55 protein-coding genes and 1 tRNA gene (1 of these 56 cut by a window edge) are annotated in these 57,671 nt (G+C 71.3%); 40 read left to right on the top strand and 16 right to left on the bottom strand.

What is annotated here, in order from left to right; all coding sequences use genetic code 11:
• Positions 1-133: 133 nt before the first annotated feature.
• A complete protein-coding gene (locus tag I847_RS0119220; protein WP_028050995.1) occupies positions 134-1,909 on the bottom strand; it encodes an HNH endonuclease signature motif containing protein in 1,776 nt (591 codons plus the stop codon).
• Between the two features lie 416 nt (positions 1,910-2,325).
• Here I847_RS0119220 and I847_RS0119225 point away from each other — a divergent pair, with 416 nt between their 5' ends.
• From I847_RS0119225 to I847_RS0119290, 12 genes are all read left to right on the top strand, one after another.
• Positions 2,326-3,672, top strand: coding sequence for a nicotinate phosphoribosyltransferase (locus I847_RS0119225; RefSeq protein ID WP_196804612.1), 1,347 nt, complete (start codon positions 2,326-2,328; stop codon positions 3,670-3,672).
• Positions 3,669-4,343, top strand: a complete 675-nt coding sequence (locus I847_RS0119230) for an isochorismatase family protein (RefSeq protein WP_028050997.1) — start codon at positions 3,669-3,671, stop codon at positions 4,341-4,343. Before I847_RS0119225 ends, I847_RS0119230 begins: the two co-directional genes overlap by 4 nt.
• Positions 4,340-4,534: a hypothetical protein gene (locus tag I847_RS0119235; protein ID WP_028050998.1), complete on the top strand. Its 195-nt coding sequence runs from the start codon at positions 4,340-4,342 to the stop codon at positions 4,532-4,534. Before I847_RS0119230 ends, I847_RS0119235 begins: the two co-directional genes overlap by 4 nt.
• 11 nt (positions 4,535-4,545) lie before the next feature.
• Positions 4,546-5,325, top strand: coding sequence for an NUDIX domain-containing protein (locus I847_RS0119240; protein WP_034610926.1), 780 nt, complete (start codon positions 4,546-4,548; stop codon positions 5,323-5,325).
• Positions 5,322-7,163 (top strand): NAD+ synthase, encoded by a 1,842-nt coding sequence (locus I847_RS0119245; RefSeq protein ID WP_028051000.1) that lies wholly within the window; start codon positions 5,322-5,324, stop codon positions 7,161-7,163. Before I847_RS0119240 ends, I847_RS0119245 begins: the two co-directional genes overlap by 4 nt.
• Before the next feature lie 27 nt (positions 7,164-7,190).
• The gene (locus tag I847_RS0119250) at positions 7,191-7,859 is read left to right on the top strand and encodes an AIM24 family protein (protein WP_028051001.1); all 669 of its coding nucleotides are present in this window, start codon (positions 7,191-7,193) and stop codon (positions 7,857-7,859) included.
• A 189-nt stretch (positions 7,860-8,048) separates the two neighbouring features.
• Positions 8,049-9,116 carry a glycosyltransferase family 4 protein gene (locus I847_RS24920; RefSeq protein WP_369751758.1) on the top strand — a complete coding sequence of 356 codons (1,068 nt, stop codon included), beginning with the start codon at positions 8,049-8,051 and terminating at the stop codon, positions 9,114-9,116.
• Positions 9,113-11,254, top strand: a complete 2,142-nt coding sequence (locus I847_RS0119270; RefSeq protein ID WP_028051003.1) for a glycogen debranching N-terminal domain-containing protein — start codon at positions 9,113-9,115, stop codon at positions 11,252-11,254. Before I847_RS24920 ends, I847_RS0119270 begins: the two co-directional genes overlap by 4 nt.
• A 69-nt stretch (positions 11,255-11,323) precedes the next feature.
• The gene (locus I847_RS0119275) at positions 11,324-11,806 is read left to right on the top strand and encodes a toxin-antitoxin system HicB family antitoxin (RefSeq protein WP_028051004.1); all 483 of its coding nucleotides are present in this window, start codon (positions 11,324-11,326) and stop codon (positions 11,804-11,806) included.
• A 78-nt stretch (positions 11,807-11,884) separates the two neighbouring features.
• Positions 11,885-12,730 (top strand): DUF4097 family beta strand repeat-containing protein, encoded by an 846-nt coding sequence (locus tag I847_RS0119280; RefSeq protein ID WP_028051005.1) that lies wholly within the window; start codon positions 11,885-11,887, stop codon positions 12,728-12,730.
• A gap of 21 nt (positions 12,731-12,751) precedes the next feature.
• The gene (locus I847_RS0119285; protein WP_028051006.1) at positions 12,752-13,531 is read left to right on the top strand and encodes an ABC transporter ATP-binding protein; all 780 of its coding nucleotides are present in this window, start codon (positions 12,752-12,754) and stop codon (positions 13,529-13,531) included.
• The gene (locus I847_RS0119290; RefSeq protein ID WP_028051007.1) at positions 13,528-14,292 is read left to right on the top strand and encodes an ABC transporter permease; all 765 of its coding nucleotides are present in this window, start codon (positions 13,528-13,530) and stop codon (positions 14,290-14,292) included. The genes I847_RS0119285 and I847_RS0119290 overlap by 4 nt, the downstream gene beginning before the upstream one ends.
• Positions 14,293-14,352: 60 nt before the next feature.
• Here the strand turns inward: I847_RS0119290 and I847_RS0119295 are convergent, their stop codons facing one another.
• The 4 genes from I847_RS0119295 to I847_RS0119310 all read right to left on the bottom strand — a co-directional run bounded on the left by I847_RS0119295 (position 14,353) and on the right by I847_RS0119310 (position 20,059).
• On the bottom strand, positions 14,353-16,686 hold the full coding sequence (locus I847_RS0119295; protein ID WP_028051008.1) for a transglutaminase domain-containing protein: 2,334 nt from the start codon (positions 16,684-16,686) through the stop codon (positions 14,353-14,355).
• 130 nt (positions 16,687-16,816) lie between these two features.
• Positions 16,817-18,451 carry an ABC transporter permease gene (locus I847_RS24925; protein WP_051275077.1) on the bottom strand — a complete coding sequence of 545 codons (1,635 nt, stop codon included), beginning with the start codon at positions 18,449-18,451 and terminating at the stop codon, positions 16,817-16,819.
• Positions 18,448-19,371, bottom strand: a complete 924-nt coding sequence (locus I847_RS0119305; RefSeq protein WP_028051009.1) for an ABC transporter ATP-binding protein — start codon at positions 19,369-19,371, stop codon at positions 18,448-18,450. The genes I847_RS24925 and I847_RS0119305 overlap by 4 nt, the downstream gene beginning before the upstream one ends.
• 10 nt (positions 19,372-19,381) lie before the next feature.
• Positions 19,382-20,059 (bottom strand): TetR/AcrR family transcriptional regulator, encoded by a 678-nt coding sequence (locus tag I847_RS0119310; RefSeq protein WP_051275078.1) that lies wholly within the window; start codon positions 20,057-20,059, stop codon positions 19,382-19,384.
• Positions 20,060-20,214: 155 nt separating this feature from the next.
• Here I847_RS0119310 and I847_RS0119315 point away from each other — a divergent pair, with 155 nt between their 5' ends.
• From I847_RS0119315 to I847_RS0119330, 4 genes are all read left to right on the top strand, one after another.
• Complete coding sequence (locus I847_RS0119315; protein ID WP_028051011.1) at positions 20,215-20,814, top strand: dihydrofolate reductase family protein; 600 nt, start codon at positions 20,215-20,217, stop codon at positions 20,812-20,814.
• A gap of 28 nt (positions 20,815-20,842) precedes the next feature.
• A complete protein-coding gene (locus tag I847_RS0119320; protein ID WP_028051012.1) occupies positions 20,843-21,172 on the top strand; it encodes a YciI family protein in 330 nt (109 codons plus the stop codon).
• On the top strand, positions 21,169-22,395 hold the full coding sequence (locus I847_RS0119325; RefSeq protein ID WP_028051013.1) for an RNA polymerase sigma factor: 1,227 nt from the start codon (positions 21,169-21,171) through the stop codon (positions 22,393-22,395). Before I847_RS0119320 ends, I847_RS0119325 begins: the two co-directional genes overlap by 4 nt.
• An 86-nt stretch (positions 22,396-22,481) precedes the next feature.
• Positions 22,482-22,679, top strand: a complete 198-nt coding sequence (locus I847_RS0119330; protein WP_028051014.1) for a hypothetical protein — start codon at positions 22,482-22,484, stop codon at positions 22,677-22,679.
• Between the two features lie 35 nt (positions 22,680-22,714).
• Here I847_RS0119330 and I847_RS0119335 read toward each other — a convergent pair whose 3' ends face one another.
• The 6 genes from I847_RS0119335 to I847_RS0119360 form a co-directional block, all read right to left on the bottom strand.
• The gene (locus tag I847_RS0119335) at positions 22,715-23,542 is read right to left on the bottom strand and encodes a hypothetical protein (protein WP_155856231.1); all 828 of its coding nucleotides are present in this window, start codon (positions 23,540-23,542) and stop codon (positions 22,715-22,717) included.
• Between the two features lie 99 nt (positions 23,543-23,641).
• Complete coding sequence (locus I847_RS0119340; RefSeq protein ID WP_028051016.1) at positions 23,642-24,319, bottom strand: hypothetical protein; 678 nt, start codon at positions 24,317-24,319, stop codon at positions 23,642-23,644.
• A 104-nt stretch (positions 24,320-24,423) separates the two neighbouring features.
• On the bottom strand, positions 24,424-24,765 hold the full coding sequence (locus I847_RS0119345) for a YciI family protein (RefSeq protein ID WP_028051017.1): 342 nt from the start codon (positions 24,763-24,765) through the stop codon (positions 24,424-24,426).
• 696 nt (positions 24,766-25,461) lie between these two features.
• Positions 25,462-25,977: a DsrE/DsrF/DrsH-like family protein gene (locus I847_RS0119350; protein ID WP_028051018.1), complete on the bottom strand. Its 516-nt coding sequence runs from the start codon at positions 25,975-25,977 to the stop codon at positions 25,462-25,464.
• 1 nt (position 25,978) lies between these two features.
• Positions 25,979-26,293, bottom strand: a complete 315-nt coding sequence (locus tag I847_RS0119355) for a TusE/DsrC/DsvC family sulfur relay protein (protein WP_028051019.1) — start codon at positions 26,291-26,293, stop codon at positions 25,979-25,981.
• 12 nt (positions 26,294-26,305) lie between these two features.
• The gene (locus tag I847_RS0119360; RefSeq protein ID WP_028051020.1) at positions 26,306-27,541 is read right to left on the bottom strand and encodes an NAD(P)/FAD-dependent oxidoreductase; all 1,236 of its coding nucleotides are present in this window, start codon (positions 27,539-27,541) and stop codon (positions 26,306-26,308) included.
• 543 nt (positions 27,542-28,084) lie between these two features.
• Here I847_RS0119360 and I847_RS0119370 point away from each other — a divergent pair.
• The 5 genes from I847_RS0119370 to I847_RS24935 all read left to right on the top strand — a co-directional run bounded on the left by I847_RS0119370 (position 28,085) and on the right by I847_RS24935 (position 33,110).
• A complete protein-coding gene (locus I847_RS0119370; RefSeq protein WP_028051021.1) occupies positions 28,085-28,660 on the top strand; it encodes a TetR family transcriptional regulator in 576 nt (191 codons plus the stop codon).
• On the top strand, positions 28,657-29,400 hold the full coding sequence (locus I847_RS24930; protein ID WP_051275079.1) for an ABC transporter ATP-binding protein: 744 nt from the start codon (positions 28,657-28,659) through the stop codon (positions 29,398-29,400). Before I847_RS0119370 ends, I847_RS24930 begins: the two co-directional genes overlap by 4 nt.
• Complete coding sequence (locus I847_RS0119380) at positions 29,397-30,176, top strand: ABC transporter permease (protein ID WP_028051022.1); 780 nt, start codon at positions 29,397-29,399, stop codon at positions 30,174-30,176. Before I847_RS24930 ends, I847_RS0119380 begins: the two co-directional genes overlap by 4 nt.
• Positions 30,177-30,487: 311 nt before the next feature.
• A complete protein-coding gene (locus I847_RS0119390) occupies positions 30,488-32,059 on the top strand; it encodes a Na+/H+ antiporter (protein WP_034610932.1) in 1,572 nt (523 codons plus the stop codon).
• A gap of 181 nt (positions 32,060-32,240) precedes the next feature.
• Positions 32,241-33,110, top strand: a complete 870-nt coding sequence (locus I847_RS24935; RefSeq protein ID WP_155856232.1) for an alpha/beta fold hydrolase — start codon at positions 32,241-32,243, stop codon at positions 33,108-33,110.
• A gap of 35 nt (positions 33,111-33,145) precedes the next feature.
• Here the strand turns inward: I847_RS24935 and I847_RS0119400 are convergent, their stop codons facing one another.
• The 4 genes from I847_RS0119400 to I847_RS0119415 form a co-directional block, all read right to left on the bottom strand.
• Positions 33,146-34,435 carry an SLC13 family permease gene (locus I847_RS0119400; RefSeq protein ID WP_028051024.1) on the bottom strand — a complete coding sequence of 430 codons (1,290 nt, stop codon included), beginning with the start codon at positions 34,433-34,435 and terminating at the stop codon, positions 33,146-33,148.
• Complete coding sequence (locus I847_RS0119405) at positions 34,432-34,872, bottom strand: CBS domain-containing protein (RefSeq protein ID WP_028051025.1); 441 nt, start codon at positions 34,870-34,872, stop codon at positions 34,432-34,434. Before I847_RS0119405 ends, I847_RS0119400 begins: the two co-directional genes overlap by 4 nt.
• A gap of 347 nt (positions 34,873-35,219) precedes the next feature.
• Positions 35,220-35,295, bottom strand: a tRNA-Arg gene (locus tag I847_RS0119410).
• 58 nt (positions 35,296-35,353) lie between these two features.
• Entirely contained in the window at positions 35,354-36,010 is a 657-nt protein-coding gene (locus I847_RS0119415) for a FadR/GntR family transcriptional regulator (RefSeq protein WP_028051026.1), read from the bottom strand.
• Positions 36,011-36,130: 120 nt separating this feature from the next.
• On the opposite strand from I847_RS0119415, the gene I847_RS0119420 reads away from it, so the two are divergent.
• On the top strand, positions 36,131-37,381 hold the full coding sequence (locus I847_RS0119420) for an MFS transporter (RefSeq protein WP_051275109.1): 1,251 nt from the start codon (positions 36,131-36,133) through the stop codon (positions 37,379-37,381).
• A gap of 240 nt (positions 37,382-37,621) precedes the next feature.
• On the opposite strand, the gene I847_RS0119425 is transcribed toward I847_RS0119420, so the two are convergent.
• Positions 37,622-38,992, bottom strand: a complete 1,371-nt coding sequence (locus I847_RS0119425) for a DUF1996 domain-containing protein (protein ID WP_051275081.1) — start codon at positions 38,990-38,992, stop codon at positions 37,622-37,624.
• Positions 38,993-39,309: 317 nt separating this feature from the next.
• Between I847_RS0119425 and argS the strand changes: the two genes are divergently transcribed.
• From argS to atpA, 18 genes are all read left to right on the top strand, one after another.
• Positions 39,310-40,989, top strand: a complete 1,680-nt coding sequence (gene argS / locus I847_RS0119430) for an arginine--tRNA ligase (protein WP_028051029.1) — start codon at positions 39,310-39,312, stop codon at positions 40,987-40,989.
• Positions 40,986-42,368 (top strand): diaminopimelate decarboxylase, encoded by a 1,383-nt coding sequence (gene lysA, locus I847_RS0119435; RefSeq protein ID WP_028051030.1) that lies wholly within the window; start codon positions 40,986-40,988, stop codon positions 42,366-42,368. Before argS ends, lysA begins: the two co-directional genes overlap by 4 nt.
• Positions 42,369-42,417: 49 nt before the next feature.
• Positions 42,418-43,722, top strand: coding sequence for a homoserine dehydrogenase (locus I847_RS0119440; protein WP_028051031.1), 1,305 nt, complete (start codon positions 42,418-42,420; stop codon positions 43,720-43,722).
• Complete coding sequence (gene thrC / locus I847_RS0119445; protein ID WP_028051032.1) at positions 43,722-44,792, top strand: threonine synthase; 1,071 nt, start codon at positions 43,722-43,724, stop codon at positions 44,790-44,792. The genes I847_RS0119440 and thrC overlap by 1 nt, the downstream gene beginning before the upstream one ends.
• 5 nt (positions 44,793-44,797) lie before the next feature.
• Entirely contained in the window at positions 44,798-45,739 is a 942-nt protein-coding gene (gene thrB, locus I847_RS0119450) for a homoserine kinase (protein WP_028051033.1), read from the top strand.
• A gap of 284 nt (positions 45,740-46,023) precedes the next feature.
• Positions 46,024-47,997 carry a transcription termination factor Rho gene (gene rho / locus I847_RS0119455; RefSeq protein ID WP_028051034.1) on the top strand — a complete coding sequence of 658 codons (1,974 nt, stop codon included), beginning with the start codon at positions 46,024-46,026 and terminating at the stop codon, positions 47,995-47,997.
• A gap of 212 nt (positions 47,998-48,209) precedes the next feature.
• Complete coding sequence (locus tag I847_RS0119460) at positions 48,210-49,064, top strand: PPK2 family polyphosphate kinase (protein ID WP_028051035.1); 855 nt, start codon at positions 48,210-48,212, stop codon at positions 49,062-49,064.
• A gap of 141 nt (positions 49,065-49,205) precedes the next feature.
• The gene (gene rpmE / locus I847_RS0119465; protein ID WP_028051036.1) at positions 49,206-49,421 is read left to right on the top strand and encodes a 50S ribosomal protein L31; all 216 of its coding nucleotides are present in this window, start codon (positions 49,206-49,208) and stop codon (positions 49,419-49,421) included.
• A 122-nt stretch (positions 49,422-49,543) separates the two neighbouring features.
• The gene (gene prfA, locus I847_RS0119470; RefSeq protein ID WP_028051037.1) at positions 49,544-50,632 is read left to right on the top strand and encodes a peptide chain release factor 1; all 1,089 of its coding nucleotides are present in this window, start codon (positions 49,544-49,546) and stop codon (positions 50,630-50,632) included.
• A gap of 68 nt (positions 50,633-50,700) precedes the next feature.
• On the top strand, positions 50,701-51,573 hold the full coding sequence (gene prmC, locus I847_RS0119475) for a peptide chain release factor N(5)-glutamine methyltransferase (protein WP_028051038.1): 873 nt from the start codon (positions 50,701-50,703) through the stop codon (positions 51,571-51,573).
• On the top strand, positions 51,570-52,220 hold the full coding sequence (locus I847_RS24945) for an L-threonylcarbamoyladenylate synthase (protein ID WP_034610937.1): 651 nt from the start codon (positions 51,570-51,572) through the stop codon (positions 52,218-52,220). The genes prmC and I847_RS24945 overlap by 4 nt, the downstream gene beginning before the upstream one ends.
• Positions 52,217-53,353, top strand: a complete 1,137-nt coding sequence (locus I847_RS0119485; RefSeq protein WP_028051039.1) for a glycosyltransferase family 4 protein — start codon at positions 52,217-52,219, stop codon at positions 53,351-53,353. Before I847_RS24945 ends, I847_RS0119485 begins: the two co-directional genes overlap by 4 nt.
• Entirely contained in the window at positions 53,350-53,856 is a 507-nt protein-coding gene (locus I847_RS24950; protein ID WP_196804613.1) for a hypothetical protein, read from the top strand. Before I847_RS0119485 ends, I847_RS24950 begins: the two co-directional genes overlap by 4 nt.
• A 246-nt stretch (positions 53,857-54,102) precedes the next feature.
• Entirely contained in the window at positions 54,103-54,765 is a 663-nt protein-coding gene (atpB, locus tag I847_RS0119495) for a F0F1 ATP synthase subunit A (protein ID WP_369751759.1), read from the top strand.
• An 88-nt stretch (positions 54,766-54,853) separates the two neighbouring features.
• Complete coding sequence (gene atpE / locus I847_RS0119500; protein ID WP_028051041.1) at positions 54,854-55,093, top strand: ATP synthase F0 subunit C; 240 nt, start codon at positions 54,854-54,856, stop codon at positions 55,091-55,093.
• Positions 55,093-55,677, top strand: a complete 585-nt coding sequence (locus I847_RS0119505) for a F0F1 ATP synthase subunit B (RefSeq protein WP_028051042.1) — start codon at positions 55,093-55,095, stop codon at positions 55,675-55,677. The genes atpE and I847_RS0119505 overlap by 1 nt, the downstream gene beginning before the upstream one ends.
• Positions 55,677-56,489, top strand: coding sequence for a F0F1 ATP synthase subunit delta (locus I847_RS0119510; RefSeq protein WP_028051043.1), 813 nt, complete (start codon positions 55,677-55,679; stop codon positions 56,487-56,489). Before I847_RS0119505 ends, I847_RS0119510 begins: the two co-directional genes overlap by 1 nt.
• An 80-nt stretch (positions 56,490-56,569) precedes the next feature.
• Positions 56,570-57,671: the 5' portion of a F0F1 ATP synthase subunit alpha gene (atpA, locus tag I847_RS0119515; RefSeq protein WP_028051044.1), read on the top strand. Its footprint extends 527 nt past the window's final position; 1,102 of the gene's 1,629 nt are visible here — the first part of the coding sequence; its start codon is at positions 56,570-56,572; its stop codon lies beyond the right edge, outside the window.

The raw sequence follows: 57,671 nt of genomic DNA on the forward strand, positions 1-57,671 counted from the left end.
CGGGGACGGTACCGGCGCGCGGTGACCTGCTGCGCCGGGGACGGTACCGGCGCGCGGTGACCTGCGCCGCGGGCCGCAGGGGCGCCCGGACTAGGCCTCACCGGTCGGGCGCCGCTCCCGCCCCCGTCGCGTCTCATGCACGGCCTGAGGTGGCCGACTCTCGGTCACCCCAGTCCACCGATGGCCCCTCCGGCCTGTTGATCGTGCTGCCCGTGGGGTCGCGGAAGACGTAGCGCATCGGTCGGCCGCGGACTCCGGGTGTGCTCGGCGCAATGCCCCTCCCCGCGCGCTGTTCTCGCGACACCCAGCCAGGTGGTTGCGCGAGGCGCTGGACGGTGAGGTGGAGCTGATGGATGAGTCGGTGGTGGTGTGGGCAGACCAGTGCAGCGTTGGTCAGGGACGTGGGTCCGTGGTGCGCGTCCCACCAGCGCAGGTGGTGCATCTCGCAGCGCGATGCCGCCGTGGTGCAGCCGTTCCAGATGCACTGCTGGTCGCGTGCGATGGCGGCTCGTCGTTGCGCGGGCGTGAAGAGTCGTTTCGATCGTCCGACGTCCAGGGGCAGTCCCTCGGCTGACATGACGATGCGGGTGATGTCGCCGTCGCACAGGGCCCGGGCGAGCTCGGACATCGGCACGGGTGTGCCGTCCTCCAACGTTGCGGGGGGCACTTGACGCCAAGGGGCGACGCTGGACCAGGGCGGTGCGACCAGAGGCGCGACCCGGGGATCGGCGTCGAGCATGTGCTGATGGCGGAGCAGCTCGACGAAGGTCTCGGCCGGGACGAGAAGCGAGAGGTGCGCTCGGGCCGCCGTGCCGGGGGGCCGACCGGATGGATCATCACCGGCCAGGGCGGGACCCGCATCGCCGTCCGCGATGGTCGTTGATCGGCGGGCGCTCCCCACGCCCAGGTCCGCTCCCACGTCCGCGCCCGTACCCGCGGCGCGTATGCCCATGTCCGCGCCCGTACCCGCGCCGCCTATGCCCATGTCCGCGCCCGTACCCGCGGCGCGTATGCCCATGTCCGCGCCCGTACCCGCGCCGCCTATGCCCACGTCCGCGCCCGTACCCGCGCTGCCCGCGCCGACTCCCACGCCCATGCCGACCGCTGTGACTGACGGGCCCGTGCGGGGCGCGGAGGTCGTGCCGGCACAGGTGCGTTCGGCGAGCAAGGTCAGGGCGTCCGCGGAGGCTTGGCTCGCGGTGCGGTGGTCGTCGGCGTGCTGGTCCATCAGGTCCAGGGCGGTGCGCAGCGACTGGGCGGCGGTGGTGTCGAGGCGGCCTTTGATGAAGACGCCGTGGGGTTGGGTGGACAGGGTCAGGAAGCGTTCGCGGCGTTGTGCCTCGAATGCCACCTCCAGGGCAGCCGGATCTTGGGAGGCGACGTACTGGGCCAGGGACTTGGCGAAGTCCGGTGCGCTCAGGGATTGGGCGAGCTGCACCACCCGGTCCTGGGCGCCGGGAGCGCGTAGGGCGGCAGCAACTTCCGGGGCGGCGGTCGCCGCGACGCGGGCCAGAGTGTCCAGGTGACCGAGGGGCACGAGCCCGTCGCGTACGCCGGCGGCGACCGATGGCATGGAGACCAGGGCGTCGGCTTGGCGAACCTGGCGGGTGGCTTCGTGCGTACCGGTGCGGGTGGTTCGTCCCAGGGCGTTCTCGAAGGAGCGGTCCCCGGGTTGTTCGAGGTCCCCGGAGTCGCGTACCGCGACCAGCAGGTGCGCCCGCGCCTCGGCGAGCGCGGCCTCCGCACTTCGCACGCATACCAACGCCGCCGACCGCCGCGAGGCGCTCCAACTGGCGCAGGTGCGGGCGTCACGGGCGAGGGCGGCCGCGGCGTCGCGAACCTGCGCGGCGACGTCGACCGCCAATCCCGCAACCACGCCGACGATCGGGTCGGCTTCCACATCGAACATACGTTCGATACTAGGCCGAATCGCCGCTGCGGTCAACGACGAAAACGTGGCCTGACCTGGACAAACGTGGACGTCGAGCCGTCCACAGCCCCGCGCGGGGCGCGCGCCTGTGGACCAATCGGCCCGGGCGCCGCTTCCGCTGCGACGGCCCGGCCCGGCGCGACCCGGCGCGACCCGGCGCGACCCGGCGCGACCCGGACGGCCCGGCGCGACTCGGACTGCCCGGCGCCGCCCAGATCGCCCGGCACCCACGAGACTGCGGGCGGGATCCGGCCCGCCAGGCGCGAGCCCCGACCGCGTGCAGCGAGCTGGCCCGTGACGCAGGGCGATGACTGTGACCCGCATCACAGGCGCATTAGGGTCAACGTGACTCTAAATCGCTGACAGGGCTGCGTCCGGCGTGCATTATGGTCAACATGACCTTTACCGGAGCCGGAAGCACCGCACTGCTGACCGACCACTACGAGCTCACGATGCTGCGCGCCGCGCTCGCGGACGGCACGGCCCACCACCACGCGGTCTTCGAGGCGTTCGCTCGCCGGCTGCCCGAGGGTCGCCGCTACGGCGTGGTCGCCGGGCTGGGACGGGTGGTCGAGGCGATCCAGAACTTCCGCTTCACGACGGCACAGGTCGAATGGCTCCGCGAGCAGAGGATCGTCGACGACGTCACGGCCGACTACCTGACCAGCTACCGGTTCACCGGCCAGGTCGACGCCTACCGCGAGGGCGAGATCTACTTCCCGAACAGCCCGGTCCTGACCGTCACCGGCACGTTCGCCGAGTGCGTCGTCCTGGAGACCGTCGTCCTGTCGATCCTGAACCACGACTCGGCTATCGCCTCGGCCGCGGCCCGGATGGTCAGCGCGGCGAACGGCCGGACGCTGATGGAGATGGGCTCGCGGCGCACCGACGAGCGCGCCGCCGTAGCCGCGGCCCGGGCCGCCTACATCGTCGGCTTCGACGCGACCTCGAACCTCGAGGCCGGCTTCACCTACGGGGTCCCGACCCGCGGCACCGCGGCTCACGCGTTCACGCTCGCGCACACCGACGAGCAGGCCGCGTTCGTCTCGCAGGTCGCCTCGCTCGGAACGGGCACCACGCTCCTCGTCGACACGTTCGACACCACGGAGGGCCTGCACCACGCGGTCGCCGCCGCCGGGACCGGTCTCGGGGCCGTCCGCATCGACTCGGGCGACCTCGCCGTGGAGGCCTGGAAGGCGCGTGCGCTTCTCGACGAGCTGGGCGCGACCGCCACCAAGATCGCCGTGACCAGCGACCTCGACGAGCTCACGATCGCGGCCCTGCGTGACGCCCCGATCGACACCTACGGAGCGGGCACCAAGCTCGTCGGCGGATCGGGTCACCCGACCGCGGGCATGGTCTACAAGCTCGTCGCGATCGCGGACCAGCCCGGTGCCGACGCGCCCATGCGTCCGGTGGCCAAGAAGGCCGCCGGCAAGGGCAGCGCCGGCGGCCGCAAGGTCGCCTACCGCGGCCTCGACCACGCGGGCTTCGCGACGAAGGAGACCGTCGTCGTCCGTCACCTGCCCGGAGCGCCGGAGGCGGTCCTGGGGCGGGTGCTGCAGGTCGCCGTCATCCGTGACGGGGAGGTGGTCCACCACCCGACGCTCGCCGAGATCCGCGCGCATCATCGCGGCGCCAAGGCGGAGCTTCTCGAGCTCGACCTGGACCTCGCACCCGGCACACCACGCCTCGCGGCGGATCCCACAGCCCTCGCCAACCTGATCGGAGCGCAAGCATGAGCACCCAGGGAGCACGACGCGCACTGATCGTCGTCGACGTCCAGAACGACTTCTGCGAGGGGGGCGCCCTCGCAGTCGTCGGGGGAGCGGCCGTCGCGTCGGCCATCACGGACTACATCGCCGACACGACAGCCGGCACCACAGCCGGCACGACAGCCGGCACCACAGCCGGCACCACAGCCGACGCAGCCGCCGACGGCTACGGCGTCGTCGTCGCGACGCGTGACTGGCACGCACCCCTGCCGGACACGAACGACGGCCACTTCGCCGCCGACGGGAAGCCGGACTACGTCACCACGTGGCCCGTCCACTGCGTCGCGGGCACGGAGGGCGCCGAGTACCACCCGGACCTGCACCTGCCCGCCGGCACCGTCCACGTGGTCAAGGGTGAGTCGCGGCAGGACTACTCGGGGTTCTCCGGCCGGATCAGCGACGGCGCAGACGAGGACGGCCTCGCGGCCGCGCTCACCGCGCGCGGGGTCACCGAGGTCGACGTCGTCGGCCTCGCGACGGACCACTGCGTGAAGGCGACAGCGCTCGACGCGAGTGCGGCCGGCTTCCGTGTCCGCGTGCTCACGGACCTCACCGCAGCGGTCGCGGCTCCGACGGCGGTCGCCGCGTTGACCGACCTGGCGCGGGCGGGCGTCACCCTCGACCGGGCCGGCCGATGAACGTCCTCGAGCAGGACGGCATCCGCGACGGCGAGGCGATCCGGCCCCAGATGACCGGCTGGTTCGTCGAGGCGCTCGAGCGCACCGGACGCCCGTTCGTGCTGGTGGGCGGCACACGCGAGGAACGGGTCGCCGCGGCGACCGCGGAGGTCGACCGCCTGCTCGCGGGCGGTTGGGAGGCGCTGCGATGAGGGGCCCTGCGATGAAGAGCCCTGCCGGCTACGACGCTCGCGACTACCCGCCGTTCGCGGTGACCGTCGACCTCGCGATCTTCACGGTGCGCGACGGCGGCCTGAAGGTCCTGCTGATCGAGCGTGCCGACGACCCGCACCGCGGGGCGTGGGCGCTGCCCGGCGGGTTCGTCGAGATCGCCGAGGACATCGAGACCGCCGCGTGGCGGGAGCTGCACGAGGAGACGGGGATCGCCCGGTTCGACGGTCACCTCGAACAGCTCGCCACCTACGGCGCGCCCGGGCGTGACCCGCGCATGCGCGTCGTCTCGGTCGCGCACGTCGCGTTCGCGCCGAACCTGCCGGACCCGCAGGCGGGTTCCGACGCCCGCAACGCCCGGTGGTGGGACGTCGACGACCTCGACCTGCCGGGGATCGGGGAGCCGGTCGAAGGGGCACCCGCGCTCGCGTTCGACCACGCGGACATTCTCGCCGCGGCGGTCGACCGGGTCGCGGCGAAGATCGAGTACACGCCGCTGGCGACGGCGTTCTGCCCGCCGCAGTTCACGATCGGCGAGCTGCGCCACGTGTACGAGACGGTCTGGGGCACCCGCCTGGACCCGTCGAACTTCCGTCGCCAGGTGGTCGGGACGCTCGGGTTCGTGCGCCCCACCGAGCAGCCTGCGCGCCGCCAGCGCGGCCACAGCGGACGGCCCGCCGCGCTGTTCGAGGCCGACCCCACCAGCCCGCGCACCCTGACGCCGCCGATCATGCGACCGGCGGACGCCCGCGCCCTCAAGGAGCTCTCATGACCACCCTGCGCGTCCTGCTGGCGCAGCTGCCCGTCCGGGTCGGCGACATCGCCGGCAATGCCGACGCCGTCCGCGCCGCGATGGCCGACGGTTCGCGCCTCGCCGCGGACGTCGTGCTGACCCCGGAGATGGCGGTGACCGGCTACCCGTGCGAGGACCTGCTCGCCGAGCCCGCGTTCGTGGCCGCCGCCCAGGAGGCCGTGCGGGATCTCGCGTCCGACGCCGGCGGGACGGTCGCCGTCGTCGGGTCGCCGTGGAACGTCCTGCAGCTGCCGACGGCCGGCGGTGCGCGTGCGGGTGTGTGGGAGGTCGACGCCGCGCGCCGCACCCTGCGCAACGCGGCGATGGTCCTGCACCGGGGCGCGGTGGTCGCCGCCCACGCCAAGAGCCTGCTGCCCACCTACTCCGTGTTCGACGACGCCCGGCACTTCGGAGCGGGCGTCCGCGGGCAGTCGCTGTACCGGGTCCGAACGCCCGATGGTCCGGTCGTGTTCGCGATCCTGGTCTGCGAGGACGTCTGGGACGCGTCGCTGGTGCAGGAGGTCGCCGATGCCGGGGCGCAGGTCGTCCTCGTCGGCAATGCCTCGCCCTATCACGTGGGCAAGCCTGCCCTCCGGCTCGCGCAGGTGTCTGCTGCCGCTGCCGCGGCCGGTGTGCCGATCGCCTACGTGAACCTCACGGGCGGGCAGGACGAGCTGGTGTTCGACGGCGGGTCGCTGGTCGTCGACGCGGCCGGGTCGCTCGTGGCCCGGGCGGCCGCGTTCGAGGCTGCGTCGCTCGTCGTCGACATCGAGGTCGCGCCCACGCGGCCGGCGTCCGTGGACGTCGTCGACCTGGGCGCGACGCACCCGACCCGGCCCACCCTGCGCCCGGCGTTCGTCGCGGAACCGCTGCAGGCGGAGGAGGAGGTCTACACGGCCGTCGTCACGGGCTTCGGCGACTACTGCCGCCGCGTCGGCCTGCCGCGGGTGGTCCTCGGCCTCTCCGGAGGCATCGACTCGGCGCTCGCGGCCGTCATCGCGGTCGACGCGCTCGGCCCGGACGCCGTCTGGGGCATCGGGATGCCGGGCCCGTACAGCTCGGGCGGCTCGGTGGACGACGCCCGCGCGCTCGCGGCGAACCTCGGCATCCGTTTCGACGTCGTCCCGATCAAGGACGCGTACGAGGAGCGGCACGACGTCCTCGCCGGGCTCGTCGGAGCCGCGCCGAACCCCGTGGCCTGGGAGAACCTGCAGGCGCGGCTGCGCGGGACCACCCTCATGACCGTGGCCAACGCGACGAACGCCCTGGTGTGCACGACGGGGAACCGCTCGGAGTCGGCGGTCGGCTACTTCACGCTGTTCGGCGACTCGGTCGGGACGGCCCCCAATGCGCTGGGCGACCTGCTCAAGACGACGATCACCCTCCCCGACGGCACGCTGCTGCCGGGTGTCTACGGCCTGTCGCGCTGGCGCAACGACCGCGCGGTGCTGGACGGCGAGGTGCCGCCGATCCCCGAGGCGACCCTGACCAAGCCCGCGTCAGCCGAGCTCGCCCCCGACCAGCAGGACAGCGACTCCCTCCCGCCGTACGAGGTGCTCGACCCGCTGCTCGCGGCGTTCCTCGAGGAGCACCTCGACGCACCGGCCCTGGCCGCGCGGCTCGTCGACCTGGGCTGGAGCGCGTCCGATGCCGCGGCGACCGTCGACCGCGTGGTGGGGCTCGTCGACCGCAGCGAGTTCAAGCGTCGTCAGGTCCCGCTGCGCATCAAGGTGTCGCGGCTCGCGTTCGGTCGCGACCGCCGAATGCCGGTAGCGAACCACTGGTCCCACGCGACGGCGGTCGGAGCGCTCGTCTGACGGGACGAGAGCCGCCATGATCGAGGTATGCGGACCAGCCTGAGCGACCACACCGAGCGCACCACCGAGCCGGGAGCCTTCGCGCTGCAGAACGAGCGCATGCTCAAGGTCCAGCTCTCCGGCACCGAGGGGCACTTCCTGGCGAAGCAGGGCTCGATGGTCGCCTACCAGGGCGACGTCGACTTCGCCCACCAGGGCAGCGGCGGCATGGGCCGCATGCTCAAGAAGACGTTCACGGGCGAGGGGATGTCGCTGATGAAGGTCTCCGGCAGCGGGGACGTGTTCCTCGCGCAGGAGGCCGACGAGATCTTCCTGGTCCACCTCGAGGGGGAGTCGGTCACGGTCAACGGGGAGAACGTGCTCGCGTTCGAGGCGTCGCTCTCCTGGGACATCAAGCGCGTCGAGGGTGCGTCCAGCTTGTCCGGTGGCCTGTTCAACACCACGTTCAGCGGCACGGGCGCGCTCGCCGTCACCACCTACGGCACGCCTGTCGTGCTGCAGGTCGACCAGCCGACGTTCGTCGACATGCAGGCGGCGGTCCTCTGGTCGACGTCGCTGACGTCGTCGGTCCGGAAGACCGCGAAGGCGTCGGCCATGATCGGGCGCGGCTCGGGGGAGGCCTACCAGCTCGGGTTCTCCGGCCAGGGCATGGTCGTCGTGCAGGCGTCCGAGGGGCACATCCGCCCGAACACGTGAGGGACGGCGGCCCCAGGGGCCCCGAGCGCGGCTACCGTGCCTCCGTGTCGTCGGAGCGCGTCGCACGACGCGCGCAGGTCGGCCCCGGGACGTATTCTGGATGTCGTCGTCACGACGCGGCGCGTTCCACTCCACGAGGAGGGACTCGCCAGCGTGCGGATCGGAATCGTCGCTCCACCATGGGTCCCGGTGCCGCCCCCCGCCTACGGCGGGACGGAGGCCGTGATCGACCGGCTCGCGAGGGGACTCGTCGCGGCGGGGCACGAGGTCGTCCTGGCCGCTGCGGCCAACAGCACATGCCCCGTGCCGCGCGTCCCGGGCACCGTGTCCGCACCGGAAGACCGTCCCGCGACGGGCGATGCGGCCACCGAACTCGGGCACGTGGTCCTCAGCTACGCCGCCCTGAGCGACATGGACGTGATCCACGACCACACGCTCGCGGGGCCGTTGCTGGGCCGGCCGCCCGGTCGCCCACCGGTGGTGACGACGAACCACGGGCCGTTCGACGAGGCGCTGACACCGCTCTACCGAGCCATGCGAGGAGTGGCGATCGTCGCGATCTCGCACCACCAGGCCTCGACGGCACGCGGCGTCCCCATCGCCGCCGTCATCCATCACGGCCTGGACGTCGAGGAGGTCCCGGTCGGTGCCGGCGACGGCGGGTACGTGAGCTTCGTGGGCCGGATGTGCCCCGAGAAGGGCGCGCGTGAGGCGGCGCTGATCGCCCGGGAGGCGGGGATGCCCTTGAAGATGGCGGCCAAGCTGCGTGAGCCGCTGGAGCGCCAGTACTTCGAGCAGGAGGTCAAGCCGTTGCTGTCCCGGGACATCGAGTACCTGGGCGAGCTGGGCGAGAAGGAGAAGCTCGCGCTCGTCGGAGGCTCGGTGGCGCTCCTCGACCCCATGCAGTGGCCCGAGCCGTTCGGCCTCGTGATGATCGAGGCGCTGGCCTGCGGTACGCCGGTCATCGCGACTCCGGCCGGCGCCGCGCCGGAGATCGTGGACGACGGGGTGACCGGGTACCTGCGCCAGAGCAGTGCCGAGCTGGTCGCCGCGCTGAGCGCGGCCGGATCGCTCGACCGCTCGGGGTGCCGTTCGGCCGTCGAGCGCTTCTCGACGAAGCGGATGGTGCAGGCGCACGTCGAGCTGTACACCAAGGTGGTCGCCGCGCACGCGTCCGAGCCGGCGACGCTCGCGCCGTGGCCGGCGCCCGCACCCGCCAGGACCGCCGACCTCGTCGAACCCGTGGTCGCGCCGTGACCGCGGCGGCCGACACGACGCCGAACTCGGTCGGGGGACCCGGAGCGATCACCCTCTTCGAGGGCTCGTCGTTCTGCCTGTCCGGGATCGACGGCGACATCCATCCGCACAAGGCCCACGGGGTCTTCTTCGAGGACACACGCATCATCTCGGGCTGGCGTGTGCTGGTCGACGACCGACCACTCGAGGCGCTCGCGGCGATGACGCCTGAACCGTTCCGGGCGGTCTTCGTCGGCCGCAGCCCGCGGAACGGGCTCGACGACACCGAGCTGCTGGTCGAGCGGCAACGCCGCGTCGCGACCGGCCTGCGCGAGGACATCGTGGTCCACAACTACGGTCGCGCGCCGGTGACGTGCGAGCTGACGGTGCGCATCGCCGCGGACTTCGCGGACCTCTTCGAGGTCAAGGACGGTCGGATTCGGCGGGTCTGGGGCCACAGCGCCCACGTCGAGGACCACGAGCTGGTGCTGCAGGCCGAGTGGCACGGTCGACGCCGCGGCGTGGTCATCAGCTCCGACGGCGGGACGCCCGACGCGGGCGGCATCACCTTCCGCGCGACGGTGCCACCGCACGGGTCGTGGTCCGGCAACGTCATCGCCCACCCCGTCGTCGACGGTGTGCGCGCCGCCAGCAGCTTTCCCATGGGGGAGCCGCTCGACGAGTCGGTGCCCTCGCGGCGGTTCCGGGCCTGGCGCGACCAGAGCCCTGTCGTGAGCGTCGAGGACGCGTCGTTGCAGCGGATCCTGGAGCGCAGCCAGACGGATCTCGGAGCGCTGCGGCTCGTCGACCCGGTGCACCCTGAGCGCACGGCGGTCGCGGCGGGCGCGCCCTGGTTCATGGCGCTCTTCGGCCGTGACTCCTTGCTCTCGTCGTTCATGGCCCTGCCGGTCGACCAGTCGCTCGCCGTGGGGACCCTGCAGACGTTGGCCCACTACCAGGGGACGAAGGTCGACCCGGCGACCGAGGAGCAGCCGGGCAGGATCCTGCACGAGGTCCGGCTGGGGGTCGACACCGGCCTCGCGCTGGGCGGGGGCGGCGTGTACTACGGCACGGCGGACGCGACGCCGCTCTTCGTGTTCCTCGTCGGCGAGCTCTGCCGGTGGGGCGTCGCGCTCGACCAGCTGGATGCCCTGGTCCCCAGCGTCGACCGTGCGCTGGAGTGGATCACGGAGTACGGGGACCGAGACTCGGACGGCTTCGTCGAGTACGAGCGGCTGCACGACGGGGGGCTGACGAACCAGGGCTGGAAGGACTCGTGGGACGGGGTCTCGTTCGCCGACGGCACCCTGGCCGAGGCGCCGATCGCGCTCTGCGAGGTTCAGGGATACGTCTATGCCGCCTACGTGGCTCGCGCACTCCTTGCCGACCACCAGGGCGACGCCGAGCTCGCGCGGGAGTGGCGCCGCCGCGCCGCCGAGCTCAAGACGGAGTTCAACCGCGCGTTCTGGATGCCGGAGCGCGGCCAGTTCGCGCTCGCGCTGGACGGGCGAAAGCGGCAGGTGGACGCGGTCGCCTCCAACATCGGGCACTGCCTGTGGACCGGGATCGTCGACGACGACAAGGCCCGAGCCGTCGCCAACCACCTGCTCTCGCCCGAGATGTTCACCGGCTGGGGCGTCCGCACGCTGGCGTCAGACATGGGCGCCTACAACCCGGCGAGCTACCACAACGGGTCCGTCTGGCCGCACGACAACGCCCTGATCGCGGCCGGGCTCATGCGGTACGGGTTCGTCGAGCACGCGCAGCGCATCGCCGTCGGGTTGCTGGAGGCGGCCGACCGCTTCGGTGGGCGGCTGCCCGAACTCTTCTGCGGGTTCGACCGCGACCAGTACCCGGGTGGACCGGTGCCCTACCCGACCTCCTGCTCGCCGCAGGCCTGGGCGACGACGACGCCGTTCCTACTGCTGCGGACGCTCCTGCGATACGACCCGTGTCTGCCCCACGGCGCGGTCTGGCTGGCGCCCGCCCTGCCCGAGGGCTTCGGCCGTGTCCGCGCCCACCATGTCCCCCTCGGTGGCGCGCGGGTGCGTGTCGACATCGACTCCAACGACGACGCCGAGATCGCGGACCTGCCACCAGCGGTGACGGTGCACCAGGAGCCGCGCCCGCTGCGCCACGATCTCGAACCGAGCGCTTGACACCACTCTGGTCGAATCTGACACCACTATCCCTTGACGTGACACCACGGTGGTGTCAGTGTGGTGCACATGGACCTGGGACAGCACATCACCGACCTGCAGCGCCAGCTCGTCGAGGCCGCGGAGAACGGCACCGAGGAGACCCGCGTCGTCGCCGAACGGCTCGCCGCCGGTCTGGACGCCGCGACCCGTCTGGTGATGCTCGACGTCCTGTCGGCCGCACTCAGCGAGATCACGCGTGACCTCGCACCGGGTTCGGTCGAGCTGCGGCTGCGCGGCCGCGAGGTCGAGTTCGTCGTCGCGCAGGCGACCACGGAGGCGGAGGGCGACGAGCTCCAGAGCGTCGACCTCGACGACGTCAGCACCTCGCGCACCACGCTCCGCCTGCCCGACGCCCTGAAGGCCAAGGTCGACGAGGCAGCAGCGGCCGACGGCCTGTCGGTCAACACATGGCTGGTCCGTGCGGTCGCCGCCGCCCTCCAGCCGAAGCAACGACGATCGACGCAGCGCACGCTGCGCACCGGCGACAACTTCGCCGGCTGGGCCCGCTAAGACCCGCCCATAGCTCACCTTCCACAGCCCCTCGCACCCGTGGGGTCGACCCGGCACACCCAAAAACAGGAGCTCGTCATGCCCACGTACGCCACCACCACCCCGATCGACCTCGCGGTCAACCTGCAGGTCGGAGAGATCGAGGTCGTCGCCAGCGACCGCGCCGACACGGTCGTCACCGTCTCGCCCACCAACCCGGCCAAGGCCGTGGACCGCAAGGGTGCCGACGAGACCAAGGTCGACTTCGACGGCCAGCGGGTCACCGTGAAGGGTCCCCGGCCGCGGGTCAGCTGGATCGGCCCGACCGAGTCGGTGGACCTCAAGATCGAGCTGCCCACGGGCTCGCGGTTCACCGCCGAGATCGCGGTGGGCGCCGTGCGCACCGCCGGGCGGCTCGGTGCCACCCGCGTGAAGAGCTCGATGGGCTCCGTGGACGTCGACGCGTCCGAGGACCTGTGGCTGCGCGCCGGGCACGGCACCGTCACGGTCGGCACGGCCGACGGCGGCGCCGAGGTCACGGCCGACCACGGCCAGATCCGGATCGGCACGGTCACCGGCGACGCGGTCCTCAAGGCGTCGCACGGCAGCATCCAGATCGGCGAGTCCGGCGGTGACGTCGACGCCAGGCTCGCGTACGGCGACCTCGAGATCACCCGGGCGCACGGTTCGGTCGCGACGAAGACCTCGTACGGCAGCATCCGGCTGCACGAGGTGTCGAGCGGCTCCATCGCGGTCGAGAGCGGCTTCGGCCAGGTCGACATCGGCGTCCGGGACGGCGTGCCCGCGTGGCTCGACCTGTCCTCGAAGAGCGGGCACGTCCGCAACCAGCTGGACGACAACCGCGCCCCGAGCGACTCGGAGCAGTCCGTCGCCGTCCGCGCACGCACCCAGGCCGGTTCGATCACCATCCAGCGCGCGCGCTGACCACCCAGGAAGGACGCACCCATGACCACGACCGCACCTGCGATCCAGGTGACCAGCATCGAGAAGTCCTACGGCGACCTGCACGTCCTGCGCGGCGTGGACTTCGAGGTCACGACCGGCAGCATCTTCGCCCTGCTCGGCTCGAACGGAGCCGGGAAGACCACGATGGTGAAGATCCTGTCCACGCTCCTGCGCTCCGAGGCCGGCTCGGCCAGCGTGAACGGCTTCGACGTCGCTGCCGACCCGGTCCGAGTTCGGGAGTCCATTAGCCTGACCGGCCAGTTCGCGGCGGTCGACGAGATTCTCTCCGGTCGCGAGAACCTCGTCCTCGTCGCCAAGCTGCGCCACCTCGACGACCCCCGCGGGATCGCCGACGACCTGCTGGAACGCTTCCACCTCGTCGAGGCGGGCTCGCGACGGGTCTCGACCTACTCGGGAGGCATGCGCCGCCGCCTGGACATCGCGATGAGCCTCGTCGGGCAGCCGAAGGTGCTCTTCCTCGACGAGCCGACCACCGGCCTCGACCCGGAGGCGCGCAACGACGTGTGGCGCGTCATCCAGGAGCTCGCCACGAGCGGGACGACCGTCCTGCTCACCACGCAGTACCTCGACGAGGCCGAGCAGCTCGCGGACCGGATCGCCATCCTGCACGAGGGCCGGATCATCGCGAACGGCACCCTGGCCGAGCTCAAGACGCTCCTGCCGCCGGCGAAGGTCGAGTACGTCGAGAAGCAGCCCACGCTCGAGGAGATCTTCCTCGCCCTCGTCGGCACCAAGGACGTCAAGGAGGTCCAGTCATGAGCACCACCCACTTCTTCGGGGACACCGCCGACCTGACCGGCCGCTCCCTGCGGCACATCACGCGCAGCGTCGACACGATCATCACCACGGCGGTCACGCCGATCGCGATCATGGTGCTCTTCGTCTACGTGTTCGGCGGGGCCATCGACACCGGCACCGAGAACTACGTCGACTACCTGCTGCCGGGGATCCTGCTCATCGCGATCGCGTCGGGCATCGCCTACACGGCCGTCCGGCTGTTCACGGACCTCTCCAGCGGGATCTTCGAGCGGTTCCACTCCATGCCGATCGCCCGGTCGTCCGTGCTGTGGGCCCACGTCCTGACGTCGCTGGCCTCCAACGCCATCACCGTCGTCATCATCGTGCTGGTCGGCCTCGTCATGGGCTTCCGCACCTCGGCCGGGGTGCTCGCGTGGCTCGCCGTCGCCGGGATCCTCGCCCTGTTCACGCTGGCGCTCACGTGGGTCGCCGTCATCGCCGGCCTGTCGGCGAAGTCGGTGGACGGGGCCGCGGGGTTCTCCTACCCCCTGATCTTCCTGCCGTTCATCAGCTCGGCGTTCGTCCCGACCGAGACGATGCCCGCTCCCGTGCGGGCGTTCGCCGAGAACCAGCCGGTCACCTCGATCGTCGACGCCATCCAGAGCCTGTTCGCCGGGCAGCCCGTCGGCAGCGACATCTGGGTAGCCCTCGCCTGGTGCGTCGGCATCCTCGTCGTCGCGTACTGGTTCGCCATGCGGGTCTACCGGCGCAAGCTCAGCTGAGGGGAAACGCACCAGCCGGTCGGGAGCGCGCTCCCGACCGGCTGCTGTGCTGCTGCGTCCTCAGCCGGACGTGTAGTTCGCGAGCTGGGAGTCGACGACCCAGTTGGTGCCGGCCTTGTGGTCGGCGTCCATCTGGGCGTCGGTGAGGGACAGCCAGGTGCTGCCGCCCGACGTTTCGTTCCAGGTCACGTCAAGGTTCAGCCAGACGCCGTCCACCTCGGCTCGGCTCCATGCGTGGCCCAGGCCGTTGTAGCGGGCGACGCCCCTCACGACGACCGCCTTGATCCCTGCCTCGAAGGCCACGGTCTTGAACGCGCTCGCATACGACGCGCAGACCCCGGTGCCGTCCACGAGGACACCTTGAGGGCCGAACGCCCTCTCGAAGCCGTCCGCCTGCCCGTTGCTCACCAACCAGTGGCGGTACGCGTCGTAGTCGTAGGTCGTGTGGGCGACGAGCCAGTCGTTGATGGCCCGGACCTGATCCTTCTGCGACAGCCCCGGACCGATGCTCGCCGCGGCCTCCTTCGCCCTGTCGTGAAGTGCTGCCTGGTCGGCGTGGTAGGTCGCCTTGTCGGTGAAGCCCTCAGGCTGTCCGACGAGGACCCGGATCTCCTGGTTGTAGGACACCCCCCACGGACCCAGGAGGTACGGGTTCTGCGCCGTGACCTCGCCGAGCACGTCGTCGATGTCGAGGCCCGCGTTGCTGATCCGGCTGTCGGGTTCGAAGTAGTCCGCCAGCGAGATCTTGAAGTTCCCCGCGACGAAGTTCGCCGCGATGAAGGTGCTGAGGTCGGTCGTCCCGAAGACGGGGTACGGGACCTCGGGGGCGGCGCTCGAGGCCTTCTCGCCGGCGAGGGTGTCGGCCGTGATGTACGTGTAGGCGCTTCGCCCGCCGGTGTTGGCCTGCAGGCTCAGCGAACGCGCATTGGTCGCGGCGAGGCTCGCCTTGGCCGAGTCGAGGCTCTCGGCGGTGAACTCCACCCGCTGCTTCACCTTCGAGCCCAGCACCGTGTAGGTGGTCTCGTAGGTCCTGCCCAGCTTGTCCACCTCGTCGACGGCGTACTCCACGCTGGCCGTCGTGGTCGACCCGTCCGCCATGGTGACCGGGACCTGGTCGGGGAGCGCGCCGACGTCGCTGCCGCGCCCTGCCATCACCTCGGCGAGCGCGAACTCGGCGACCTTCCGCGGGAAGCCGGCGCTGATGTCCTGCTGGTTGATCAGTGCCACCGAGCTGGCGGCTCCGTCGGCGTCGAGGGCAACGACACCGAAGAGCGCGGGTTGCTCGAGGAACGGCCCGAAGGCAGCCCTGGCGGGGTCGCGCGCCTCGTCCTGCGAGTTGCCTTCATAGGTGACGAACGCGACGTTGGGGTCGTCCTCCCACTCTTCGGGGATGTCCGACGCCGAGATCTCCGACTTGTCGGTGGTGGCCAGGAAGTCGACGCCCGACCACTGCAGCCCGGTGGTCGTGACCTTGACGAGCGCGTACTTGGTCGCCCCGTCGAGCGCCGTCCAGCGGAAGACACCACCGCCGCCGGGCTGCGGCTCGTAGTTCGCGACCGGTGAACCGGACCCGGCCTCGGACGTGAAGACGCTCACGACCGGTTTGGCGAGCGCCGTGCCCTTCGCGTCCTTCTTGACCGCGACGTAGTACCTGTCGAACATGCCCCACTCGTTGTTCCGGTTGATGGTGAACTCGAAGCCCTCCTCGGCCTCGGTCCCGGCGTCGTTGTGCTTGCCGATGGTCCGGAAGGTCGGCTCGACGGTGACCTTTCCCGGGTACACGAAGACGTCCGCGTCGGGTGCGGGCACGGTGAGGGCAGCGTCCAGGTACACCTCGACGATGTCCTCCGCCGCCGTGTCGTCGTCGACCGGGAAGTCGATCTTGTAGACGAACTTCTGCTCGGGGTCGACGCCGACGTGGACCGCCGCGAATCCGCCGGTCGCGCTGGGTTGCGTCGACTCGAGCGTGATCAGGCCGAAGCCGAAGCTTCGTCCGATCTCCGGTACGAGGGGCGCCAGCACGGCGACGAAGAGGGACGCGACCGCGACGACGGCCACGCCGGCGACGCCCCACACCACCTTCTTCTTCGTCGACGACTTCTTCTTCGGTGTCGCGCCCGGTGCCGCGCCCGGTGCCGAGCCCGGTGCCGAGCCGGCGGTCCCGGGTGCGCTCGCCACCGGGCCGGTGCCGTCCCGACCGTCGGATGCCTGTGCAGGCGCAGCAGCGGCGGCCATCCCGCGCTGGATCTCCGCGACCAGCTGGTCCATGGTCCAACCGTGGGCGGCGCCGGCCTGCAGCCACGAGTCCTGCGCCGGGGCGGTCCAGCCCAGCTGCGCCGTCCATCGCCGGTACTCGTCCAGCTCGCCCTGGCTCCAGCCGTGTCCTACCGCCATCAGTGCCCCCGTCTCGATTTCGTCGGCTGATTGTGCGGCACGCGGCGGGGGAGTCGACGTGTCTGCTCAGTTTTCATGCGGACGCAGCAGTGCCGGTGGCCCCCGGCACGTACGGCCCCAGCGCGGGACGTCAGCCCGCCTGTATGTCCCTACGGGCGAATCGCTGCACCCCGGCCCAGACGAGAGCGACGGCGAGGAACGTCATGATGACCAGCGGTGTCCACGACATCGGCTCGAGCGGCAGGTACGGCACGGCCGAGAACGGCAGAGCATCGAGCAGCCACCGGGGCAGACCGAACACGTCGCCGAGCATCGCTGCGAACCACACAGCCGCGAGGACGCCCCACGTCAGCGGGACCGCAAGGCGGGGCAACCAGCCGAAGAGCGCCACGGCGACACCGACGAGGACCATGACGGCCGGCCAGTACGCCAAGGTCGCCCCTGCCATCGTCGCCGCCTGCGACGAGTCACCCACCACCGAGCCGTACACCGCGCCGAGCAGGCCGCCACCGACGAGCAGCAGCACGGCCGAGCCGACGGCGGGGATGAGCAGCCGCTGCACGGCCCACCGGGTCCGGGACACCGCTGCCGCGAGCTGCGGCTCGATGAGCCCGCTGGCCTCCTCGGTGCGCAGGGACACGGATTGCTGCGTCGCGAAGATCGCGGTGACCAGCGCGATCATCCCGGCCAGGAGCGCGAGCAGCGCCTGGACGCCGGAGCCGCGCAGCAGGTCGTCCGTGGCGCTGCCCGCATCGTCGAGCAGCGTGGTCATCGCGTCGACGACCGAGCCGAAGAGCAGGCTCGCCAGCATGACGGCGATCGACCAGCCGACGATCGGGCCACGCTGCAGGCGAAGGCCCAGCCCGAGCGGCGATGCGAGCCGTGCGGGTGCGTCGGCCGGACCCGGGCGGTCCGCGCGCAGGCCGGCACCGTGGTCACGCGTCGACTCGATCCGGGTGGCGACGGCCAGCAGGGCGCCGGCGAGCAGGAGGAGCAGCGCGAACGGCCACCACCGGTTGCCGGCGTACGGCTCCATCTTCTGGCCCCAGCCGATGGGCGAGGCCCAGGTCAGCACGCCGTTGCCGAGGTCGCCGATCATCCGCACGACGTAGAGGCCGATGATCACCGCCGACGCGAGCGCGTTGGCACCGCGCGAGGTGGAGGCCACCTGGCCGGCGACCGCGCCGACACCGAGCCCGAACAGGCCGACGCCGATCACCGAGGCCCCGATGACGAAGGACCCGGCCGCGCCGGTTCCCGCGGGGTCGAGCCCGTTGGCCACGGAGACGAGGGCGATCCCGAGCCCGACGGCGACGCAGAGCAGCCCGTCGACCAGCCACGACGCGGCCGAGTACGCGTGCATGCCCAGCATCCGCGAGCGGAGCAGCTCGGTGCGGCCCACCTCCTCGTCGGCCCGCCCGTTGCGCGTGACGAGGAAGGCGACCCCGATGGCCAGGGACAGGGCGATCGTCATCCAGCCCTTGGTCCACACCGCTCCGCCGAGCGTGTCGGCCGCCGGGGACAGCCCGGTCAGAGCCTTGATGCCGGGCGTGTTGGAGAGCGCGGCGAAGTCGTCGAGCGACTTCTGCGTCGGGAACAGCGTCCTGTAGTACGACGCGATGTAGGCGAACATCCCGACGAGCACGATCACCCACACGGCGAGCCGGACACGGTTGCGGCGCAGGACGAACCGCACCATCGAGCCCATCCCGGCCAGCGTGGCCGTCGCCTGCCGGGGTACGGCCGGGGCGTGGAGTGCAGTCACTTCAGGCTCCCGCCGGACAGCGCCGCCAGCTCGTCGCCGTAGTGCCGCAGGAAGAGGGCCTCGAGCGAGGGCGGGTTGGCCTCGAGCGAGCGTGGGCCCAGGGCGGCGACGGCCGAGAGCACCCGGGGCAGCTCGGCGTCGTCGACGGCGAACGTGACCCGGCCGTCGACGACCGTCAGGTCGTGCACACCGGGAAGGGTCGCGAGCCCGTCGACCCCGCCCGCGAGCACGGTGCTGACCTGGGTGCGCGTCAGGTGACGCAGCTCGGCGATCGTGCCCGACTCGACCGTCACGCCGTCGCGGATGATCGTCACGGTGTCGGCGAGCTTCTCGACCTCGGAGAAGATGTGGCTGGACAGCAGCACGGACTTCCCGGCGGCCTTCACCTCGCGGATCGACTCGGTGAACGCGGCCTCCATGAGCGGGTCGAGCCCACTGGTGGGCTCGTCGAGGATCAGCAGCTCCGCGTCGGAGGCCAGCGCCGCCACGAGGGCGACCTTCTGCCGGTTGCCCTTCGAGTAGGTCCTGGCCTTCTTGGTCGGGTCGAGCTCGAACCTGTCCAGCATCGCCTTCTTGCGCACCGGGTCGAGCGGGCCGGACAGGCGGCACAGGATGTCGATCGCCTCGCCGCCGGTCAGGTTCGGCCAGAGCGTGACGTCTCCGGGGACGTAGGCGAGCCGCCGGTGCAGCGCGACCGCGTCCGTCCACGGGTCGCCGCCGAGCAGTTCCGCGCGTCCCCCGTCGGATCGGAGCAGCCCCAGCAGGATGCGGATCGTCGTGGTCTTCCCCGACCCGTTGGGGCCGAGGAAGCCCGTCACGCGGCCGGTGGGGACTGCGAGGTCGAGTCCCCGCAGTGCGTGGACGGTCCCGAAGCTCTTCTCGAGGCCTTCGACCTGCAGGGCCATGGCAGTGCTGGACATGAGTCTTCCTTCAGGGGTGTTCGGCCGGTGGGGCGTGCTGCAGGTCGCCGACGAAGACGAGGTAGTCGTCCAGCATCCGACGCGTGGTGAGGAAGCCCTCCGTGAAGAGCTCGAGCGTCGGGAGGATCTGGTCGCGCCCGCCGGCCTGGGCGGACCGGACGAACTCCTCCGGCGTGGCCCCCGGCGAGGTGAGGAACTGGATGAGCAGCGCGCCCATCGTCTGGTAGGTCAGGTAGCGCAGGCGCGCTTCCTCGTCGCGAGACGGGCGCACGACCCCCGTCTCGACACCGCGCCGCATCACCTCGCGGGCGCCGTCGATGAGGTGCTCGAGGAACTCCCGCGCGGGTTGTCCGCCCGCGTGGATCGCGCGCAGCAGGTAGACGACCAGGGGCGCGGCGGCGCTCGGTCCGGTCAGGTTCTGCACGAGGTACGCGCTCGGGTCGGCCAGGCTGTCGGTCTTCAGCTCCTGGTAGTGGCGCAGCACCTCGGCGTCGCACTCGGCGCGCAGCGCGGTCTTGGACCCGAAGTGGTGCGTGATCAGCCCGGGGGAGACGCCGGCCCGGGCGGCGATGGTCCGAAACGTTGCGTCGAAGCCCTCGTCGGCGAAGCACGCGATCGCCGCGTCGCGGATCCTCGCGCGCGCCGTCAGATCGGACGCGGCAGTGTGTGCTGACGTGGCTATACGCACAACCAGCACGCTATACGCGTGACCAGTGCGCGGCAAGGTGGCGGCTGGTGCGCTCTCCGCATGGCGCGCGCGGTCTCGGCGGGTGTCGAATCAGCACGGCGCCGTTCGTAGCAAGGGGGACAGGGCGAGAGGCGCCCTTCGAAGGGACCGCGATCATGAAGCTGATCACCAACACCCAGATCACCGTCGACGGCGTGATGCAGGCGAACGGTGGCAACAACCCGGTGCTCGACCCGGGTTTCGACCGCGGGGGGTGGGCGATGCCGCTGGGCGACGAGGAGTCGACCGCCTACATCGGCGACTTCTACCGACGCGCGGACTCGTTCCTCTTCGGCCGGCGCACCTACGAGGCGTTCGCCGAGTTCTGGGGAGTGCGGACCGACCTCGACAACCCGTTCGTCGGCGCCCTGAACACGCGCCCGAAGTTCGTCGCCTCGACCACCCTCACCGACCCCACCTGGGCAGGCACGACCGTGCTCTCCGGCGACCTCGAGGCGGCAGTCCGTGCGCTGAAGGCCAAGCCGGGTGGCGAGCTGCAGGTGCACGGGAGCGGCCGGCTCGTCCGCTGGTTGCTGGAGCACGAGCTCGTCGACGAGGTGACCTTGATCGTCTGCCCCGTCGTCGTCGGACGGGGCACGCGGCTCTTTCCTGACGAGGGCCCGGACATCGCGCTCGACCTCGTCGAGTGGCGCCGCTTCCCGACGGGCATCGCGGTCCAGACCTACCGACCCGCCGGACGCCCGCAGTACGCGTAGCACGATGTCCCCGAGCAGGAGGTGTCAGATGCAGTACCTGGTTTCGGTCATCGACGACAGGACCAACTCCGGAACCCCGGACGAGGCGCTGGCGATCGACGAGTTCAACGACCGCCTCCGCGCGGGCGGCCACTGGGTGTTCGCGGGCGGGCTCGCCGCACCGGAGACGTCGACCGTCATCGACGGCCGAGGGGAGGAGCCGGTGTTCACGGATGGCCCCTTCGTCGAGTCGAAGGAGCACATGGCCGGATTCTGGATTATCGACGCCCCCGACCTCGACGTCGCGCTCGCGCTCATGGCCGACGGGTCGAAGGCCTGCAACCGGCGGCTCGAGGTGCGACCTCTGCTGGCCGGGTGACCGCTCTGGACGCGATCACCCGAGCCCACCGCGACGAGTGGGCTCGGGTCGTGGCGTCGCTCGCCAGACGCTTCGGCGACCTCGACATCGCCGAGGAGGCCGCCGCCGAGGCGTTCGCCACCGCCGTCGAACGATGGCCCGCCGACGGTGTCCCGCCGAACCCCGGCGGATGGCTGACCACGACCGCGAACCGCAAGGCGATCGACCGCATCCGCCGCGAGAACAAGCGTGACGACAAGCACCGGGAGGCTCTCGTGCTCTCCGTCGTCGACCCGCCCCCGCCGGTAAGCGCCATCGACGACGACCGCCTCCGGCTGATCTTCACCTGCTGCCACCCGGCCCTCGCGATGGAGGCTCGCGTGGCGCTGACGCTGCGCATGGTCGGGGGCCTGACCGTGCCGGAGATCGCCCGCGGCTTCCTCGTGCAGGAGACGACGATGGGACAGCGGATCACCCGCGCGAAGGGCAAGATCGCCGCGGCACGCATTCCCTACCGGGTGCCGTCCGCACGAGATCTTCCGGCGCGCGTCACCGGCGTCCTGGCGGTCCTTTTCCTCGTCTTCAACGAGGGCTACCTCGCCACCGGCCCCGACACCGGCCCGTTGCGACCCGACCTGACAGCCGAGGCGATCCGGCTGACGCGCCTGATCCGCGCGCTGCTCCCGCACGACGGCGAGGTGGCCGGCCTGTTGGCGTTGATGCTCCTCACCGAGGCCCGGCGTCCCGCGCGCGTCTCGGCGGACGGCTCGCTCGTCCCGCTCGCCTCCCAGGACCGTGCGTCCTGGGACGGTTCGCTGATCGACGAAGGTCACCGGCTGGTGCGCGAACGCCTGTCCTCCGGGGCCGCCCCCGGCCGCTACCAGCTGCTCGCGGCGATCAACGCGGTGCACACGGACGCGCGCGACGCCGACGACACCGACTGGTCGCAGGTCGTGGCCCTCTACGACCAGATGGTTCGCCTCGATCCCTCCCCGGTCGTCGCGCTCAACCGGGCCGTCGCCGTCGCGGAGGTCGAGGGAGCATCCACCGGGCTCGATCTTCTCGACGAGCTCGGTGACGGGCTCGACGGCTATCACGCCCTCCACGCCACCCGCGCGGAGCTGCTGCGGCGACTCGGGCGCCGAGCGGAGTCGCGCGCGGCCTACGACCGGGCCATCGCGCTCGCGGGAAACACCGCCGAGACCGCCTACCTGTCACGTCGTCGCGACGAGCTCGGCGACTGACGGCGTTGCGGCGACGGCGCCGCGGATCTGCGCCCGTGCGAGCATGGCCCGAAGGTCTGTGCCCGACGTCGTCCCAGGAGGTGCCCGTGCGGAAGGTTGCCGGCATCGTCCTGGGGCTCGTGCTCGTGCTGTGCGGGGCGGTGTTCACGCTGCAGGGACTCGGCTACCTCGCGGGAAGCGCGATGACCGGCGTGACCCTGTGGGCGGTCCTCGGTCCGATCATCGTCGTCGCCGGGCTGTTCGTGCTCGTGCGGTCCCTCCGGAGCGGCACCGAGCGGCCGTGATCGGGCCCTGACGCGGGTTCGAGCGCGGGAAGGGCTCAGCGCAGATCGGCTGGACGCGCCGGGTCTGTCCGTCGACGACGGGCCCGACCCCGTGCCGCGTACGCGGCCCCGGCGAGCAGCGCGGCAGCCACGGTCAGCTCCAGGGCGACGACGGAGGCGCCCGACGGGACGGGGATCGACCCGGACATCCCCCCGACCGCATCGGGAGGCAGGTTCTGACCCTTCTGCGCGGCCGCGACGTCGGCGGCCTGGTGTGCCTTGAGCTTCCGGAACGTCGGCGCGTCGATCGACGTGCCTCCCACGAGGGTGGCGGCTGCCGGATTCAACGGGGACAGGGTCCGCCGATCGCCGCTGATCGCGTACTCCTCGCCGAACCGTCCGTCGGTCATGACGACCGAGTCGGCCGGCAGGGCGTCGATCGCCCGGAGCGACTCCCGGGTCCACCCGCCGACACCCCCCGTCGTCCCGTCGTTGGCGACCTCGACCATCGAGAACGGCGTCCCGTCCTCGAGCTCGACGGCGATCCACATCAGACCGACGTCGAGGGAGAAGTCCTCGTCCGTGAACTCCGACGCCTGCGACTCCTGCGAGGTCGGCTCCCAGTAGTAGTAGTACGACCGCGGGCTCCCGAACGACGCCGAGCTCTTCAGTGCGTCCCTCGTCCGGACGTCGACGTCGCCCTTCTCGTCGCTCGCGCCGAGCCTGATCGCGTCCTTGAACGCGGTACCGCCCGGCCGCAGCGATTCCAGCACGGCCGCCGGGGGAGTCGGGCCGGCGTCAGACGCCATCGCCGCCGACGGCATCAGGATGACCACCGCAGAGGCGGCAGCGATACCCACCGACGACACGAGACGCACTGACATCGTCGACGACCCCTGACTTCCGCTGTGCAGGCTCCGGACCTGCATTCTGGCACGGCGCCCGTCGACGCGGGCCCGAACGCGGCGCCCCGATGAGGTGAATCATCCGGCCGCGCGGCGGTCGAGATCTCCCGGGGGATGCCGCCGCGCCCGGCGGCGCAGGAACCGTGGCGACATGTGCAGCGCGCCGTTGACGCCGGCCGCCGCCATCACAGCGCACGCGAGGGTGAGGAAGATGCCCCCCTTGACGGAGACGGTGGCAGCGAGCGCCACCCCTCCGATCGTCAGCAGCGTGAAGCCTGCTGCGAACGCCCCATAGAGCCACGCTCCAGAGGCGGCGAGGCGTGCGTACGTGCTCATGCCCGGTACGAGGTCGTCGAACCTGCCGCGAAGGTCCGGCCAGTCGGTCACCGTGCGCTCCACGTAGGGCACGCCGATCTGCTCGGCGAACCGACGCACGTCCTCGGGCGGGTAACACGGACGCATGGTGCCGCCCGCCACGACGCCGGACGGGATGCCGGTCCCGACCAAGGGGCCGCCGGCTGACTGGAAGGCGTAGTGGTCGATCGTCATCGACATGATCGCCATGCCACTCAGCCGGTACGGCAGCTCGCCACGGACGCGCACCACACGGGCGACCTCGCCCTGTCCTGGCCCGGTCTGTGCACTCCAGCTCGTCGATCGGCTGGTCGGAGCTGCCAGGTAGCTCACCCGCCGGTCGACCGGATCCCACGTCAGAGCCGAGCCGGTCTCGTCGCGCGTGCCGAAACGAGGGGCCACTGCCTCGAGCCTGACGGTCAACGCTCTTCCCTCATCTCGTCGAGCGGGCGACCGCACCGGTCGTGCGGCTGCACCGGGTGTCCGGCTCAGGCCTCCTCGGGGACCTACCTGATGACCCGGACCTCCTGCGGCCAGCCACACCCCTCGGCGACCCTGCCGGCCCACATCTTCGCCGACTCCAGGTCGGGCACGTCGATGACGGTGATCCCACCCAGGTACTCGGTGGTCTCGGTGTAGGGACCGTCGGAGATCGACACGGTCCCGCTCGTCGCGTCGGCGCTGAACGCGTCGGCCAGGTCCTCCTCGAGCCCGCCGGCGAAGACCAGCACCCCGGCCGCCTCCATGTCACGGACGACCGCCGTGCTGGGCTCCACGCGCGTCTGGAACCACTCGGCCGAGTGGTCCCCGACCCACTGCTGGTTGAAGTAGATGGCGTACTGCGTCATGTCGCTCCTCCTGTGCGCCGGCCTCCGGTGTCCCGTCACCACTCTGACGGACGAGCATCGCCGGAATCGACAGGCCGGGTCGAACGAGGTGGTCGAATCGAACCCCTGCAGGGGTGAGGGCGCAGGTTCGGGCGGCGGTCGCGCGAACAAGATCCGTCCCGCGTGACGTGCAGAGCTGGAGGCTCACGAGCGCGGTCGCCATCGACCATCGGCCGATGGTCCTGCTCGGCGCCGGCTGCCCGCTTCGATTCGGCGAGGTGACGGGAGCTCCGACGCGCGGACCTCGATCCTGATCCTGGCGTCGTCCGGGTGCGTCGAGGCGGGACCTGCCCGACGGGAGCACTGATCGTCGACACTCCCAAGACGGAGGCCGGCGCAAGAGACGTTGCCACTCCGCCGGACCTCCTGCGGTCCTCAGGCGACACCTCTCTGACCGGGTCGGCCCGCGTCCCGCCTGGACCAGGCAAGGGCGGCGACGGATCGAGACGTCGCACGGGACTTGGCGGTGGGAACTGGCCCGACTCCAAGGTGGGACCCACTCGGGATTCGGCCGACGCGCGTCGCCGTACGCGCGCAGGCGTGCGACCTGACGAGCAAGTCGTTGCCAACGCTGACCTGTGCCCGAGACCTCGCTGCCGCCGAGGCGGGTCGGCCGGGCACCGGCGAGGTGCTCAGGCTGGCCACCCGGCGAGGTGCTCAGATGAACAGCAGCTGGGCGCCGTCGGTCTTCTCGATGAAGTCGCTCGCGCTGATGATGCCCTCGACGTCCTCGTCCAGGTCGTCGACGGTCAGGTGGTTCATGTCGGCCGACAGCCGGCACGCCCACAGGTGGCCGCCGGACGCGACGATCTGCTCCAGGAACTCGGGCACGTCCGGGACATCGAGGTCGGCGATCGCCTTCTTCAGCTTCGAGGTGGCCATGTGCGTCATCCCCGGCAGCCCGCCGAGCCCCTGTGGCATGTGCGTGGCGGTGTTCCCGAGCATCGTGAACTTCAGGTCGTCCATCGTGGCCTTGGTGATCATGTCGAGACCCCAGAACGTGAAGAACAGGTGCGTCTCGACGCCCTCACCGAGGGCGGCGTTGGCCAGGATGAGGCCCGGGTAGGCCATGTCCAGGTTGCCCTTGGAGCAGATGATCGCGAGCTTGCGCTTGGTGCCGGGCTCGGCGTCGAACTGCGGGACGACGACGGTCGCGGTCTCGGTCGTGGTCATGTCAGACACATCCAACTGGCTTGGGCAGGCCGGCGACGTAGGCCATCTTCTTGGCCGGCTTCTGCGGGAAGAGGCGGAACAGGTCCTTGACGGGCACGCCGCTGCCGGCCGATGCCCGCCGGAGCGTCGCGGTCTGGCCGCGCTGCGCGAAGTCGTCGCGCAGGAACGCGAGCACGGTGCGGTGCTCGTCGGTGAGCTCCAGGCCGATCTGCGCGGCGAGGACTGCCGCGAGCTCGTCGTCCCACTCGGCGGGGTCGGTGAGGAACCCCTCCTCGGTGACGTGGATCTGATGACCGCCGAGGGTCGTGACTGGCATGGTGCACCTCTCTTAGGGCGTGGGAACTGGGGTCTGCTTGCCGAGCATGGACATCGCCGAGGCCATCGGAAGTGGCCGTCCGGGCAGCAGGACATTCCAGTAGACCCAGCGGAACGCGAGCTTCCCGAGGTGGTTGGCTCTGCTCTCCTTGAGCAGGCTCATCGGTCCGACGTAGGGCGCCGGGTACATGCCGGTCAGGGGCTGGGTCTCATAGTTGAAGTCGAGCAGCAGGGCCTTGCCGTCGCCGGACTCGACGAAGCAGTTGGCGTGGCCGTCGAACGAGTGCGTCATAGGCCGCCCGGCGGCGAGCTCGATGAGGTTGTCGACGACGATGTCCGCCGAGAAGTGCGCGACAGATCCCGCCTTGGAGGTGGGGATGTCCGAGGCGTCCCCGACCGCGAAGATCCGCGGGTCCGCGACCGATTGCAGCGTGTGCCTGTCGACCGGGACGAAGCCCAGGTCGTCGCCCAGTCCGGAGCGGGTGACGAAGTCAGCGCCCATGTTCAGCGGGATCGTCACCAGCAGGTCGAAGGGAACCTCGCGGCCGTCGTAGGACACCAGCGCGGTGTCCTCGATGTGCTCGACCAGGAAGTCGGGCTCCACGGTCACGCCGCGGTCGACGAGCATCGACCCGAGCTGCTCGGCAGCGATCGGCTTGGTGAACGCGCCGTCCAGCGGCGTCACGAACACGAGCTCGGTGGCGGAGCGCAGCCCGTGCTCGCGCAGCCAGGCGTCCGCCAGGAACGTGAACTCCAGAGGCGCGACGGGGCACTTGATCGGCATGTCGGTGATGTGGACCACGAGGCGCCCGCCGCGGAACGCTCGCAGCGCGTCGGCCAGGGCCTTCGCCCCGTCGAGCGTGTAGAAGTCGAAGATCCTCTTCCGCCACTGCGGTCCGAGCATGCCGGGGGTCTGGTCGGGCCGCGGCGACGTGCCGGACGCGATCACGAGGTAGTCGTACGGGAGCAGCCGACCGTCCAGGAGTACGACTTCCTGCGCGGCAGTGTCCACCCGGTCGACGGCCGCCAGCACCAGCGTCACACCGTCGCGCACGAAGGCATGGCGGGACCGGACCAGGTCGTCGGTCGGGCCGCCGAACGGCACGAACAGGAAACCCGGCTGGTAGGGGTGGGCGTCGTCGCGGTCGACCACGGTGATCGCCCACGCGTCGTCCAGCTTGCGCCGGAGCTTGTTGGCCACCATCGTCCCGGCCGTACCGGCGCCGAGCACGACCACATGCCTGGCCATGGCCGTCAGCCCGCGATCATCCCGTCGCGGTCCGCCAGGACCGCGGCGTTCCAGATGAGCGTCATCGCTCTCTCCCTTCCCCGCCGAGCGGGGACCGCCCGACCGGGCGGCGAAGCCGCCCTGACTGCCCACGATGCGCCGGACGCCGGAGCGGAAGTAGAGCACTAGGTCCCGGGCGTCCCCGCTGCATCCGATGCGTGGGCGTGGCTGCTACCGCGTGCCAGCCGCCGGGCTCGTTGCAGTCCGGATCGCCGGCCGCTGACTGGCCCGTCGTCAGGTAGCCGGGCTCCGGCGGCGTCGGATTCCGCCGCCATCTCGAGCAGACGGTTGTACGTCGCCACCCGCTCGCCCCGCGCTGGGGCTCCGGACGTCTGCTGTCGACAGCCCGGTGGCCACCGTGAGTTCCGCGATGGGGGTGTCCGAGGTCGCGTCCGAGCGGTGCGAGACCATCTGGCGCATCCGGCCTGTTGACACATCGCCGACCTGAGCATTGTCGACGCGGTGCGGCCTTGACGGGAAAATGTTAGTGACTAACATTGAGCCGTGCCTGCAGCCCTTCCGCGATCTACGCCTCGCGCGCTCGCGACCCGCCGCCGAATCCAGGAGGTTGCGCTCCGGCTCATCGAGGAGCGGGGATTCGACGCCACGACGGTGGCGGATGTCGCAGCCGCCGCGGGGGTGTCGCACATGACGTTCTTCCGGCACTTCCCGACGAAGGAGGACGTCGTCCTGGACGACCCCTACGACCCGATGCTCGCCCAGGCGGTTGCTGCGCAGCCAGCGGGGTTGCCGCCTCTCGAACGGGTGCGTCGAGGTCTGCTGGGGACGGTGGCAGCGGTCGACTCAGACGACTTCGACCGTGAGTCGCGACAGCGGCTGCGCCTCGCTGCCCAGACGCCGGCCCTGCGTGCGCGGATCTGGGAGAACATGGCCCGGACGCAACGCACCGTGGTCGACGTCCTGGTCGAGAGGGGTGTCGGCGCGAACACCGCGGAGGCGGCCGTGGGCGCGTGCCTTGGTGCCGTGACGTCGGCGTTGCTGCACTGGGGCCATGACGGCCCTGGGGGTCCCAGCCTGGCGGACGCGCTGACGGATGCGCTGGAGGTGCTGCGGCCGTGACTGGTCTGCGTGCGTGTGGCATCGTGCGTCGGTTCGGGCCCGTGACGGCGGTCGATGGCGTCGACCTCGACGTCCTGCCGGGGCAGGTGCATGCGCTGGTCGGGCTCAACGGCAGTGGGAAGACCACGCTGATGCGGATGCTGGTCGGCGTCCTGCGCCCCGACGAGGGTCTGGTCCGGTTCGATGGGGCGGCCGGTCCCCACGGAGCGCTGACGGGCCACGTGATCGACGTACCCGCGGCGTACGGGGAGCTGACCGTCGCTGAGAACCTGTGGGCGGCCGCGCGGCTGCGTGGTGTGCCGGGAGCCGCTGCACGTTCGGCCGCGGCCGTGGCGGCCGCCGCGGTGGGTATCGACGACCTCGTCGGTCGCCGCGCTGCCGGCCTCTCGCTCGGTAACCGTCAGCGGCTCGGTCTCGCGTCCGCGCTGGTCCACGACCCCGAGGTGCTGATCCTCGACGAGCCGACGAATGGGCTGGACCCCGCGGGCGTGCTTGCGGTGCGCCGGCTGCTCCTGGACCGCGCACACGAGCACGGGTGCGCGGTGCTCGTCTCCAGCCACCACCTCGACGAGCTCGCGCGCATCGCCGACCGCATCACCGTCCTGCACCGCGGGCGAGTGGTGGGGGCACTGGAGCCCGACGGCGTCGATCTCGAGGCTCGGTTCTTCGCGATGGTCGCTGAGGCGGACGGTCTCGACCTCTCGGCGGAGCCTCCGCTCGTGCCGGGAGGGCGGTCATGAGTGCTGCGTGGACGACGGAGGTCCTGAAGCTACGACGGTCACCGGTCACTCGCACCGCATTCGCCGCGATGGCGCTGATCGCGCCGCTCTTCGCTGTGGGAGCAGCGCTGCTCATCGCGCGGGGGAGCCCGACCGGCACCGGCTCGATGGCGGGTGCCAAGATCGCCGGCATGGTGCAGGGCACCGGCTGGGACGCGGTCACTGCGGGCTTCGGGCAGGTCGTCTCCGTGCTGTGGCTGCTGGGTACGGGGATCGTCGCTGCCTGGTCCTGCGGCCGTGAGTTCTCGGACCGGACCCTCGGGCAGCTGCTCGCCCTGCCGACGTCGGCCGGCCGGATCGCGATGGCGAAGCTCGGCTCGGTTCTCGTGTGGGCCGCGTCGACGGTCGTCGCGGCGGCCGCCCTCACGCTCGTCGGGGGAGCGGCGGCCGGACTTGGCGCGCCGACCGTGGACGACCTCCGTTCGCTGGGTACCGGCGTGCTCGCGGGGGTCGCCGCCGCGTGGTTGGCGCTCCCGTTCGCGTGGGTGGCGACGGTCGGCAGGGGGTACCTCCCCGCGGTCGGTGCCCTGCTGGGCGTCGTCCTGGTCAGCCAGGTGGTCGTGCTTCTCGGTGGTGGGGCCTGGTTCCCCTGGGCGGTCCCGTCGCTGCTCGTCGGAACGGGAGGTGAGACGGCCGCGGTCGCGGTGTCGCCCGTCGGTGTCGCGCTCGTGGTCGTGGTCGGTGCACTGGCCTGGGGTGTCACGGTCCGTGCGTGGGCGCGACTCCAGCTCATGTGAGCCACGATGACATCGCACGGGGCGGCGAGAGGCTCATGGGTCACGGTGCAGCACCTGTGTTCGTGCGGTTCGCCGACCGGACGGTGCACCAGCGTTGGTTGCTCCGGCTGCCCATCGTCCTGTTCGGGTGAGGCTCGGCGGCCTGAAAGGCGATAAGGGTGCCGCTGTTCTGCGCGCCTGCACCGGACGCCATCCATCCGCGTGGAAGGAGCTGGAGCCGACAAGCCTCCGCGTGGCGGTGATCGGGCGCAGAGGCGGCGCCTCGGTCGCTACGGTCGGGACCTGATCCAGCTCATCGAGGAAGGTCGCCCGTGTCGCCGGAAGTCCTGATCGCCGTGCTCGTGGCGGGCATCATCGTGCTCACTCCGCTCGCGGACCGCCTGCGGGTCCCGTTCCCCGTCCTGCTCACCCTGTTCGGCCTGGCGGTGCCGCTGATCCCCGGAGTGCCGAACCTCTCGATCGAGCCGGACCTGATCCTGCCGCTGGTCCTGCCTCCACTCCTGTTCGCGGCGACGCAGCGCGCGACGGCGCGTGAGTTCCGGGAGAACGCCCGCCCGATCCTGCTGCTTGCCGTCGGGCTGACGGTGGCGAGCGCGGCCGCAGTCGCCGTTCTGGCACACGGAGCAGGCCTGGGGTGGGGCGCGGCCGCGGTCCTCGGCGCGGTCGTAGCACCTCCCGACCCGGTGGCGGCCACAGCGGTGGCACGCCGCCTACGGCTCCCTGGACGGCTCGTGACGATCCTCGAGGGCGAGGGGATGTTCAACGACGCCACCGCACTCGTGCTCTACAACGTCGCCGTGGCAGCCGTCGTCGCCGGGGCCGTGACCGCAGGCGAACTGGGGATCAGCCTGGTGCTCGCGGTCGGCGTCGGTGTGGGGCTGGGCCTCGCCGCCGGTGTCCTCACCAGGTTCGCGCTGGCACGGCTGCACGCGGCAGCCGCCGAGACGACGTTGACGGTCGCGGTCCCGTTTGCCGTCTACCTGGGCGCGGATCAGCTGCGCGGCTCGGGCGTTCTCGCGGTGCTCACGCTGGGCCTGTACCTGCGGAGCTACGCCCACCATGCGTTGACCTCGGAGGGCTGGTTGCTCGGTCGCGCGGTCTGGCGCTACGCCGACTACCTGATCACCAGCCTGGTGTTCGTGTTCATCGGCTTCGAGCTCACCGAGATCCTGCGCACGAGCCCGGACCGCAGCACGGCGCTCGCGCTGGCGGCGTGGACGTGTGCTGTGCTCATCGCGGTGCGCTTTGCCTGGGTGCTGGGCACCAGCGCGCTCTTCGGTCGACGCCGACGACGCTCGGTCGCCGTGCCGATCGGGGGGCGTGAGGCCGTCGTGACGTCCTGGGCGGGCATGCGCGGCGTCGTCACGGTCGCCACCGCACTCGCGATCCCGGCAGCGGTCTCGAGCGGTGCGGCGTTCCCGGGCAGGGACTCGATCGTCGTCGTCGCACTCGTGACCGTCCTCGTCACGCTCGTCCTGCAGGGCCTCACCCTCGCTCCGCTGGTGCGATGGCTGCGAGTGGGGTCGTCGGACGACGGAGCTGACGAGCGCAGGACACTTCGCCGCAGGGCGATCCGCGCAGTCCTCGACGCACTCGACGGTCCGACCGGCGCGGCCTACCCCGACCGGGTGCGGCAGGCCGTGCGGCTCCAGTACGAGGGCTATCTGGCCGCGCAAGATGCCATCGGGACGGCTCGGCGGGGCAGCGTCCAGGACGAGGGGGACACCGGTGACGACGAAGCGGTCGGCCGGTTGCTGCGCGCGGTGAGCGAGGTCGAGCGTGCCGTCGTCCTCGACGCAAGGGGCGAGGGCGTCGTGAGCCCCGACGTCGCCGACGAGGTCCTCGACGAGGTCGAGCGCCGCGCACTGCGCCAGCTGGAGTAGCACGGCAGGGTGTCGTCATCGCCGCGGTCGCGAGGGTCCGCTGGGCGCTGGCCGGCGTCGCACCAGGGACAGTCGGCGTCGCGGCGTGCCCCCACCGCGCTCGCTCGCGTCGTTCCGGTAGGGGCAGGCAGGCCGCGCGAGAGGCGTCATCACGCGGATCCATCGCTCCTATGCTCGTGAGGTGCGAGCGACCAGGGTGGTCCAGACGCGCCTCGGTGCCGTCGAGGTCATGCTCCTGGGCGGCGACAAGCCGCCGGTGCTCTTCTTCCCGGGAGGGCATTGCGCGGCGAGTGTCGACTGTGGGTGGAGCATCTACACGTCCGGTGGCTACGGCATCGTGTCGTTCTCCCGACCCGGCTACGGCGCCACCCGGGTGGGGCAGCTGAGCGCTGAGGAGTTCGTGCCGGCGGTGGCGGAGTGCTGCGACCGGTTGGGAGTCACCCAGACGGCCGGGGCTGTGGGGGTGTCCTTCGGCGGCATGCAGGCGATCCACTGCGCGGTGGCCCTGCCAGGGCTGGTGCCCCGCCTGGCCCTGCACAGCTGCGCCCCGTCCACCCACGCGTATCCCGACTCGACTCGGCAGGCGCTTCTCGGACCGCTCGTGTTCGGTCCCGGGCCGCAGGCCGTCGCCTGGTCGGCGATCGCACGGCTGGTCGGCTCGGAGGCGGGCCTGCGCAGAATGGTCGCGAGCCTTTCGACGAGGCCGCTCGACGACTGGTGGCACACGTGGTCGGCGGACGACCGGGCCCGTGCCCGGGAGCTGTTCCGGACGATGTCCTCCGGGGCGGGGTTCGTCAACGACCTGCGCCAGGGGCGAGCGGAGCGTGGAGACTACCGGCACCTGTTCCAGACCGAGGTGTGCTGTCCCACCCTGGTGACTGCCTCTCGCGACGATGGCGGAGTCGCGTTCAGGCACGCCGAGGACCTCGCGGGGACCATCGCGGCCGCCACGCTCGTCGAGCTCGACGCACCGAGCCATCTGTTCTGGATCGGGCCGGCTCGTGCCCAGGTAGAAGCGGCCGTGCACGAATTCGTCGCGACAACCGCGTGACAGGCGGCGTCGTCCAGCGCCCGGGCGATCGCGGTTCAGGTGTAGCGCAGGAGCAAGTAAGGGATGCACAGGGCGACGGTTACGGCGGCCGTCGGCAGTCCGTAACGGAGCCAGCCCTTGAAGGTGAGCAGGAGGCCATTCCTGCTCGCAACTCCAGCGGCGACGACGTTCGCGCTGGCGCCGACGAGGGTGGCGTTTCCGCCGAGGTCCGCTCCGAGCGCCAGCGCCCACCAGAGCGCCCCGTCCTTCCCGAGGGCGGGGTTTGCGGCGATCAACGACGCGACGACCGGCGACATGGCAGTGACGTAGGGGATGTTGTCGACGAATGCGGAGATGACAGCGGAGCCGATCAGGACCACGAGCAGGGTCGCGACGACGTCACCGCCGGTGAGCTCGGCGATGCCCGTGGCGAGGGCGTCCAGAGCACCGACCTGGACGAGGGCGCCGACGAGGATGAACAGGCCCATGAAGAACAGGAGGGTCTCCCACTCGACGTCCGCCAGTAGTTCCCGTGCCGTCAGAGGTGAGAGCAGGATCATGATGCCGGCGCCGATGAGCGCCACGATCGCCGGGGCAACTCCGGTCTGCCGCTGGAGCAGGAAGCCCGCCAGGATCAGCCCGAGCACGACGAGGCTGCGGGCGAGGGTCGACGCGTCGGTGATCGCCTCGCGCTCGTCGAGCGCCAGCAGCGCGTCGGCGCGGGTCGGGTCACCGTGCAGCGATCGCCGGAACAGGAGGCGGGACATCGCGACGAACGCGACCAGCACGACCACGACGATCGGGCCGAGGTTCACGAGCATGTCGTTGAACGTGAAGCCGGCGTGGCTCGCGATGATGATGTTGGGTGGGTCGCCGACCAGGGTCGCGGTACCGCCGATGTTGGACGCCAACGTGAGGGCGACGAGGAAAGGGACGGGTGGCAGCCCGAGCCGATCGCAGACCAGCAGCGTGACCGGTGCGACGAGCAGGATGGTCGTCACGTTGTCCAGGAGCGCAGACGCTGCGGCGGTGACCAGGACCAGCAGGACGAGTACTCCGAACGGTCGGCCGCCGGCAAGCTTGGCCGCGCGGATGGCGAGGTACTCGAACACGCCGGTCCGCTTGAGCACCGCGACGACGAGCATCATGCCGAGGAGCAGGAAGATGACGTCCCAGTCGATGCCCGTCTCGTGGGAGTAGAACGCCTGGTCGGAGCTCAGGATGCCGAGGCCCAGGACGAGCGCGGCACCGCCCAGCGCGGCCGCCACCCGATGGATCCGCTCGGTCGCGATGAGGACGTACGTGCCGACGAAGATGGCGACGCTGACCCAGGCGAGCCCCGTCATCGGGCGAGGTGCGCCATCAGCTGGCTCGCGGTGATCGCTCCCAGCAGCACGCCGTCCTCGATCACCACGACCAGGGGAACGTGTGCAGCAGCCATCACGGCTGCGATCTCGACGAGCGTGGCCTCGCCGTCGACGCTGTGCGGTCGTCCGGGGTGCTCCTGCGCGGCCAGCAGATCGGAGACGTGCAGGCTCCTGAGCCGGGCGACGAGGGCGTCGGCAGATGACTCGTCCCATACCCGACCGAGCGCCGGGTCGTCGAGGACGTAGCGCGGCAGCACGACCCGCAGCACCTGCGAGGCAGGCACCACGAGGTGGCGCGCGTTCGACAGCACGACGACCCCCGGCAGCCGTGAGGCCTCGATCTGGCGGAACGCCGCCGTCGCGAGATCCGACGGGTCGAGCACGTCGACATGTCGGACCAGGTCGCGGGCGTGCATGCCGAACAGTCTGGCAGCAGCCTCGTCCCGCTTCTCGCGCTCACGAACGACATCGCTTGCGCCGGTACAGCCATCCCGTCACGGGCGCGAACACGCGGCGATCGCCAGGGAGGAGAGGAGGACCCAGGCTGAGCGAACGCTGATCGTCGACCTGGTCCGCCGTGACCAGGTCAAGGGCAAGCTCGCTGAGAACGTCTCCGCCGCGGGCTTGCCAACCCTCGTGGCCGCGGTCGGGGACGGCCTCCGGATGCACGCCCTGCTTGATCCCGAGCTCGATGTGGGAGCAGCCCTCGACGCCTTCGAGACGTTGATCGGGAGTCCACGCAGTTGGGAGCCTGCAGTTCAGATGGTGCCCGCGAAAGGACTCGAACCTTCGACCTTCTGCTCCGGAGGCAGACGCTCTATCCACTGAGCTACGCGGGCCGGTCACCGTCCGGGGACGATGCGGTGCACGACACTACCAGCCGTCGGCGACGCGCGATCAGCGCGTCTCGCCGAGCAGGGCGGACAGGTAGCGGTTCGTCTCAGCGGCGGCCTGCGCGTGGTCGCCCGCGACGATCGCCTCGATCAGCGCGTCGTGCGAGTCGTGCCCGTGCGTGTCGGTGACGAAGTTGAAGCGGATGTTCTCGCCGATCGCGGCCAGCAGGTTCTCGTACAGCTCGGTCAGGACGGGGTTGGCGCCCGCACGGACGATGGCGCGGTGCAGCGCCAGGTCGGTGGCGACCATCGCGTCGAGGTCACCGGCCTGGTAGGCCGCCGACCTCTCGTCGCGACGCTCCAGGAGGGCCGAGGAATCGAGCGGAGTGCGTCGCCGGGCCGCGAGCCGGGCGGCCTCGACCTCGAGCGCACGCCGGACCTCGACGACGTCGCGCTGGCGGGCGTCGGCGATCTGGCGGCCCATGGTCACGGCCAGCTCGGAACGTGAGAGGACGTAGGTGCCCGATCCTTGGCGGCGTTCGAGCAGCCCGGCGTGCACCAGCGACTGCACGGCCTCGCGCACGGTGTTGCGACCCACGCCGAGCAGGTCGGCGAGCGCGGGCTCGGGCGGGATGCGCGCCCCGACCGGCCACTCCTGCGTCGTGATCCGTTGGCGGAGCTCGTCGACAGCGGTGTCGATCAGTCCGGTCCGTCGTGGCATCCGGTTAGGCTCCCTGTCCAGGCATGCGGTGCAGTCAACACCGGCAGTCGGGCTGACGCCAGACCTGCGTTCCGCGAGCGTGCTGGATCGGGAGTGCTCGAGGTGTCGTCGTCCGTGCCGGTGACCGGACGATCCGGCGCACCGTGGCGCGGACGTCTGGTGGTCCTGGCGGCCATCGTCCTGGTCGGGCTGAACCTCCGGCTCGCCGTCGCCGCGGTGTCGCCGATCTTCAGCTCCCTGCGCGAGACGTTCCCGGTCTCGACGACGCAGGTCGGCCTGCTCGGCACCATCCCGGTCGCCTCGTTCGCGCTGTTCGGCACCCTCGCCGCGCCGATCGGGCGCAAGCTCGGGCTCGAGCCGGCGATCATCCTGGCGATGGCGTTCGCAGTCGCCGGCCAGCTCCTGCGCGCCGTCGCGCCGAACATGCCGGTGTTCCTGGGCTGGTCCGTCCTCGCGCTCGGCGGCATGGGCATGGGCAACGTGCTGCTGCCGCCGCTGGTGAAGCGGTACTTCCCCGACCGGATCGGCGCCGTGACCGCGTCGTACTCGGTGGCACTGAGCGTGAGCACCGCCGTGCCGCCCCTCCTCGCGCTCCCGGTGGCGCGTGCCGCGGGCTGGCGCGTGTCGGTGGGGATGTGGGCCGTGGTCGGCGTCGCGGCGATCGTGCCGTGGCTCGTCGTCGTGACCCGGTCCGTGGCCGCGCGCTCGCACCTGCGGGAGATCTTGCGACGAGCGCCGCGCACGGACCGGCCCGCCCTCCTGGTCCGGTCCGGCGGCGCCGAGTCGCGGCTCGTGTGGCGCTCGCGGCTCGGCTGGGCGTTGGTCGTCACGTTCTTCGCCAACACGACGGGCACCTACGTGATGTTCGCGTGGCTGCCGCAGATCCTTGCCGACGCCGGCCTGGGCACCGAGGTGGGCGGCCGCTGGCTCGCCGTCTTCGCCATCCTCGGGCTGCCTGCCGCCCTGTTCGCGCCCATCCTGACCGCCCGCATGCGCAACCCGTACCCGTTGGTCGCGGGCTTCGTCGCCTGTTGGATCGTCGGCTACCTCGGACTGTGGACGTCACCCGCGCACGGCACCGCGGTCTGGATGATCCTGTGCGGTCTCGGACCGGGGGCGTTCCCGGTGCAGCTCGCGCTCATCGGCCTGCGTACCCGGACGCCGGCCGTCGCGTCCGCGCTGTCGGGGATGGTGCAGGGGCTCGGGTACGCCCTCGCCATCGCCGGGCCGGTCGGGATCGGGTTGCTGCACCAGGCGACCGGGTCGTGGAGCGCGCCCTTCGTCGTCCTGCTCGGCCTGCTCGCGATCCTGCTCGTCGCGGCCTGGTTCGCCTGCCTGCCGACGATGCTCGGCGAGGAGCCGCATTCCTAGCGTCGTCGCGACGACGCGCGTGAAACCGCCGCGACCGGCGGCCGCGGCGGTTCTGTGGTGCGTGAGAGCCCCCCACGCCCGCAGAGTCGCGGTCAGCGGGCGCGGGGGGCCGTTGTGGGTCGTGGACCCGGTGGTCGGGGCGGGACGCCGTCCTCGGAAGGGGACAAGGGCAGCGTCCCGCCCGTGGAGGCCCGGCCGGCCAGCGGCCGGACCTCCGGGGTCACGACGATCGACGCCGGGTCAGAAACCGCCCGCCGCGTTGCACTTCGCGGACTGGTCGAGGCAGGTCCGCACCCGCTGCGCCTGGGCTGCGGGCTCCCACGCGTTGAAGAAGTCGCCGTGCATCGAGTACGTCGTCCCCGAGGCGAGCGTGACGTTGGTCGTGTCCATGCCCTTCGGGTAGGAGATCACGAACGACAGGTTCGGGATCGGCACCGGGAAGGCTGCAGGGCAGCCGCCCGCGGCGACGTTCGAGACGTGCGCCTTGTGGTCCGGGCTGTCCAGGTGGACGCCGTCCCAGCAGTCGGGGAACACCAGCTGGTAGGTGAGCTGGGCGGTGGGCGCGCAGATCGGCATCACGCCGTCGGCGGTCCGGCCGACCTCACCACCGATGCCTGCGCACCAGAAGTGGTTGCCCTGGTGGTCCGGGGTGTCCGTCTGCTGCTTGGCGCTGCCGGCGATCATCCGGAACCCCTCGGGGAACGGCTGCGTCCTGCTCGGGTCCTGCAACCGTGACCCGTAGTAGACGATGACGCCGCCGACGGGGTCCACGGCCTTGCCGTTCGCGTACAGCGTCGGGACCCAGTAGGACGACTTGTCCTCGATCGGGTCGCAGTTGGTGCCGCCCGCCTTCAGCGACGCGAGCGTCGAGTTCGCGTCAGTCGTCAGGTTCCCGAGGAACGTGTGGTTGTGCGAGGCCCCGGGCTGGTTCGGGAACACGATGGGGTCGTCGTTCAGGTGGTGGCTGACGGTGCACAGGGCGTGGAACTCCGGCACGCGCACCGGGTTGTTGGTGATGGGCTTCGGCGTGAGCGCGAAGAACGCCTTGGTGTCGGCGGCCTGCTTCACCGGGTCGACCGAGACCCACGCACCGGGCGTCGAGGTCGGCATCGGGGGCATGGTGGTCATGTCGTCCGCGGCGATCGTGAACCAGTTGAGGTTCACGAAGTCGGCGGCCTGCGAGCTGCGCAGGGCGAGGAAGACGGTGTGCGCACCGGTCAGCATCGTCATCGAGCTCGCCGACTTGGTCGTCCACGTCTGCCAGCCGCCCGTGGACGCGACGGGCCACGTGGCGAGCAGGGGACCGGTGAGGGAGTCCGCACGCAGCTCCACCGTGCCGCCGGCGTTGCTCGCCGAGGCCAGCCGGAGGGTCGCGGTCACGGAGCCAGTCAGTCCGAGGTTGACGTTCTGGTACCGCATCCAGTCGCCGTTGGCGAGCCAGCCGACGTTCTGACCGCCGCCGGTGTCGGCGGTGTTCTCGAGCTGGGCGCCCGACTGGGCGGCGTACGACTCCGCCTGGATCGTGGTGGTCGTCACCGCGGCGGACGCCGAGTTCAGCGGTCCGACGACTACGGCGAGAGTGCCGGCGGCGGCCAGCGTCAGCGCGGCCATCGCCCGGCGTCCTCGCAGGGCTGGGCCGCGTCGTGCTGCGGTCGGCGACGCTGCCGTCCGCTTGTGTCTGGTGTTCACGATTCCTCCGAGATCGGATGAAATGGGCAACTGGCACCGTACTACCTAGGGAGCGCTCTCTCAACGGCTTGCCGTCATTTGCCGCAGAATCTTACGACCTCTCACCCGCTCGTTTCACCCGCTCCCGGGCCTCATCCGAGGGAGCGCTCTCTGAACGCTGGCGCGCGCTGCACCACGCTCTACCACCCGCCCGCCGGACTCCGGTCCGGCGTCTGCGACCGCGTCGGTACCCTTGCCCGGTGACTCCCGCGCAGCTCTCCGAGGCCCTCCGGGCCGCCCTCGTGCACGCCGTCGACGACGGCACGTTCGTCCTCGACCCGGCCGCGATCCCCGCGACCGTGCACCTGGAGCGACCGCGGCAGCGCGAGCACGGCGACTGGGCCACGAACGTCGCGATGCAGCTGGCCAAGAAGGCCGGCACCAACCCGCGGGCGTTCGCCGAGGAGCTCGCACGCCGGCTGGAGGCCACCGAGGGCGTCGCGGCCGTCGAGGTCGCCGGCCCCGGCTTCCTGAACATCCGGCTCGAGACCGCGTCCGCCGGCGAGCTGGCCCGCTCGATCGTCGAGCTGGGCACCGAGTACGGGACCAACGACACGCTGGCCGGCGTCGCGTTGAACCTCGAGTTCGTCTCCGCCAACCCGACGGGGCCGCTGCACATCGGCGGCGTGCGCTGGGCGGCCGTCGGCGACAGTCTCGCGCGCGTGCTGCAGGCGTCCGGCGCGACCGTCGCCCGCGAGTACTACTTCAACGACCACGGTGCCCAGATCGACCGCTTCTCGCGCTCGCTGCTCGCTCGCGCCCTGGGGGAGCCGGCGCCGGAGGACGGCTACGGCGGCCAGTACATCAGCGAGATCGCCGACCAGGTGGTCGCCGACGCTCTCGCGGCAGGCGAGCCCGACCCCCGGACGCTGCCGACCGTGGACGCGAACGAGGCCTTCCGGGCGCGCGGCGTCGACCTGATGTTCGCCGAGATCCGCCAGGCGCTGCACGACTTCGGTGTCGACTTCGACGTCTACTTCCACGAGGACTCGCTGCACGAGTCGGGTGCCGTGACGCACGCGGTGCAGCGCCTTCGTGACCTGGGCCGGATCTACGAGGCCGACGGCGCGACGTGGCTGCGCACCACCGACTTCGGCGACGACAAGGACCGCGTCGTCATCAAGCGCGACGGCGAGGCCGCCTACATCGCCGGCGACATCGCCTACTACCTCGACAAGCGCGAGCGAGGCTTCGACCGCGTCGTCATCATGCTCGGCGCCGACCACCACGGGTACATCGGCCGCATGATGGCCGTCTGCGCAGCGTTCGGCGACGAGCCCGGCGTGAACCTGGAGATCCTCATCGGCCAGATGGTCAACCTGGTCAAGGACGGCGCCCCGGTGCGGATGAGCAAACGAGCCGGCACGGTCGTGACGATCGACGACCTCGTCGAGGCCGTCGGCGTGGACGCCGCCCGGTACGCGCTGGCGCGCTCGTCGGCGGACTCGAGCATCGACCTGGACCTCGACCTGCTGGCGAGCGCGAAGAACGAGAACCCCGTGTTCTACGTCCAGTACGCGCACGCGCGCACGGTGAACGTCGGTCGCAACGCCGCCGAGGCGGGCGTCCGTCGCGAGGACGGGTTCGACGCGTCGCTGCTCGACCACGAGACGGAGTCCGCGCTCCTCGGTCAGCTCGCTGAGCTCCCGCGGGTCGTCGCGCAGGCCGCCGAGCTGCGCGAGCCGCACCGGGTCGCGCGCTACCTCGAGGAGCTGGCCGGGTCGTACCACAAGTGGTACGACAAGCGCCGCGTGATCCCGTTCGGCGACGAGGAGGTCAGCGACGTGCACCGGACGCGCCTGTGGCTCAACGACGCGACGCGCCAGACGCTGGCCAACGGGCTCGGCCTCCTGGGTGTCAGCGCGCCGGAGCGGATGTGACCGGGGAGCCCTGGTCGACGGGCTTCGCCCGAGGTGCCGACGGGGTCGTGAGCGTCGCCGGCGTCGACGTGCACACGCTCGCAGCGACGCACGGCACCCCGGCGTACGTCCTGGACGAGGCCGACCTCCGCTCTCGGGCGCGCTCGTACCGGCGCGCGTTCGAGACGGCGTTCGCCGAGATCGGCGCGGGTGTCGACGTCTACTACGCCGGCAAGGCGTTCCTGTCGGTGGCGGTCGCCCGGTGGGTGCACGAGGAGGGCCTGCGCGTCGACACGGCCACCGGCGGTGAGCTCGCGGTCGCGCTACGGGCCGGGATCCCGGGCGCCGACATCGGCCTGCACGGCAACAACAAGTCCGACGACGAGATCGCGCGCGCTCTCGAGGCCGGCGTCGGGCGGATCATCGTCGACTCCCTCGTGGAGATCGACCGCGTGGCCGACGCCGCGTCGGTGGACCACCCGGCGCCGGTGATGGTCCGGGTGACCACCGGAGTGCACGCGGGCGGCCACGAGTACATCTCGACCGCCCACGAGGACCAGAAGTTCGGCCTGTCCATCGCCGTGCCGTCGCACTTCCACTACGGGGACCTCGTCCTCGGGTCGGCCGAGGCCGACAGCCCGGCGATGCAGGGGCTGCTCAAGGTGCTGTCGAGGCCCGAGCTGAAGCTCCTCGGCATCCACTCGCACATCGGGTCGCAGATCCTCGACCCGTCAGGATTCGAGGTGGCCGCCCGCGCGGTGCTGACCCTGCGCGCGGAGCTCGCGAAGAAGACCGGCGTCCTCGTCGAGGAGATCGACCTCGGGGGTGGCTACGGGATCGCCTACCTGCCCGGCGAGGTCGCGCTCGACCCCGACCGCATCGCCAAGGACATCGCGTCGTCCGTCGCTTCCAGCGCGCACGACCTGGGCACGCCTCTGCCGCGGTTCTCCATCGAGCCCGGCCGCGCGATCGTGGGACCCGCGGGGATGACGCTGTACACCGTCGGCACGGTCAAGCCCGTCCGCGTCGACAAGGCCTCCGTCCGCACGTACGTGTCGATCGACGGCGGCATGAGCGACAACATCCGCCCGGCCCTCTACGGCGCGCAGTACCACGCGGAGCTCGTCGGCAGACTCTCGGACGAGCCCACCGTGCTGGCCCGCGTCGTCGGCAAGCACTGCGAGAGCGGCGACATCGTCGTGCACGAGGTCCAGGTGCCGAGCGACGTCCGCGCCGGGGACCTGCTCGCGGTCGCCGCTACGGGGGCGTACGGGCGGTCCATGGCGTCCAACTACAACCACGTCCCGCGTCCGCCGGTCGTCTCGGTCGCCGACGGGCAGTCGCGGGTCCTCGTGCGGCGGGAGACCGAGGACGACCTGCTCGCGCTCGACCAAGGCTGAGCCCCCTATTCTTGGGGGCGCCGTCCCCACCCATCGACCGGAGATTCCTGTGTCCGTGCCCGTCACCGCCCGTCCACCCCTGCGCGTCGCCGTCCTCGGCTGTGGCGTCGTCGGAACGGAAGTGGTGCGGCTGCTGACGACGCAGGCCGACGACCTGGCCGCCCGGGTCGGTGCACGCCTCGAGCTGGTCGGCATCGCGGTCCGCGACACGGCGACCGCGCGTGACGCGGTGGTCGACGTCGCGCTGCTGACGACGGACGCCGAGAAGCTGGTCGAGCAGGCGGATGTCGTCGTCGAGCTCATGGGTGGCATCGAGCCGGCGCGCTCGCTGCTGCTGCGGGCGATCGCCGGCGGTGCGTCCGTGGTGACCGCGAACAAGGCGCTCCTCGCGCAGGACGGCCCGACGCTGTACGCCGCGGCCGACGAGGCTGGCGTGGACCTCTACTTCGAGGCCGCCGTCGCGGGCGCGATCCCGATCGTGCGGCCGGTGCGTGAGTCGCTTGCCGGCGACACCGTCGAGCGCGTGCTCGGCATCGTGAACGGCACCACCAACTACGTGCTCGACAAGATGGCCTCCGAGGGCCTCGACCTCGACCAGGCCGTCAAGGAGGCCCAGGCGCTGGGCTACGCCGAGGCCGACCCGACCGCGGACGTCGAGGGCTTCGACGCCGCCGCGAAGGCCGCGATCCTCGCGTCGCTGGCCTTCCACACCCGGGTGTCGCTCGACGACGTCGACCGCCAGGGCATCACGGGGATCAGCGCGGACGACGTCCTGTGGGCCTCGCGGACCGGCTACGTCATCAAGCTGCTGGCGATCGCGGAGCGCGGTGTCGGCGGCGTCCAGGTCCGGGTCCACCCCGCGCTGGTCCCGGAAGCGCACCCGCTCGCGGGCGTCCGCGGCGCCTACAACGCCGTGTTCGTCGAGGCCGAGGCCGCCGGGCAGCTGATGTTCTACGGCCGGGGCGCCGGCGGTCAGCCCACGGCGTCGGCGGTGCTGGGCGACGTCGTCTCGGTGGCCCGCCATCGCGTGCTCGGCGGCCGCGGACCGGTCGAGTCGCGCTACGCCGAGCTCCCGGTGCTGCCCGCGGACCAGGCGCGGACGCGCTACCAGATCCGCCTGGACGTCGTCGACCGTCCGGGTGTCCTGGCGCAGGTCGCCGCGGTCCTGGCCGGCCATGACGTGTCCATCGAGACCGTCCGCCAGTCCCCGCTCGGCGACTCGGCGGTCAGCGCACACCTCGTCATCACCACGCACGCCGCTCCCGACCACGCCCAGCGCGCCACGATCGAGGCCATCGAGCGCCTCGACGTGGTCGAGCGCGTCGTCTCCGTCCTCCGAGTCGAAGGATCCTGATGGCCCACCAGTGGCGCGGCGTGATCGCCGAGTACGCCGATCGCCTGCCCGCGCACGTCCAGACCCACGTCGTCACGCTCGGCGAGGGTGGGACGCCGCTCGTGTTCTCCCCGACGCTGTCGCACCTCACCGGCGCCGAGGTGCACATCAAGGTCGAGGGCATGAACCCGACCGGGTCGTTCAAGGACCGCGGCATGACGACCGCGATGTCCGCCGCCGCAGCCCGGGGCGCGAAGGCGGTCGTCTGTGCCTCGACCGGAAACACGAGCGCGTCCGCCGCCGCCTACGCCACGCGCGCCGGGATGGTCTGCGCCGTGCTGGTCCCGGACGGCAAGATCGCGATGGGCAAGCTGAGCCAGGCCGTCGCGCACGGTGCCACGCTCCTGCAGGTCGACGGCAACTTCGACGACTGCCTGGTGGCCGCACGCAAGCTCGCCGAGGCGTACCCCGTCGAGCTGGTGAACTCCGTGAACCCGGACCGGATCGAGGGCCAGAAGACGGCGGCGTTCGAGATCGTCGACGCCCTGGGCGACGCTCCCGACATCCACGTCCTGCCGGTCGGCAACGCCGGCAACATCACGGCGTACTGGAAGGGCTACCGCGAGTACGCGGAGAGTGGTCCGGCGACTCGCACGCCGATCATGTGGGGCTTCCAGGCCGACGGTTCCGCCCCGATCGTCCGCGGCTACCCGATCGACCAGCCCGAGACGATCGCCACAGCGATCCGGATCGGCAACCCGGCCTCCTGGCAGCAGGCCGTCGAGGCGCGCGACGTCTCCGGGGGCCTGATCGAGTCCGTGACCGACGAGCAGATCCTCTCCGCCCACCGGGTGCTGTCCGCCGAGGTCGGCATCTTCGTCGAACCCGCCTCCGCGTCCGGTGTCGCCGGGCTCCTCGCCCTCCACGAGGCCGGGCGCGTGCCCGCCGGCGCCCAGATCGTCATCACCGTCACCGGGCACGGGCTCAAGGACCCGCAGTGGGCGCTGCGGACGCCGGACGGCGGCGAGGTCGTCCCCGTGCGTGTGACGTCGGACGTCGTGTCCATCGCCACCGCCCTGAGCCTGGACTGACACCGGTGCGGCTCGGGGCGGACCACGTCCGCGTGCGCGTGCCGGCCACGAGCGCCAACCTCGGGCCCGGCTTCGACGCGTTCGGCCTGGCGCTGGACCTCGTCGACGAGCTCGAGGTGCATGCGCTCGGCTCGCCGGGCGTCCGCGTCGAGGTCTCCGGGGAGGGCGCCGGGCAGGTGCCCGACGACGAGCAGCACCTGGTGATCAGCTCGCTGCGTGCCGCGCTCGACCACGTCGGCGCCCCGCAGACCGGTCTGCACCTCGTCTGCCACAACCGCATCCCGCACGGTCGGGGGCTCGGCTCGTCCGCTGCGGCGGTCGTCGCGGGGATCGTCGCCGCGCGTGGGCTCATCGCCGAGCCCGAGGCGCTGTCCGACGACGTGGTGATCGATCTTGCCGGAAGCATCGAAGGACACCCCGACAACGCGGCTCCGGCGGTGCTGGGCGGTGCGACCCTCGCCTGGAAGGGCGACTCCGGGTTCCGCGCGATCGGCCTCGCCGTGGATCCGTCGGTCGTCCCGATCGCGATCGTGCCGCCGACGCACCTGTCCACCAAGGCCGCCCGCGGTGTGCTGCCGGCGAGCATCCCGCACGCCGACGGTGCGTTCCAGGCGGGCCGGGCGGCGCTGCTGGTCGAGGCCCTCGGCCGCCGACCCGAGCTGCTGCTCACCGCCACGGAGGACCGCCTCCACCAGGAGTACCGCCGCTCGGTCATGCGCGACTCGCTCGCCCTCGTCGACACGCTGCGCTCCCGCGGCGTACCCGCGGTGGTGTCCGGAGCAGGGCCGACGGTGCTCGTCCTGGCGCGATCGGCGGGCGTCGGCACCGATGCCGACGACGCGATCGCGGCGGCTTTCGGGGGAGCGATGGGCGGCTGGCAGGTCCTGCGGTTGGCGGTCGACCGCTCGGGCGCGACCGTCGAGCTGGGGTCTCCGTCCAGCAGGTGAACCCATCGGGTGAAGAACGTGCGAACCGGTCACCCGTCCGAGTGAGACACCCGACAGTGATATCATCGATGCGTTCCCCGGACCTCGTCCTCAGGTAGCCCGCGTCGTCTTTTAACCGGGTGTGCCGAAGAAGAGTCGACGACCCGGGAACGATCCAGCCCTCGCGCGCAGACGTCGACGTACGCAGCGTGTGCGGCTCCACCACCGTCTCGGTCAGCATGACCGGACGTCGGCCGATCCCCGAACCATCGGGTCCCGGCCACCGACGAGGGGAAGGGTCCTTCGTGACAGACATCATCGATCCCGCCGTGAGCACGTCCGGCGGGAAAGCCCGCGGCGCCGCCATCTCGACGCTGCGCCTGCCTGAGCTGCAGGCCATGGCGTCCGAGCTGGGCGTCAAGGGCACCTCCAAGATGCGCAAGGGCGACCTCGTCCAGGCCATCTCGGACGCTCGTGGGGGCTCGCGTGCCGCGGCACTCGAGCCGCGTCGCACCGAGAGCAGCGCGAGCACGGCCGTCGCCGAGCCGCCCGCCCGGGCAGCACGCGCGCGGCGCACCCAGGCCGCACAGCTCGACCTCGACGTCCCGGCAGCGACGGAGCGGGCACCCCGCAACGACGCGGCGCCCAAGGGGGACGCCCTTGCGGGCCTCGAGGCAGCGCTGGACGCCAAGCTCGCGCCGGTGGACGACCGGGCCGCTCGTGCGGCCGACGCCGTCGGCTCCGTGACCGGCGAGCGCCGGTCCCGTCGTTCCGGTCGGGGCGCCGGTGCTCCGCAGGGCGGCGAGGATGCCGGTCAGCAGGGCGCGCAGCAGCAGAACGGCCAGCAGGACCGGCAGCCGAGCAGCGGCCAGCAGGACCGGCAGCAGGCCAACGGCCAGCAGGGCCAGCAGAACCGCCAGCAAGGCGCGAACCAGCAGGGCGGCCAGCAGAGCACCACGCAGCAGCGCCGCGAGTTCCAGGACGGCGAGGACGGCGAGGAGCGCGGCGGTCGTCGTCGGCGCTCTCGCGACCGGTACCGCGACCGCGACCGTGACCGCAAGGGGCGCACCGCCCGTCGTCCCGGCTCGGGCGACATCGCGGGTCTCGACGACATCGAGGTGAGCGACGACGACGTCCTGCTGCCCGTCGCGGGCATCCTCGACCTGATGGACAGCTACGCGTTCGTGCGGACGACGGGCTACCTGCCCAGCCCCAACGACGTCTACGTCTCGCTCAACCAGGTCAAGCGCTACGGCCTGCGCCGCGGCGACGCGGTCACCGGCGCGGTCCGCCAGCCGCGCGAGGGCGAGCAGCCGACGCAGAGCAACCGGCCCAGCAAGTTCAACGCGCTGGTCCGCCTCGACTCGATCAACGGCGCCGAGCCCGACGCGGCGAAGAGCCGCCCCGAGTTCAGCAAGCTGACGCCGCTCTACCCGCAGGAGCGTCTGCGCCTGGAGACCGAGCAGACCCGGCTCTCGCAGCGCGTGATCGACATCGTCGCGCCCATCGGCAAGGGTCAGCGTGGCCTCATCGTCGCGCCCCCCAAGGCCGGCAAGACGATCGTCATGCAGCAGATCGCGAACGCGATCACGACCAACAACCCCGAGGTCCACCTCATGGTGGTGCTGGTCGACGAGCGCCCCGAAGAGGTCACCGACATGCAGCGCACGGTGAAGGGCGAGGTCATCGCCTCGACCTTCGACCGCCCTGCCTCTGACCACACGATCGTCGCCGAGCTCGCCATCGAGCGCGCCAAGCGTCTGGTCGAGCTGGGCCAGGACGTCGTCGTGCTCCTCGACTCGCTCACCCGACTGTCGCGGGCCTACAACCTGGCCGCGCCGGCGTCCGGACGCATCCTCTCGGGTGGTGTCGACGCCTCGGCGCTGTACCCGCCCAAGCGGTTCTTCGGTGCGGCGCGCAACATCGAGAACGGCGGCTCGCTCACCATCCTCGCCTCGGCACTCGTCGAGACCGGGTCCAAGATGGACGAGGTCATCTTCGAGGAGTTCAAGGGCACCGGGAACATGGAGCTCCGGCTCTCCCGCGGCCTCGCCGACAAGCGGATCTTCCCGGCCGTCGACGTCAACGCCTCCGGCACGCGCCGCGAGGAGATCCTCATGGCCAACGACGAGCTCAAGATCATCTACAAGCTCCGTCGCGTGATGGGTGCCCTCGACCAGACCCAGGCCATCGAGCTGCTGATCGGCAAGCTGCGCGAGACCAAGTCGAACGTCGAGTTCCTGCTCCAGGTCCAGAAGACGACCCCCGGCAGCGAGTAGCGCCAGGACGCCCGACGGCCCCGCCCTCCGCCCGGAGCGCGGGGCCGTCGCGCGTCTGCCTCGGCCCGTGCCCGTCGCCGAGTTCGTGCGTTTGAGCCGAGTTCGTCGGTTGCAACGAACGAACTCGACTGAAGAGCACGACCTCGGCACGCCCTGGCCGAGCTCGGGCGGTAGCGTGCACGCGTCCGGCACCCGTGGATCAGGAGGCAGTGATGGCCAAGTCGTGGAGCACGCCGCCCGGGGAGGCGCTGCGGGTGGTGCCGGGCTTCGACCTCGCCACGGCCGACCTGGCCGCGACCCCCGGCTGGGAGCACTCCGAGTCGGCAGCCGACAAGCGGCTGCGGAAGGACGGCGAGCACCTCGGCGAAGCGCAGGAGCGGCTCTTCGCGCACGGACGCACGGGCGGCAAGCGGTCGGTCCTCCTGGTGCTGCAGGGCATGGACACCGCGGGCAAGGGCGGCATCGTCCGGCACGTGCTCGGTCTGGTGGACCCGCAGGGCGTGGAGCTGCACTCGTTCGGCGTCCCGACGGAGAAGGAACGGTCGCAGCCCTTCCTCCAACGGATCCGCGAGGCGCTGCCCGACGGCGGCAGGATCGGCGTGTTCGACCGGTCCCACTACGAGGACGTGCTGGTGGTCCGCGTGAACGAGGTCGTGCCGCGCGAGGTCTGGGAACCGCGGTTCGACGAGATCAACGCGTTCGAGCGCGAGGTCACCGAATCCGGAACCGTGATCGTGAAGGTTGCGCTCCTGGTGTCGGCCGCGGAGCAGAAGGCGCGGCTGCGCGAACGGCTGGAGCGACCGGACAAGTACTGGAAGTACAACCCGGGCGACGTCGACGAGCGCGTCAAGTGGACCCGGTACCAGGAGGCCTACCAGGCAGTCTTCGACCGTACGAGCACGGATGTCGCCCCCTGGTACGCCGTTCCCGCCGACAACAAGTGGTTCGCCCGGCTCGCCGTCGGCCGGCTGCTGAGGGACGCGGTGGAGGGCCTGCACCTCGGCTGGCCGGCGCCGGACTTCGACGTCGAGGCGGAGATGGCGCGGCTGGACGCCCAACCGTTCTGACTCCGTGAGGCGCGTCACGGGTGCGCAGCGGGATGATTTCGGGACTCGGCGCTGTTCTGGCACAATGCTCTGTTGGTCTGCGGTTCACCTGTGCGCGATCGCGTGCGGGACCCGGGGACACCCCAGCGAGGAGATCTGACTGTGAAGGCTGACATCCACCCCGAGTACGTGACCACCGAGGTCACCTGTACCTGCGGCAACACGTTCACCACGAAGTCCACGGTGACCAGCGGCAAGATCCACGCCGACGTGTGCAACGCCTGCCACCCGTTCTACACGGGCAAGCAGAAGATCCTCGACACCGGTGGCCGCGTGGCCCGGTTCGAGGCGCGCTACGGCAAGAAGGCCGCCAACTAGCAACCCCACAGCGCCGGTGCCCGGCGCGGACGACTGCCCTCCATGGCAGTGTCCGCGAGGGCACCGGCGCTGTGTCGTTGTCGGAGTCGTCGTCGCAGAACCACCAGCCGAAGGACACCCGCATGAGCGAGGCATTCGCCGCCGCCGAGCCGCTGCTCGCCGAGCACGCGCAGATCGAGGCGCAGCTGGCCGATCCCGCGGTCCACGCGGACGCCGCCAACGCCCGCAGGCTGGGTCGTCGGTACGCGGAGCTCGGTCAGGTGGCGCAGGCGTACACGGCGTGGAGGGCCGCGAGCGACGACGCCGATGCGGCGCGTGAGCTGGCCGAGGTCGACGAGGGCTTCGCCGCCGAGCTGCCGGCGCTGGAACAGACCGCGACGGCCGCGGCGGCCCGGCTGCGCGAGGTCCTCATCCCGCGCGACCCGGACGACGCCCGGGACGTGATCCTGGAGGTCAAGGCAGGGGAAGGCGGCGAGGAGTCGGCGCTGTTCGCCGCCGACCTGCTGCGCATGTACACGCGGTACGCCGAGAAGATGGGCTGGGCGACGCAGCTCCTCGGTTCCACGGACTCCGACCTCGGCGGCTACAAGGACGCACAGCTCGCCATCAAGAGCCGCGGGACGGTCGCTCCGGAGGACGGCGTCTGGGCACACCTGAAGTACGAGGGCGGGGTCCACCGCGTCCAGCGGGTGCCGGTGACGGAGTCGCAGGGCCGGATCCACACCTCTGCGGCGGGCGTGCTCGTGTTCCCCGAGGTGGAGGACGAGGCCGAGGTCGAGATCGACCCGAACGATCTGCGCATCGATGTCTATCGTTCCAGCGGCCCCGGCGGGCAGTCGGTCAACACGACCGACTCCGCCGTGCGCATCACGCACCTGCCCACCGGCATCGTCGTCTCGATGCAGAACGAGAAGTCCCAGCTGCAGAACCGCGAGCAGGGCATGCGCGTGCTCCGTGCCCGCATCCTTGCCGCCCGGCAGGAAGAGGCGGCGGCCGCGGCCAGCGAGGCCCGCAGGAGCCAGGTCCGCACGGTCGACCGCTCCGAGCGCATCCGCACGTACAACTTCCCCGAGAACCGCATCGCCGACCACCGGACGGGCTACAAGGCGTACAACCTCGACGCCGTCCTCGGCGGGGACCTGGCGCCCGTGGTGCAGTCCGCGATCGACGCCGACGAGGCAGCGCGCCTCGCGGCGGCAGGAGACGCGTGACGGCGAACACCGGCGACGCGCCGACGAACGCGGGCGACGCGGGCGCGCGGGACTCGCGACGGCCGAGCGTGCGGGACCTGGTCGACGGTGCGACGAGGCTTCTCGACGAGGCCGGCGTGCGGTCGCCGCGCCACGACGCGACCGCCCTCGCGGCGCACGTCCTCGGCCTCGAACGCCTCGAGCTCGTCGTCGCACCACCCGTCCCGGAGGGCTTCGCCGAGGTCTATGCCGGCCTGGTCGAGCGGCGCCGCAACCGGGAGCCCCTGCAGCACCTGGTCGGCTCCACGGGGTTCCGCTACCTGACCCTCCTGGTCGAGCCGGGGGTCTTCGTACCGCGCCCGGAGACCGAGGTGGTGGCGCAGGTCGCGATCGACGGCGCGCGCGAGCACGGCGAGCCGCTCGTCGTCGACCTCTGCTGCGGTGCGGGTGGCATCGCGATCGCCGTGGCCACCGAGGTCCCGCAGGCGACCGTCGTCGCGATCGACCTCTCGCCTGAGGCCGTCGCGCTGACCAGCAGGAACGCGCAGCTCAACGGGGCGGACCTGCACGTCGAGCACGGTGACGTCGCCGACCCGTCGCTCCTGGCCGCGCTCGAGGGAACCGTCGACGTCCTCGTCGCCAACCCGCCGTACATCCCGCCGGACGCCGAGCCCGTGGACCCCGAGGTGCGCGACCACGATCCCGACCTGGCCCTCTACGGCGGCGGGCTCGACGGGCTCGACGTACCGCGCGCCGTCATCGCCGCCGCAGCCCGGCTCCTCAAGCCCGGCGGCCTGCTCGTGATGGAGCACGCCGAGGTGCAGGACGCGGCGGCGCGTGCCGATGCGCTGGCCACCGGCGCGTTTGAGAAGATCGAGTCGCGGGACGATCTGACGGGTCGTCCGCGGATGCTCGTCGCGCGCCGGAAGTCGCACCCTGTCGTGACAGACTCGTCGCCGTGAACGAGCGCATCACGCCGGCGAGCGACCCGTCGACCTGGGGTCCCGCGATCGACGAGGCCGTCAACGTGGTCTCCCGGGGCGGCTTGATCGTCCTGCCGACCGACACGGTCTACGGCGTCGGCGCCGACGCGTTCACGCCGCCCGCGGTGCAGGCGCTCCTGGACGCCAAGGGTCGGGGCCGGCACATGCCGCCGCCGGTGCTGATCGGCGACGTAGCCACGCTCGACGGACTGGCCATCGACGTCCCGGTGGGCGCACGGGCGCTGGCGACGCAGTTCTGGCCGGGCGGCCTCACGCTCATCGTCCGCGCGCAGCCGTCGCTCGCGTGGGACCTCGGCGAGACCAACGGCACGGTCGCGCTGCGGATGCCGGACCACCCCACGGCGCTCGCGCTGCTCAAGCGGACGGGTCCGCTGGCCGTGTCCAGCGCGAACACCACGGGCAACCCCGCCGCGGTCAACGCCCAGGACGCGTACGAGCAGCTCGGCGACGCCGTCGCCCTCTACCTCGACGCCGGCGAGGCCCCCGGGCAGGTCGCGTCGAGCATCGTCGACGCCACGGGCGACACCCTGCGCCTGGTCCGCGCGGGGGCGGTCACCCTCGACGAGCTGCGGCAGATCGCCGACGTGGAGGAGCCCACCACGTGAGGGTGTACCTGCTCGTCCTCTTCGTCGCGGCGGCCGTCGCGTACCTGACCACACCCCTGGCCCGCTGGTGCGCGCTCCGCTGGGGCGCGATCACCGCGGTCCGCGAGCGTGACGTGCATGCGATCCCGACACCGCGGCTCGGCGGCATGGCGATGTTCGCGGGAATCCTCGTCTCGGTCGTCATGGCCAGCCGGCTGCCGTTCCTCGAGGGCGTGTACGCGAACCCGCGGCCGATCGTCGGCATCGTCGGGGGTGCCGCCATGGTCTGCGCGCTCGGGGTCGCCGACGACATCTGGGACCTCGACTGGCTGACCAAGCTCATGGGCCAGGTCCTTGCGGCCGGGTTCCTCGTGTGGCAGGGCGTGCGGCTCTACCAGCTGCCGATCGGCGGCCTGGACTCGCAGGGTCAGGTGCTCGTCGGCGGGCAGGGCATGTGGACGTTCCTGACGATCCTGACGGTGGTCATCGCCATGAACGCCGTGAACTTCGTCGACGGTCTCGACGGTCTCGCGGCCGGCGTGCTCGCGATCGGCGGGACGGCGTTCTTCCTGTACGCCTACCTGCTGACGCACGACGTCAACTCCGGCACCACCTTCGCGAACGCCAGCCTGGCCGCCCTGATGCTCATCGCGCTGGTGGGCGCCTGCGTCGGCTTCCTGCCGCACAACGTCTACCCGGCCCGGATCTTCATGGGTGACTCGGGCGCGATGCTGCTCGGCTTCGTCTTCTCGGCGGCGGCGATCGTGGTGACCGGCCAGACCGAGCAGGTGCTCGACCGTCAGCGGTTCCCCGCGTTCCTGCCGATGGTGCTGCCGGTCGCCGTGCTGCTGCTGCCTCTGCTCGACATGGGCCTGGCCATCGTCCGGCGGGTCGGAACCGGCAAGTCGCCGTTCCACCCCGACCGCATGCACCTGCACCACCGGCTGCTCTCGCTGGGCCACTCCCACCGCCGCGCCGTCGCGATCATGTACGTCTGGACGGCGGTCTTCGCGTTCGGCGTCGCCGCCCTGTACGCGTGGTCGACGACGACCGTGCTGCTCCTGCTGGCCGGCGCCGTCGTCGTCGCCACGATCCTCACGCTCGGACCGCTGCGCGGCCGGGCGGCCACACCGTCCCTGGAGTCCACGTCGTGACCGTGCCCGCACCACGCAGCCCAGCCCCGCAGCCGAACGGCACCGACCAGGTCTTCCGGCAGGCCCTTCGGGACATGCTCGTGCTCCTCGGCGTCCTCACCGTCGTCGGCGTGCTGGTCGGCTACCTCGTCGACGGTATGGAGGGCGTCTGGGGTGCGCTCATCGGCGTGCTCGTCGCGCTGATCTTCTCCGGGACCACCGTGGTGTCCGTGTGGCGGACCTCGAGATCCGCCCCGACGACGATGCTTGCCGTCCTCATGGGCGCGTGGCTCGGCAAGATCGTCGTCGTCATCGTCGTGCTCGCCTCGATCCGCCACCTCGACTTCTACAACGCGCGGGTGCTCGCGATCGTGCTCATGGTGGGAGTCATCGGGTCGGCGATCCTCGACGCCCGCGCGGTGCAGCGTGGACGCATCACCTACTTCGACGAGGAGCCCGCGGAGACGGGCGTCCAGGACCCCTCGAACGGCCCTGTCCCGGGTCCGGACCAAGCGACTTCATAGGTTAGGCTTCACCCCATCCACGACGGCCCGGCGCCGTGCCCATGCCCGCATTGACGCGGCACGCCAGCGCTAAACGACCACCAGGAGACTGCCCTGTCCAGCCTTGCGACGATCCTGCCGCTCGCCACGGATGACGGCAGCGGTGGCTTCCACCCGCCTTCGCTCGCGGACTTCTTCCCGCCGGTCATCTGGTTCGAGGACACGCCGTTCGAGATCAACCGCATCATCCTGGTCCGGTTCATCACGGTGGCCGCCTTCCTGATCATCTTCGTGGTCGGCGCCCGGCGGGCCAAGCTCGTCCCGGGACGGTTCCAGAGCGTGCTCGAGATGGGTCTGGACTTCTGCCGCAACTCCATCGCGTACGAGATCCTGGGCGAGAAGGACGGCAAGAAGTACGTCGGCATCATCACGACGATCTTCTTCTCGATCTTCTTCTTCAACATCACGGGCGTCATCCCGTTCCTGAACATCGCGGGAACGTCCGTCATCGGCCTGCCGATCATCTTCGCGCTGTGGGTCTACTTCCTGTACCTGTCCCAGGGCGTCAAGAAGTTCGGCGTCGGCGGGTACCTCAAGCACGCGCTGTTCCCCCCGGGCGTCCCGTGGCCCATCTACTTCCTGCTGACGCCGGTCGAGTTCCTGCAGGTCTTCCTGCTGCGGCCCGCGACGCTGGTCATCCGGCTCCTCGCCAACATGATCGCCGGGCACCTGCTGCTCGCCCTCTGCTTCGCCGCGACGTCGTTCCTGCTCTTCGAGGCGACCGGCGCGCTCAAGGCCTTCGGTGCGGTGACCTTCGTCGCAGGCTTCGCGTTCTACCTGCTCGAGGTGTTCGTCGCAGCACTTCAAGCGTATGTGTTCTCGATCCTCACAGCCGTCTACCTGCAGATGTCGATCAGCGAAGAGCACTGATCGACGAACCTCCTGCGACGGGCTGATCCCGGACCGTCGCTCGCAACGGACGCGCCGAGCGGCGCGTAGATGAAAGGAACCAGATCCCGTGCTTACCGCAGCAGCAACAGACGCCACGACCACCATCAACGGTCTCGCCCTCGTCGGATACGGTCTGGCGGCCATCGGCCCCGGCATCGGCCTCGGCATCCTGTTCGGCAAGACGATCGAGGGCATGGCGCGTCAGCCTGAGATGTCCGGCCAGCTCCGCTCGACGATGTTCATCGGCCTGGCGTTCATCGAGATCCTCGCGCTCCTCGCGATCGCGACGCCCTTCTTCTTGAAGTGATCACGGCGCACCTCGCCGCCGTCGCGCAGAGCGTCAGGGCGGCTACCGACACCGAGGAGCTGAACCCGCTCCTGCCTGAGAAGTACGACATCATCTGGTCGCTCGTCATCGTCATCATCATCGTGCTCGTGTTCATGAAGTACGCGCTGCCGAAGTTCCAGGCAGTGCTCGACGAGCGCGCGGAGAAGATCGAGGGCGGTCTGGAGCACGCCGAGGCCGCTCAGGCCGAGGCGGCAGCGCTGCGCGCCGAGTACGAGCAGCAGCTCGCCGACGCGCGCACCGAGGCGGCCCGCATCAAGGAGGCCGCTCGAGCCGAGGGCGGCGCGATCTCGGCCGAGATCAAGGCGAAGGCGACCGCGGACGCGGCACGCACCGTCGAGACGGCCCAGCGCCAGATCGAGGCCGAGCGTCAGCAGGCAGCGGTCTCGCTGCGCGCCGACGTGGGCGCGCTCGCCACGGAGCTCGCCTCCAAGATCGTCGGCGAGTCGCTCGAGGACACGGCCCGCCAGTCGCGCGTCGTCGACCGCTTCCTCGCGGAGCTCGAAGCGTCCACGGCTGCGACTGCAGCGTCCAAGGAGAACTGATGCGCGGAACGAGTCTCGCTTCGCTCTCGGCGGCCCAGGAGCGGTTCGCACCGGTCCTGACCGCTGCGGGCAAGCAGGCGGCCGAGCTCGGCGAGCAGCTGTTCGCCGTGGTCGACGCCCTGGACTCCTCGGGTTCGCTGCGGCGCACCCTGTCCGACCCCGCGCTGCCGGCCGAGGCCAAGTCCGGTCTCGTCGCGGCCGTGCTGGCCCGCTCGGACGAGCGCGTCGTCGGGGCGGTGTCGGACCTGGTGCGTGCGCGCTGGACGTCCGAGGACGACCTGGGCGACGCGGTCGAGCAGCTCGGCTTCGACGCGATCCTCGCGTCCGCCGAGGCGAGCAACCAGCTCGAGCAGGTCGAGGACGAGCTGTTCCGCATCACGCGGTCGCTCGTCGGCCAGCGCGAGGTGCGGTCGGCGCTGTTCGACCCGCGCGGCTCCCGGGAGAACCGTCTGAAGCTGGTCGACGACCTGCTCCAGGGCAAGGTGTCCGACGCGACGCTCCAGGTGGCGCGCCGGGCGACCGCCTCGCCTCGCGGCAAGCGGTTCGTCGCGACGCTCGCGTCCGTCGCCGAGCTGGCCGCGGACCGTCGCAACCGCCTCGTGGCCTCGGTGACCTCCGGCAGCGAGCTGTCGCAGGCACAGATGGACCGACTCGGCTCGATCCTGCAGCAGGCCTACGGGCGGGACCTGCAGCTCAACGTGACCGTGGACCCCGAGATCCTCGGTGGTCTGCGCATCCAGGTGGGGGCGGACGTGGTCGACTCGACCGTGCTCGCACGGCTCGCCGACGCACGACGACGACTTGCCAGCTGAGTATCGGCCTCTGCCGACCCTTTGAACGACGTGAACGAACGTACGACCGCGTACCGCGCGGTCACGACAGGAGAAGAGCAATGGCTGAGCTGACGATCCGGCCGGACGAGATCCGGGCCGCGCTGGACAGCTTCGTGAAGTCCTACGAGCCGAGCGGCGTGGTGACCGAAGAGGTCGGCCGCGTGACGCTGACGGCCGACGGCATCGCGCAGGTCGAGGGCCTGCCCGGCGCGATGGCGAACGAGCTGCTGCGCTTCGAGGACGGCACGCTGGGCCTCGCGCTGAACCTCGACGTCCGCGAGATCGGTGTCGTCGTCCTGGGCGAGTTCACGGGCATCGAGGAGGGCCAGGAGGTCCGCCGCACGGGCGAGGTCCTCTCGGTCCCCGTCGGCGACGGCTACCTCGGTCGCGTCGTGGACCCGCTGGGCCAGCCGATCGACGGCCTGGGCGAGCTGGAGACGGAGGGCCGCCGCGCGCTCGAGCTGCAGGCCCCCGGCGTCATGCACCGCAAGAGCGTCCACGAGCCGCTGCAGACCGGCCTCAAGGCCATCGACGCGATGATCCCGATCGGTCGCGGCCAGCGTCAGCTGATCATCGGCGACCGCCAGACCGGCAAGACGGCGATCGCGATCGACACGATCATCAACCAGAAGGCCAACTGGGAGACCGGGGACGCGACGAAGCAGGTCCGCTGCATCTACGTCGCCATCGGCCAGAAGGGCTCCACCATCGCCGCCGTCCGCGGCGCCCTGGAGGAGGCCGGCGCCCTGGAGTACACGACGATCGTCGCCGCCCCGGCGTCCGACCCGGCCGGCTTCAAGTACCTCGCCCCGTACACCGGCTCGGCCATCGGCCAGCACTGGATGTACCAGGGCAAGCACGTCCTCATCGTGTTCGACGACCTGTCCAAGCAGGCCGAGGCGTACCGCGCCGTGTCGCTGCTGCTGCGGCGCCCGCCGGGCCGTGAGGCGTACCCGGGCGACGTCTTCTACCTGCACTCCCGCCTGCTGGAGCGTTGCGCCAAGCTCTCCGACGAGCTGGGCGCGGGCTCGATGACGGGTCTGCCGGTCATCGAGACCAAGGCCAACGACGTCTCGGCGTACATCCCGACCAACGTCATCTCCATCACCGACGGCCAGATCTTCCTGCAGTCGGACCTGTTCAACGCCGACCAGCGCCCCG

The sequence above is a fragment of the Cellulomonas sp. URHD0024 genome (assembly GCF_000426185.1).
In the GTDB taxonomy this organism is placed as follows: domain Bacteria; phylum Actinomycetota; class Actinomycetes; order Actinomycetales; family Cellulomonadaceae; genus Cellulomonas.

What these genes read in the sequence shown, in the direction of transcription:
- I847_RS0119220 (WP_028050995.1), bottom strand. Translation starts at nt 1,909, where the DNA reads ATGTTCGATGTGGAAGCCGACCCGATCGTCGGCGTGGTTGCGGGATTG.
- I847_RS0119225 (WP_196804612.1), top strand. Translation starts at nt 2,326, where the DNA reads ATGACCTTTACCGGAGCCGGAAGCACCGCACTGCTGACCGACCACTAC.
- I847_RS0119230 (WP_028050997.1), top strand. Translation starts at nt 3,669, where the DNA reads ATGAGCACCCAGGGAGCACGACGCGCACTGATCGTCGTCGACGTCCAG.
- I847_RS0119235 (WP_028050998.1), top strand. Translation starts at nt 4,340, where the DNA reads ATGAACGTCCTCGAGCAGGACGGCATCCGCGACGGCGAGGCGATCCGG.
- I847_RS0119240 (WP_034610926.1), top strand. Translation starts at nt 4,546, where the DNA reads ATGAAGAGCCCTGCCGGCTACGACGCTCGCGACTACCCGCCGTTCGCG.
- I847_RS0119245 (WP_028051000.1), top strand. Translation starts at nt 5,322, where the DNA reads ATGACCACCCTGCGCGTCCTGCTGGCGCAGCTGCCCGTCCGGGTCGGC.
- I847_RS0119250 (WP_028051001.1), top strand. Translation starts at nt 7,191, where the DNA reads ATGCGGACCAGCCTGAGCGACCACACCGAGCGCACCACCGAGCCGGGA.
- I847_RS0119275 (WP_028051004.1), top strand. Translation starts at nt 11,324, where the DNA reads ATGGACCTGGGACAGCACATCACCGACCTGCAGCGCCAGCTCGTCGAG.
- I847_RS0119280 (WP_028051005.1), top strand. Translation starts at nt 11,885, where the DNA reads ATGCCCACGTACGCCACCACCACCCCGATCGACCTCGCGGTCAACCTG.
- I847_RS0119285 (WP_028051006.1), top strand. Translation starts at nt 12,752, where the DNA reads ATGACCACGACCGCACCTGCGATCCAGGTGACCAGCATCGAGAAGTCC.
- I847_RS0119290 (WP_028051007.1), top strand. Translation starts at nt 13,528, where the DNA reads ATGAGCACCACCCACTTCTTCGGGGACACCGCCGACCTGACCGGCCGC.
- I847_RS0119295 (WP_028051008.1), bottom strand. Translation starts at nt 16,686, where the DNA reads ATGGCGGTAGGACACGGCTGGAGCCAGGGCGAGCTGGACGAGTACCGG.
- I847_RS0119305 (WP_028051009.1), bottom strand. Translation starts at nt 19,371, where the DNA reads ATGTCCAGCACTGCCATGGCCCTGCAGGTCGAAGGCCTCGAGAAGAGC.
- I847_RS0119315 (WP_028051011.1), top strand. Translation starts at nt 20,215, where the DNA reads ATGAAGCTGATCACCAACACCCAGATCACCGTCGACGGCGTGATGCAG.
- I847_RS0119320 (WP_028051012.1), top strand. Translation starts at nt 20,843, where the DNA reads ATGCAGTACCTGGTTTCGGTCATCGACGACAGGACCAACTCCGGAACC.
- I847_RS0119335 (WP_155856231.1), bottom strand. Translation starts at nt 23,542, where the DNA reads ATGTCAGTGCGTCTCGTGTCGTCGGTGGGTATCGCTGCCGCCTCTGCG.
- I847_RS0119345 (WP_028051017.1), bottom strand. Translation starts at nt 24,765, where the DNA reads ATGACGCAGTACGCCATCTACTTCAACCAGCAGTGGGTCGGGGACCAC.
- I847_RS0119350 (WP_028051018.1), bottom strand. Translation starts at nt 25,977, where the DNA reads ATGACCACGACCGAGACCGCGACCGTCGTCGTCCCGCAGTTCGACGCC.
- I847_RS0119355 (WP_028051019.1), bottom strand. Translation starts at nt 26,293, where the DNA reads ATGCCAGTCACGACCCTCGGCGGTCATCAGATCCACGTCACCGAGGAG.
- I847_RS0119360 (WP_028051020.1), bottom strand. Translation starts at nt 27,541, where the DNA reads ATGGCCAGGCATGTGGTCGTGCTCGGCGCCGGTACGGCCGGGACGATG.
- I847_RS0119380 (WP_028051022.1), top strand. Translation starts at nt 29,397, where the DNA reads ATGAGTGCTGCGTGGACGACGGAGGTCCTGAAGCTACGACGGTCACCG.
- I847_RS0119400 (WP_028051024.1), bottom strand. Translation starts at nt 34,435, where the DNA reads ATGACGGGGCTCGCCTGGGTCAGCGTCGCCATCTTCGTCGGCACGTAC.
- I847_RS0119405 (WP_028051025.1), bottom strand. Translation starts at nt 34,872, where the DNA reads ATGCACGCCCGCGACCTGGTCCGACATGTCGACGTGCTCGACCCGTCG.
- I847_RS0119415 (WP_028051026.1), bottom strand. Translation starts at nt 36,010, where the DNA reads ATGCCACGACGGACCGGACTGATCGACACCGCTGTCGACGAGCTCCGC.
- I847_RS0119425 (WP_051275081.1), bottom strand. Translation starts at nt 38,992, where the DNA reads ATGGCCGCGCTGACGCTGGCCGCCGCCGGCACTCTCGCCGTAGTCGTC.
- thrC (WP_028051032.1), top strand. Translation starts at nt 43,722, where the DNA reads ATGGCCCACCAGTGGCGCGGCGTGATCGCCGAGTACGCCGATCGCCTG.
- I847_RS0119460 (WP_028051035.1), top strand. Translation starts at nt 48,210, where the DNA reads ATGGCCAAGTCGTGGAGCACGCCGCCCGGGGAGGCGCTGCGGGTGGTG.
- prfA (WP_028051037.1), top strand. Translation starts at nt 49,544, where the DNA reads ATGAGCGAGGCATTCGCCGCCGCCGAGCCGCTGCTCGCCGAGCACGCG.
- I847_RS0119510 (WP_028051043.1), top strand. Translation starts at nt 55,677, where the DNA reads ATGCGCGGAACGAGTCTCGCTTCGCTCTCGGCGGCCCAGGAGCGGTTC.